Genomic DNA, 57,671 nt, shown 5'->3' with positions numbered 1-57,671 from the left:
AATCCAACCCGCTTAAACCATAATTTTACTTTTTCTTTGTTCATTGCGCTTTTGTAAAGATAAAGGATTTGAACTAAATTAGAAAGATTTTAAATAAGGAATCATGATTCGACCGAAAATATTTCTACGTTCTTGTTTGGCCTTAATACTGATTTGCATAAAACTTTCAGCTCAGGACTTTGATAATATTAAGCGCTATAAGGTCAATTTTGCTATTGCTATCAGCCCATCTCAGAAATTAATTGCCTTGAGGAGCTTTGTGAACAACAATCAGAAATACTTATTACTGGTTAATCCGGAAAATCTTGATACCCGAATTGACTTAGCCAGCAATTACAAACTTAGCAGTTTAGATTATGCCAACGTTCTCGCTATCTTCAAAAATACCGCTTTTGTAAAATCGCTCGAAGATGCTGCAGCCAGGGAGCTTCAATTGCAAAATGCAGGGATTGATCATGCTATACCGAATGAAAAAGGAATTACGCTTACAATAGACCTTTGTCCATCACATAAATCCCTTGACCGAATTATTTTTCAATCGCTTTTTGATGAATTTAAAAAAATTGAGCAGCCTGCCCCACTTGCCATTTCGGTTTCGGGAAAATGGATGTTGAAGCATGGAAATGATTTAGATTGGCTTAAAAGTCTGGTTGAGAAAAAAGAACTGGATATTACCTGGGTAAACCACACGTATAATCATGAAGTAAACAATTTACCGCTGGCTGAAAACTTCCTGCTAGCGACAGGAACAAATCTGGATATCGAAGTGCTGGAGAATGAAAAGTTAATGCTTAAAAACGGCCTGATACCCTCTGTATTTTTTAGATTCCCTGGGTTAGTTTCAGATAAAACAATCGTTGATAAAATCGAAGCTTATGGTTTAATTCCGATAGGAAGCGATGCCTGGTTAGCCAAAGGACAACAGCCTAATGCTGGCAGTATCGTGTTGATTCATGGTAATGGAAACGAAGAAATTGGCGTGAAAGATTTTATCCAATTATTAAAGAATAAACAAACTGATGTAAGAAACAAACAATGGCTACTGTTTGATTTAAGGCAAGGATTGGAAAAGGAATTTGAGTAATTTATCACGTTTTTAACCGCAAAGGATACGAAGAAAACCGCAAAGGGCGCCAAGCAAAAAATTAGACGGCACCACAAAGTCTTTCATTTTCTTTGTGCTTTTGTGTCTTAGTGGGTAAATTATTAAGATTTCTTAACTGGCAACAACTTTATTTCTTTTGCATTGAAACGATTATTAACAATCTCGCCAGTTACTTCGGCTTTGCTTATGGCGTTGCAAAAACCATGTTCACCGTGTGCATCACCAAAATCGTCGATACCTTTACCATCTACAAAATAAGGTTTCCCATCAATTCTTACGGCGAGCTCACAATCCTTACCCTTCATTTTAAACTGACATTCGCCACAGGCTATTTCTACGGTTTGTTTAGTGATAACTTTTTTAGCTGCAGTCTGGGCATTTGCACTTAGCGTAAATACCATAACCACTAAGGAGAAAAATAAACTTTTCATTATGAGTTTTTTTTCAAATGTAGGTTTTAAGGGGCAAAAGAACTTCAAAACTTTGTAAAATAAACCTGATTGACGGGGAAAGATTTTAAAATTGCAGCAACCGAGAATAATAGGTTATGCTGAGGAACGAAGCATCTGCAACCGATGAAATAGATGCTTCGTTCCTCAGCATAACAGAAGTTACTTTAAAAACTTGTACCAAAAAGCAGGGCTGAAATTGCCTAAGTACTACGGAAATAGCGTTTTCAAAATACTTTTTTTGCCACTGAAACACAGAAGGCACGGAAATTTAAGTTGGTTAAGGAATATAACAAAATGTAAGCTTAAATGAACTTATATTTCTTAGCTGGTAAAATTTATTGGCTAACAAAAAAGGGATATGCAATTTGCACATCCCTTTTGACAACTCATAAATGAGATTGCTTCGCTCCTCGCAATGACGAGGAAGCGATTAGTAACGATATTCGTCTGATTTAAACGGACCTTCAACAGCTACGCCGATATAATCTGCCTGGTGTTGATCTAAAACCTCTAATTCTACACCGATTTTCTCTAAGTGCAAACGGGCAACTTTTTCATCTAAATGCTTAGGCAAAGTGTAAACTTTGTTTTCGTATTTATCTGTATTTGTCCAAAGTTCTAGTTGCGCTAAAGTTTGGTTGGTGAATGAATTACTCATTACAAAACTTGGGTGACCTGTTGCACAACCTAAGTTTACCAAACGACCTTCAGCTAAAACGATGATATCTTTACCATCGATAGTATATTTATCTACCTGAGGTTTGATTTCTACTTTAGTATTGCCAAAAGCACCGTTTAACCAAGCCATATCGATTTCGTTATCGAAGTGACCGATGTTACAAACGATGGCTTTATCTTTTAATGCACGGAAATGTTTCTCGCGAACGATGTCACAGTTACCTGTAGTTGTTACCACGATATCTGCCTCTTTAATTGCAGTATCTAAACGCTTAACTTCATAACCTTCCATTGCTGCCTGTAAAGCACAGATTGGATCGATTTCAGTTACGATAACGCGTACACCTTGCGAGCTTAATGATTCTGCAGAACCTTTACCCACATCGCCATAACCACAAACAACAGCTACTTTACCAGCCATCATCACGTCAGTTGCACGACGAATTGCATCAACTAACGATTCACGACATCCGTATTTGTTATCGAATTTAGATTTAGTTACAGAATCGTTTACGTTAATTGCAGGTAAATGCAACGTTCCGTTTTTCATACGCTCGTATAAACGGTGAACGCCTGTAGTGGTTTCTTCTGATAAACCTTTGATTGCTGCAATTAGCTCAGGATATTTATCAAAAACCATGTTGGTTAAATCGCCACCGTCATCAAGGATCATGTTTAATGGTTGTTGTTCAGGACCGAAGTGTAAAGTTTGCTCGATACACCAGTCGAATTCCTGCTCATTCAGGCCTTTCCAGGCATACACTTGAATACCAGCAGCAGCTATAGCAGCAGCAGCGTGATCTTGAGTTGAAAAAATATTACATGATGACCAGGTAACTTCTGCACCTAAAGCCACTAATGTTTCGATTAATACAGCCGTTTGGATGGTCATGTGCAGACAGCCTGCAATGCGTGCTCCTTTTAACGGTTGCGATGGACCGAATTCTTTACGTAAACTCATTAACCCTGGCATTTCTGCTTCGGCTAATTCGATTTCTTTACGGCCCCATTCTGCCAGTGAAATGTCCTTAACTTTGTAAGGAATGTAAGTTGTCTCTACTGATGACATAATTTCTTGTTTTTAAATGTGACGCAAAGTTACTGCATAGCTTTGTCAAAGACAAATAATTGAGTAAACCATCAGTATGTAAAATGTAAAAACCATTCTAATAATCCCCATTAGTTTTCATGGCTAATTACAGGTCTTTGGTCATTTTGTTCACCACTGTCAATAAAGCTTGATACATACCCTTTTAAATCCATCATTCAGTAAAAATACACATAACCAAACGAATGTGGCATTCGTTCAAATTATTCATTATCAATACAATAATCAAATTAAACAATAAGGATTATTAAATTTGAAGTGTAGAATTTAGAGGTCTATTTGGTTTAAGCAATGAGCAGGTATATGTATCTATACCTGCTTTTTTTAAAGCACGATTACTTATTACAGCATTGAAAACCATGTTCTTAAGATTAATTCCTAATAAAATAATTATTTGATTTTCAGATGATTATTATTTAAATTGGGAATAACCAAATTAAACCATTATGAAAAGTGTAAAACACCTGCTTGATTCGAAACAGGCAAGAATTGTATCTGTAAGGGAGCATACATCAGTTTTAGATGCTTTAAAAGTAATGACCGATAAAAATATCAGTGCGGTCCTGGTAATGGAAAACGAGCAGCTATCGGGGATTTTTACAGAACGCGATTATGCCAGGAAGATCATACTTCAGGGTAAATCATCAAAAGATACTTTAATTAATGAAGTAATGACTTCAAACCCCACTGCAGTTAGCATGTCGGACAGTATTGATAAATGCATGGAGCTAATGACTGAAAAACACTTTCGACATCTACCAGTTGTTGATGGCGGCGTAGTTAAAGGTATGGTTTCAATAGGCGATGTGGTAAAGTTTATTATTGCCGATCAAAAGCAAACGATTTCACACCTGGAAAGTTATATTAGCGGTTAGCGCAGCAATTTAGGCCTTCAGCAATACTTTTTCTTCAGTTTTCGCCGTGCTATTCATTTCTAACTTGCCATTATATTGTGCGCCAAGCTCTATCTCTATTGTTTCGGTTTTAATATCGCCGTTTACTTTCCCTGTATTTTTTATTTCCAGGTTCTTAGTTTTTACGTTACCATTAACTGTTCCATAAATAATAGCCGATTCGGTTTTAACGTCACCTTTTATTTCCCCTTTTTCGCCTAGTATTATACCGCCTTCAATATTTACATTTCCAGTTACTGAACCATCGATTCTGATTACTGCCTTGCCTTTTATTTCGCCTGTTATAGCAAAACCAAGGCCTATGATTGTAGATATTTCTTGCTGATTAAGATCCTGAATGTGCTTGCTTTTCTTGAACATACTATTCTAAAGTTAAAAAGGAACGGGGATTAATTACTTTACCATTTTTATGCACTTCATAATGCAAATGCGGTCCAGTTGAGCCTCCGGTTGAGCCAACCTTACCAATACTATTGCCTGCCATAATCTCATCACCAACTTTTACCAGAATTTTTGATAAATGACCGTAATAAGTTTCAAAACCATTACCATGCTTAATAACAATACAGTTTCCGTATCCGCCGCGGCGTGCCGCGAACACCACCTTGCCATTTGCAGTACTTTTAACCATTGCTCCGTAGCCCGCCTTAATATCCAAGCCTTTATGGCTTTCTACATTTTCTCCGGTAAAAGGATTTTCGCGATGGCCGTAACCTGAAGTAATAGCGCCCGGATAAGGATAGCCCATTGGCGTATAAGCCACATTGTAAGTTATTTTGCTTAAATAATCATCGTAAAAAGCAGTAATTTCCTCATCAGATAAAATCTCATCGCTCTCTTCGCCACCTACATTTTTAGCTATTATGGGTTTTAATCCTCTTGCTTTTAGGTACTTATTAATTGTTAACAGTTTTTTGTCTATCGATTCGTAATGCTTCTTTAACGAAGAGGTGTCGATAACTGCTAATTGTTTTTTATTTTCTGCAAGTGTCTTACTTAATTTACTATTTGCCAGAACCATTGCAGTCTGACTGTGCATTAAAAACACGACACCAGCAATCAACAGTAAGAAAGCGCCCGCGATACCTAAAATAATCTTTTTCCAATGGATAACATAAGAGGTTGGGATTTGAATGGGCTTGCTCGAATTTTGATCTTTACTAACAAAATATTACGGTTGTTCTATTCCGTTTTTTGGGCATGATAATTCACTTTGTTTGTTCGGGATTATATAAATATATAATTTTCAGCCACATAGCGAAACGAAAAGTGAGCGCTTTAACATTTTGATAATATGACGATAAACTATAACTGAATAAACAAAACGAGAATAATTGTTTAATCGTATAAAAAAAACGGCTATCTTTTAAATAGCCGTTTTTAAATATAATGCCTGATGAATTTCAGTTTTAACAATTAACAATACATTAATATTATTTCCAACGCCACTCACCAGCAATTGTTAGTGGTTCTTTTAAGTTTTGCGATTCTAAAAAGGCTTTTAATTCTTCCTCACCTTGTACCCCAACCGGAATTTTAGGTGTATTAGCCAGAGCGTAAGTTAACATGGCACTGTAACGAACCGTATTTTTCAAGCCTTGCTCATCAACTAGCTTAAAGCTATCGCCATCAGAATGGTAATATGGGCCTGAATTATTTGGCAATTTACCACCTGCGCCTCCACCTGTTGGGATACCCTCGAGCATGAAAGGCTGGTGATCGCTGTGTAAACCTGCACCAGCGTTAAATAAGTTCTTGAATCCGGTATCTATTTTCACAATATCAGCTCCCCAGGCGGTAAATAATTCCTTCATCTCAGCTCTTGAAGTCGAAAAACCTTTTGGATCGTTGGTCATATCATAATTCAACATGAATTTAACCTGCCCAATGTTACCAGCTTTTTTAGCTTGTTCTACATAAGCTTTTGAACCCAATAAACCTTGCTCTTCACCCATAAATAACACAAATTCGACCGTACGTTTGGTTTTTAAATTCAACTTCTTGAAAGTACGGGCCATATCCATAACGGCAAAAGATCCTATACCATTATCAATGGCTCCGGTGGCTAAATCCCAGCTATCTAAATGCCCGCCCACAACTATTTTATCTTTCGGCAGTTCAGTTCCTTTAAAAGTTGCCACTACATTTCTAGCCTTAATTAAGCCTGAAAAATTAGTCATGGCAATATGGGCAACCTGAGGCTGGGTTTTTAGCTTTTCCTTTAAAGCCAGGCCATCCTCGAAACCAATGCAAACTGCCGGGATAGGGATTAACTTACCGGTTACGGATGCAGTTCCGGTTAATAAAACACCATCTTTTACCGTATTGATGATAATTACACCGGTAGCGCCATATTTTGTGGCAATAGCGGTTTTCTCTGAGCGATGCAAGGATTTTGTTCCCGCTGGTGAACCTGGTAAAACACCGAGGTAAATCAATGCGATTTTGCCTTTAAACTTTGCAGGGTTTGCCTGATAATCACTTTCCATTCCATTACCCGCATCAACAATATCGCCTGTGATATCTGCACTTACAGGAGAGTGAGCTAAAGTAACAGCCTTCATCTTTGCCAGATTATTCTTATCAGCACCAATCTCTACATTTATGGTTTTCCTTGCCCAGCTTTCCACTTCAAAAGGCTGATACTTTACATCACAACCATAAGATTTTAATAAATCAAACGCATATTGCTCGGCCTTTGCCCCATTTGGAGAACCGGTTAAGCGGTGACCAATAGTTTCAGTTTCATATTTAAGTGTTTGATAAGCTTTGGAATTTTCCTGAACATCAGTATTTATTTTATTAAAAACATCACTAAAGTTATCCTGGGCTTTAATAGTAAAAGAAGCGCAAAGCAATGCAGACGCAAAAAGGTATTTCATGAATTTAGGTTTGGTTGGTGATTTTATTTGCTGAAAATACAAAATATAAAGTAACAGTAATAGCTGTAACGCTTATTTTGCTTTGCATTCCGCAAAAAATGCACCTTTACAGATAACTTAGACCAATAAACACGTAAAACGACTTTAACTCCAGTATGTTTTGCGATAAAAACAATCGAAGTCTATTTATGCGTTACTTTCTTTGGAAAAATTAATGAAGCAACAATGCTGATTACGAGAATACTTAAAATAACAATTAAAGAATGTTCGGTAGTAAAACCCCATTTCTCGAGATAAGAATGTGCCAGCATTTTAACACCAATAAACGTTAATAAAAATGCCAGTCCGGTTTTCAGGTAATGGAATTTATGGATAATATTTACCAATAGAAAGAACATGGAACGAAGTCCCATTATGGCAAAAATATTGGAGAAAAATACAATGTAAGGGTCTTTTGTTACGGCAAAAATCGCAGGTATAGAATCAACAGCAAAAAGCAAATCTGTAAATTCTACAATCAGTAATACCAGAAATAATGGTGTTACCATACGCTTAGCATTAATTTTTACAAAGAATTTTTTACCCTCATATTTTGGGTGAATGGCGAAAACTTTCGAAGCCCATTTTACTACAGGGTGATTTTCCGGATCAATTTTATCATCGCCTTCCTTACTGAAAAACATTCTGATACCGGTAAAAACAAGGAATGCACCGAATACGTATAATATCCAGGCGAACTTTGTAATTAAAGCCGCACCAACAAAAATGAAAATGAAGCGCATTAAAATCGCACCCAATATCCCCCAGAAAAGAACCCGGTGGTAATACTTTTCTTCAACAGCAAAGGCAGAGAATATTAATACAATAACAAATATATTATCAACCGAAAGTGCATATTCAATCACATAGCCGGTTAAAAATTCAAGTCCTAAGTTCTGTTTATAGGTAACTAAACTTTGTTCAAAACTACCGGGCGTAAGCGAAATATGGTGTTGATGGCGGGTTACAATTTCCTTTAGATGGGCAAAATCCTTTATTCCATGCAATTCCTGCCCTTCGGTAATCAGTATAAAATAAAAACCTATGGCAAAAGCAACCATGATTAAACTCATAATGCCCGCCTGCTTTAAGCTAACAACGTGTTCCTTTTTACTAAAAAGACCTAAATCAAGCGCCAGAATAAGCGTAATAAATAAAAGGAAGCCAATGCTAAAAAGTAACTCGTTGCTCATTATTTTTTACGTTCGGTGGTATATAATACGAGTTGTTCTAAGCCAGTTCTCGCTTCTCCAGCTTCAAACTGGTGTAAAATATCAAATGCTTCATTCTGGTACTCCTGCATTTTCTGATTAGCATAGTAAACGCCTTGCTTTTCGTTCACAAAATCAATCACCTGCTGAATTTTTACCGGATCGTCCTGGTGGTTTTTTACAAGGTTAATTATTCTTTTGCGCTCCGCCTTTTCGGCTTTATTCAAAGCATAAATTAGCGGTAAAGTAACTTTCTTCTCTTTTATATCAATCCCTAAAGGCTTGCCAACATCATCCGTTCCAAAATCGAAAGTATCATCCTTTATCTGAAAAGCAATACCCACTTTTTCGCCAAAAAGACGCATTTTTTCAATGGTCTCATCATCCGCACCTGCCGATGCCGCACCTGCCGCACAGCACGATGCAATTAAAGAAGCCGTTTTCTGACGGATTACCTCAAAATATAAATCCTCAGAGATATCCATTTTCCGAACCTTTTCAATCTGTAATAACTCACCTTCGCTCATTTGCTTTACCGCTTCTGATACAATCTGTAACAATCGGTGTTCGTTATTGTTTACTGATAAAAGCAGCCCCTTGGCCAAAAGGTAATCGCCAACCAAAACAGCGATCTTGTTTTTCCATAAAGCATTGATCGAAAAAAAGCCACGACGTTCATAGGCATTATCCACCACATCGTCGTGCACCAGGGTGGCAGTGTGTAAAAGCTCTACCAAAGCTGCTCCACGATGTGTCGATTCTGTGATCCCGCCGCAAAGTTTTGCTGCAAAAAACACAAACATCGGCCGCATTTGCTTCCCTTTCTGTTTAACAATATAGTGGGTAATCCTATCCAGCAATGGTGCATCGCTGTGCATAGACTCTTTAAAGGTTTTTTCAAACGCTTTGATATCAGCTGCTATAGGTTTTTTTATCTGTTCGATTCCCGGCATTAAGTCGAAAAATTTTGAATGCAAACTTAAACTAAATTCCCTTAAAAAGATAATCTATAATCAGGATTTGGAAAAGAACGCTTCTGCAAATACATTTCTGCCGCCCCGCTATACGCTTTACTCATCCCGATAAAAAGAATCGGGATTCGTGCCCGCTTCTATCGGGTTTATAAACAAAGATTTACGCAAAAAAGCCTCCCAATTTCATAAAAATTCTTTTTTATCATGATCTAATTCTACATTTAAGTTACCTTAATTAGCAGTATGAAAAAACGCTATAAAATTTTGCTTGGATTTTCTGCCTTGCTGGTAACTGGTTATTTATTGGGACCTAAACCTAAAAAACCGGTCTATGGTGAAGTGCTACCAAAAGTTCCGGATATTACTGAACTCGATAATTACCTTAAAACAATAGAGGGAGCGCACAAATTAAAACCCGGTAATGAAGCCGAAATTATCTGGGCCGATTCTTCAAAGCGGCAGACTGAATACGCCATTGTTTACCTGCATGGATTTTCTGCTTCGAAAATGGAAGGCAATCCGGTCCATATCAATCTCGCTAAAAAACTGAAAGCAAATCTGTTTCTTCCGCGGCTTGCCGAACATGGTATCGATACCATTTCCCCAATGCAATATTTTACTGCCGACAGACTCTGGGAAACCAGTAAACAGGCGTATGCCATTGGTAAAAAACTCGGCAGAAAGGTGATATTAATCGGAACTTCTACCGGAGGCACCGTTGCCATAAAACTTGCGACAGTTTACCCGGAAATTAACAGCCTGGTTTTAATTTCGCCAAATGTTGCTATTAATGATAAAAATGCCTGGCTGCTAAACGATCCGTGGGGATTGCAAATTGCCAGAAAGGTTGTGGGTGGTGATGAAAGAAAAATTCTGGATCAGCGCAGCGATGAATACAAGAAATACTGGTACACTAATTATCGGCTCGAGTCGCTTGTGGAACTTGAGGAACTGGTAGAAAGCACCATGACAAATACAGTGTTTGAAAAAGTTAAGCAGCCCGTTTTAATGTTGTATTATTATAAGAACGAGTTGGAGCAAGATCCGGTTGTGCGTGTTGATGCCATTCTAAAAATGTTTGATAAACTAGGAACCGCAGCTGCGCTAAAAAAGAAAATTGCTATTCCAAATGGAGGTGGCCACGTTTTAGGTTCCTATATTACATCAAAAGATTTACCGGCAGTTGAAACAACAATTGATAATTTTTTTACCAATACACTAAAAATACCTTTGAAATAATAAATGAAACCTTACATCCTTTCGGCTTTTCTTTTAATCATTTTTTATAATAATTTGCTTGCCCAGAAAAAGGAGGTAACAAAGCCTTTTACACTTGGCGAAGTCAGAACCATTCAATCGTCGGCTTTAAAGGAAACAAGAACTATCAATGTGTATTTGCCGGATGGTTACTCGGCCGATTCGGCGAAGACTTACCCTGTAATTTATCTTCTAGATGGTTCGGCCAATGAAGATTTCATTCATGTTGCAGGCTTAATACAGTTTCTTACCATGATTGAAGCAATGCCTAAATCCATTTTGATTGGTATAGCAAATATTGACAGAAGAAGGGATTTTACCTTTCCTACAAACATTGAACAGGATTTAAAAGATTTTCCGACAACCGGCAAATCCGAAAAGTTTATCGCTTTTGTTGAAACTGAGCTTCAGCCTTTCATTACGAAAAACTATAAAACAAATGCTTCTAAAACAATTATAGGGCAGTCATTGGGCGGCTTAGTGGCCACTGAAATTCTCTTGAAAAAACCAGCGCTATTCAGCACTTATATGATTATCAGTCCGAGTTTATGGTGGAATAATGAATCTCTATTGTCTGAGGTACCGAAATATTTATCTAACACCCTTCCAGGCAACACCCAGGTATTTATAACTGTTGGTTCGGAAGGCAAACAAATGGAAGATGATGCAAAGAAACTTTCCGAAATCCTTGAGCTTAACAAACAACTCAAAATTAACTTATTGCCTTTGCCTGATGAAAATCATTCAACCATTTTACACAATGGATTATACAAAGGCTTCGGGATTTTATACCCGAAGAAAAAGTAAAAACTGATCGCTATTTTATTTAAGAATATTACTAACAATCATTTCCGCATGTACCCTCGAATTTTCGATAAAAAGTTTGTGGGTATCTAATCCTCCACACACTACACCGGCAAGGTATAAACCTTTAACATTCGTTTCCATTGTTTCTTCATTATAAACCGGGCAGAGGCTTTCAGGTAAATCGATGCCAAATTTTTTCAGCATTGAAAAATCAGGTTGATAGCCTGTCATTGCGATTACAAAGTCGTTTGGAATAGTCTTTATACCTTCAGGTGTTTTAATATCCACTTCATTTTCCCTGATCTCCAAAAGCTCAGATTGAAAATGAACTGTTACCGATCCTTCTTTTATCCTGTTTTCGATATCAGGACGGACCCAATATTTAACATGCGGACCGAGCTCATTGCTACGCACTACCATTGTAACATTAGCACCCTTACGATAAGTCTCCAACGCCGCATCTACGCCCGAGTTATTTGCACCCACCACAACAACATTTTGAAAAGCATATAAATGTGGGTCTTTGTAATAGTGTGTAACTTTTGGCAAATCTTCGCCCGGAATATTCATCAGTAATGGTACATCGTAGAAGCCTGTAGCAACAATAACATTTTTAGCTATATAATCTGCTTTCGAAGTATTGATTTCAAAAATATCCTGCTTATTCTTGGTAACCTGTTTAACGCTTTCGAAAAGATTTATGTTTAAACTAAACTTTTCCGCTACGCGACGATAATATTCTACGGCTTCATTGCGGTTAGGTTTGGGGCTAATCGTTACGAAAGGAACTCCTCCGATTTCCAGTTTCTGAGATGTAGAGAAAAAAGTCATGAAAACCGGATAGTTGAAAAGACTGTTTACCAAAGCGCCTTTTTCTACAATTACATAGCTTAACCCGGCTTTTTGCGCTTCTATTGCACAGGCCATGCCAATTGGCCCGGCACCAATAATTAGTATATCGTAGTGATTTTGATTTGTCATTTAGTTTTTATCGTAGTAAGATTGCTTCGTGCCCCGCAATGACGATGACCTTAAGCTTTCATTGCTTTACTGGGGCATGCAAAATCAGTTCTTTTTAATCCTGTATTTTTAATTGCACCATAGCCGCCAGCAATATCGATAACGTTTTCTACACCTCTTGATTTAAGGATGGAGGCCGCAATCATCGAACGGTAACCTCCTGCGCAATGTATATAATAGGTAGCCTTAGGGTTAATTTCAGTTGTCCACTCGTTAATAAAATCAAGCGGGCGGCTTAGCGTAAATTCCAAATGTTCAGATTCATATTCGCCAGGCTTGCGTACATCTAAAGCTGTAATTTCATTTTCAGTCGCTAGCTGCTCAAAGGTTTCAGCTGAAATCGAATCAATTGTATCTATTTCTTTCCCGGCAGCTGTCCATCTTTCAAAGCTGCCATCCAGGTAGCCAATTGTATTATCGTAACCAACACGGGTTAAGCGGGTAATGGTTTCCTGCTCCTTTCCTTCGTCGGTAATTAATAAAATAGGTTGCTCCAGGTCACTAATTAATGCGCCAACCCATGGTGCAAACTGACCGTTTAAACCGATATTTATGGCATTAGGAATAAATCCTTTAGCAAAAACCTGAGGATCTCTGGTATCGAGCATAACTGCACCTGTTTGATTGGCCATTTGCTCAAATTCCTGTGGTGTTAAGGCGTTTAAGCCTTTTTCAAAAACATCATCAATACTTTCTACACCACCTTTATTTATGGCTGCATTTTTTGCAAAATATTGTGGAGGAGGCAAAATACCATCGGTAACCTCAGCAATAAACTGTTCTTTGGTTTGCGCCTTTAATGCGTAGTTTACCGCTTTCTGGTGCCCCAAAGTATCGAAAGTTTCCTTACTCATACTTTTGCCGCAAGCAGAACCAGCTCCATGAGCCGGGTAAACGATTACGTCATCCGATAATGGTTTAATCTTATCATTTAGCGAATCATAAAGCATGCCTGCCAGGTCATCCATCGTTAACTGTCCTTTTTGAGCTAAATCCGGGCGACCAACATCACCGATAAAAAGTGTATCACCACTAAAAATACAGTGATCTTTACCTTTTTCATCCTTTAAAAGATAAGTTGTAGATTCTAATGTATGCCCGGGAGTGTGCAGGGCTGTGATGGTTAGATCGCCGATTTTAAACTGCTCCCCATCTTTGGCAATATGTGATTTAAATGCTGTTTTTGCCGTTGGACCATAAATAATTTCAGCTCCAGATTTCTCTGCTAAATCTACATGTCCTGAAACAAAATCTGCATGAAAATGTGTTTCAAAAATATATTTTATTGTTGCCCCCGCCTTTTCAGCACGTTTTAAATAGGTTGAAACTTCTCTAAGCGGATCGATAATTGCCGCCTCGCCACTACTTTCTATATAATATGCCGCTTCTGCTAAACAACCTGTATATATTTGTTCTATTTTCATGTGTTCCCGTTATTTTTTGCCCGAATAGATTTAGGTTTTTACATAAACACTAAAATAAACAGGACATAACCTCTTTGTAAGCAAAAATAAGGCTATTTACCGATAACCGGAATGACTTACATCATAATTGCAGAAGTTTTACTTTAATTCGTGAGCTCGCCACGCAGCGATTGCTCCATTAACTTTTTGCTTTCTTCAATCGGAAGGCCAAGTCCCATCACAAACATCAGCTTGGTAACCGTGGCTTCAAAAGTTAAATCGAAACCGCTTAAAATACCCATTTGCTGTAGTTCACTACTGGTTTCATATTTACCCAACTGCACTGAACCTTTTTTACACTGAGAAATATCAACGATAATTTTCCCTTCATCAATTGCCTTTTGAAGGGCATTTAAAAACCATTGTGCTGTCGTGGTATTTCCAGAGCCAAAGGCTTCTAAGATTATCGCATCAACTTTCGAATCGGTTATGGCCTGAACGGCCTGTGGGGTAATACCCGGATATAGTTTTAAAACACCAATATTTGAGTTGAAATTTGTACGGAGCATTAAACGCTGATCTGGTGTTTTTAATATATAATTTTTATGGAATTCCAGATGAACACCTGCCTCCGCTAAAAGAGGGTAGTTCGGGGAACGAAATGCCTCGAACTTTTCGATATTATATTTTATTGAACGATTGCCTCTGAATAATTGCGCATCAAAATAAATGCAAACCTCGGGCACCAGTGCCTTTCCGTTTTCTTTAGTAGCGGCAATTTCTAACGCTGTAATCAGGTTTTCCTTTGCATCAGTCCTGATCTCTCCTATTGGTAGTTGCGAACCTGTTAAAACAACCGGCTTACCTAAATTCTCGAGCATAAAGCTCAACGCAGAAGCCGTAAATGCCATCGTATCCGATCCATGAAGAATTACAAAACCTTCATATTGATTATAATTTGTGTAAATAAGTTCAGCCAGGGTTTTCCAGATTTCAGGACTCATATTTGAAGAATCTAAAACCGGATTGAAAGAGTGAACATCCAAATGATAATTTAAACGATTTAATTCGGGAACATTCTCTTTGATTTGTTCGAAATTAAAAGGCACTAACATTCCGTTATCCGGATCGTTTATCATACCGATAGTACCTCCGGTATAAATTATTAGGATTTTATTCATTTGGTTTGGTAAAGGTTGCTCAACGCAAAGAAACTAAAAAATTACAAATGATTATCCATTATTTTTATATTGATAATTTTTAAGTCAGAATGACATTAAATTTTAGCAAATTAATAATAAAAATAATTTATGATTAAATTTTGATTATAAACGTTATTATGACTATTATCAGTAGTACCAATTGAATTTGGCCTGTAAAACATTAATTTCTCGTTTCATTAATCCAAACCACCGAACAACCTTCTGTTAAACTCCAAAAATCTTCTTTGAATTTTCAGTTGTAATATTCGCTACTTCTGCTACAGATACTCCATAAATATCAGCCAGTTTTTGAGCTATGTAAACCAGGTAACTACTCTCATTTGGCTTCCCTCTGAAAGGAACAGGAGCGAGATATGGCGAGTCTGTTTCGAGTACAAGCTTAGCTAAAGGAATTTTACTCAGCACGGTATCCAAACCAGCTTTTTTATAAGTAACCACCCCACCAATGCCCAGATAAAAATTAAGGTCTATTGCCTGTCTGGCTTGTTCTTCGTTACCGGTAAAGCAATGAAAAATCCCACGTAGTTTCTCATCACGCTCACTTTCCAGCACTTCAAAAACCTCGTCAAATGCTTCACGGCAATGAATTACAATTGGCAAGCCCAAAGTTTTTGCCCAGGCAATTTGTTTATGAAATGCATCTTTCTGAATAGCCAATGTTGTTTTATCCCAATATAGATCGATACCGATTTCGCCTATGGCATATATTTTTCTACCAGGTATACTTTCGTATATAGCAGCCAGTTGATCTTCATAACCTTCCTTTACATCGCAGGGATGAAGCCCCGCCATTGCAAAACAATTTTCAGGATATTTATTTACCAGATCATTAATCATAGCGATTGATGCCACATCTACATTTGGCAGAAACAAACGGTTAACATCATTCTCAAAGCAACGCTCCATCAGCTGTGCTTGCTTCACGGCATCTTGCTCATAGTATAAATGAGTGTGGGTATCGGTAAAAATCATAGTGCAAAGTTAAAATTAAAAGGCCGGGAACTAAAGTGAAAAAGCTTTGAAACAACAAAGCCCCGGGATTTAGTCCCGGGGCTTTGCAAATATTTGTATTTTATTATTTCGCCGGTGTTACCGGAGCCGCTGGAGCAGCAGCTGTAACAGGGCTTCCTTTTTTAATTGATTTAATTTCGATATCGAAAACCAATGGTGTAAATGGATTGATTGGACCACCACCATTTTCTCCATAACCCAATTTAGAAGGAATGATGATTTTAATTTTACCGCCAACACCGATTAACTGAACACCTTCGATAAAACCTGGAGCCAATTGATTTAAAACCAATGGACGTGCAGCATATTGTGCCATTGGCGAGTGAATACCCGCTTCTTTAGCAATTTTCTCGTTTGAAGTATCAAAAACATTGATTTTACCATCACCTTTTTTGTTAGTGAACTGGCCAGTGTAATCAACCATAACTGTATCAGTTAAAGCTGCTCTTTCTGCATTACCTGGTGTTTCGATAACATATTGTAAACCTGAAGCAGTTGATTTAACCTCTAATTTATTATCATCAATATATTTTTTGATTTTTCCAGCTTCGTTAGCTTTGTTTTTAGCGATTAAAGCTTTGTATTCTGTTTCAAAAAAAGCTCTTTTTTTAGTTTCAAAAGTAGAATCCGCTTCGTTTGCAGCTTTGTGCAATACTTTTTCGATTTTTACAGTAAAAGTTGCATAGTTGCTTTTTAAACCAGCTGGTTTTGGCTGACCTGAATATTTAGCCATCGAATCTAAATTCAATTTGAAAGATGCACTATCACCTTCACCTAACATTTTCAAAGCCGCAACTAAGTCGCCTTTAAACATCGATTTGCTGATTGGAAAAAATGCAGGGCGTTCGTTATCGTAAGTATTTACTAAAGTCGAATCTGCATTAGTTGCACCTTCAACAGTTTGAATACCGTTTAATTTAACGAAATCACCTTCTTTGATTTTTTCGTTACCTTCATCTTTTAAGATTTTGTATTGCAAATCTCCTTCACCTTTTTTGTAATTGTTACAAGCAGCCAAGCCTAATGATGCTGCAAACAGAATAATTATTCCTTTTTTCATTATTTGTTATTGATTTTTTTCTTTATTGATTGATTTTTCAGATTATACTTTACGCTTTTTATTTATGCAATTAACTGATTTTTATATTCAGGTAATATCGATTTAAACTCTTCAATAACTTCCGTTAATGATTTATCAGAAGCACCTCCGGCAGCGTTTCTATGACCACCACCATTGAAATATTTTTTACAGATCTCATTCGCCGGGAAGTCGCCGGTTGAACGCAAAGATAATTTCACTTTATCTGTTCGTTCGATGATTAAAGCAGCTAAACGAATACCATTTATGGATAATGCATAGTTAACTACCCCCTCCGTATCGCCTGTTGCGCTGTGGAATTTGGCCAGTTCTTCTTTTGTAACCGTAATAATTGCGGTGTTAAACTCATGAAATACTTCCAGCTTATTTGAAAGGCAATAGCCCAGAAAACGTAAACGGTCTTCGCTGGCATTATCGTAAACAAGCTGATGTATTTTCCAATGTTCGGCACCCAAATCGATTAGGTTTGCTGCAATGCGATAAACATTTGAAGTAGCCAAAGGAAAACGAAAAGAAGCAGAATCGGTCATAATACCGGTGTATAAGCACGAAGCCACATCTTTATTTATTCCTTTTTCATCTTCCAACTGATTAACAATAAAATCATAAACCAGTTGAGCCGCAGCGCAAGCATTAATATCCCAGTGGCGATAATCATCAAAATCCTCAGGATCTAGATGATGGTCTATCATTATCTTCTTTGCTGATGCTGCCCTTACCAATTCGCCTAATTCGTTAATCCTGCTCAGTGTATTGAAATCGAGGCAGAAAATTAATGCAGCCTCTTCAACTAGCAAAGCAGCTTTCTCTTGCTCTTCGGTAAAAATTATAACATCAGCATTATTAGGCATCCAATGTAAAAACACAGGATAATCAGTTGGTGTAATCACTTTTACGTGATGGCCTTTTTGAATTAAATAACCATATAAACCCAATGATGAACCCATTGCATCGCCATCAGGTTTATGATGCGTGGTGATTACAATTTTTTGTGGCGTAGCCAGTAAAGATTTTAATTCTGTTAATGTAAGCATATTTTTGCGTTGCAAAGCTAAGTAAATTTACTATTAGTTGCGTTCTTATTTAACGCATTAATAAATAAGCAAGGAAAAAGCATTTTTGTTTAAGTTATACTAAAAACTGTCTTTGTTATTAAAGTCAATTTCAATTTTTATCACTTTCATTCGTTAAATACATGATCCAGATTTCAGTTGCGATGGTGGTGTCTGCCATTTAAGATTCAATAAACATTTCGCTTTCGCCAATTAAAATGTATTTTTGCAAAAAATTTGACATTAAAGCACAATGAGCACTAACAGAACTTTCACCATGATTAAGCCAGATGCAGTTGCAAACGGCCATATCGGATCAATTTTAAATGATATTACTAATGCGGGTTTCAAAATCATCGCATTAAAATATACTAAGCTTACTGAAGAAACTGCTGGTCAGTTTTATGCCGTTCATGCTGAGCGTCCTTTCTATAAAGATTTAGTTAGCTTCATGTCTTCAGGACCAATTGTTGCAGCTATTTTAGAGAAAGACAATGCAATTGAAGATTTCAGAAAATTAATCGGTGCTACGAACCCGGCTGAAGCTGCTGAAGGTACTATCCGTCAGAAATATGCAAAATCTATCGATGCAAATGCTGTTCATGGTTCTGATTCAGACGAGAATGCTGAAATCGAAGGAAACTTCTTCTTCAAAGCAGACGAACGCTTCTAAGCATTTCTTCGAAACCTTATTTTAAAACCCCGAAATATTCGGGGTTTTATTGTTTTAAAAGAGTTTGTATCTTTCAACCCGTAAATAATAAATTAAAAGTTGTTACCGTTTAACAACAACCAAAATCACTCAAATGAAAAAAATTTTCTTAACGATATTTGTTTCAGGTATCGCTATTACATCATTTGCCCAGACCAAAAAACCTGTGGCAAAAAAGCCAGCTGCTACAGCTAAAACCACAGCTGCTCCGGCAGGGTTAAAATCATCATTAGATTCTATTAGTTACGCATTTGGTTCTTCTATTGGTTCGAGCCTAAAAGCAACAGGGCTTTCAACAATGAATTATGATGTTTTATTGAAGGGTTTAAAAGATGCCTTTACAGGCGGAAAACTCATTTTAGACCAACAACAGGCACAGCAATGCATCAACGAGGCTTTAACCAATGCTAATAAGAGCAAATTTACAGGCAACATTAATGAAGGCAAGGCATTTTTAGAACAGAATAAAAAACGTGAAGGCGTAAAAACAACTGCAAGTGGCTTACAATATGAAGTTTTAACTGCAGGTACAGGTGCGAAGCCTGCATCGGTGAGTGATTCGGTGCTTGTACACTATAAAGGTACATTACTGAACGGAAAACAGTTTGATAGTTCTTACGATCGTGGCGAGCCGATTACTTTCACGTTAAACCAGGTTATTAAAGGCTGGACCGAAGGCTTACAGTTAATGAACGCAGGTTCGAAGTATAAACTTTATATCCCTTATAATTTAGCCTACGGTGAAAGAGGTTATGGGCCAGATATCCCACCCTACAGCACTTTAATTTTCGATATTGAATTATTAAAGGTTAACGGGAAATAATAAAAACACTAAAACATTATAACTTCTTTGATGTTAGCTATTACAAAATTAACATCATGAAAAGAACATTTCCTTTAGTACTTATTGCATTTTTATGCACCACCTTAAGCAGTTGCGAACTTGTTGAAGGTATATTTAAAGCCGGCGTTTGGTCGGGTATTATAATTGTTGTTGTAGTAGTAGCACTGATAATCTGGATATTATCTAAAGTATTTGGAGGTAAGGGATAAGCTGGGAAATACCAAAACATTAATTCACATGAAGGCTGTTAAATATAACTTTAACAGCCTTTTTTATTTATATTGTGATGATGAAAATCTTCAATTTAAAGCCCATAACAGTTAAAGAATATATTTTTAATGAGGAATATTTAAAAGAAAGCCAGCGCAGTAGCCACCTCGAAAGTGGGTTCTATTTTGAGTGCAAAGTGATAAATGCATTAAAAACGATGATTGTTGGTTTTGATATCCTTTATACAGTGGGCGGTGAAGAATCATACGAAGAAGTCATAGCATCAGCAAATCCGTATGAACAGACAATTACGGTGACCAATGTGTACGAAGAAGGTGCAGGTGAAATATTACTATCTTATAAGAGTGCTTGTTCGTTTAACCTTGAGAATGAAGGGTTCGATACCGATATATTATCACTGACTACTTTTTTGAGCGACTACAATTTGCATACACAAACTTTCCTGAACAGCTATAAGCCAGATTTGTTAAGGCTTGAAGAAGAATTATTCAGTAGTGCTACTTTGAAAAGCAATGCATTATGTGCAATTGAAAACCTAAAAGGTAATAATATGTATGAATTTTAGTTTAGAGCTTCCGGTTTTCCTTACAAAAAAACAATTTCAGTAATCACAATACTTCCGGCATGATCATTTAATTTCTGAATAATCCCTTGTCTAACCATTACCAATTCATTTTTAATTACCGATGATTCTATCCTGATGAATAGTTTTTTATCGTGGATATAAATTTGCTTGGTTCTGTTTGCAATGGCTGTTCCCATAATTTCGGGCCAAACTGCAAGAATAGAAGTTTCATCGAATTTACGGCGCAGGCGGTACACATCAAGCATTTTGCCGATAGCATCCTTTAAGGTAACATCATTTGGTTTACGCATTTTGTATCTGTCCGTTTTCTACTTCAAACAAAGTTACATCAACTTCTATCTTTTTAAAAATTGATTTTACCCTTTCTATTCCCGTATCAGTAATAAATATCTGTCCGAAATCATGATGAGAAACCATTTGCATTAATTTCTGAACGCGGCTATCATCAAGTTTATCGAAGATATCATCAAGCAAAAGCAAAGGCTTAAAACCTTTATTCTTTGCGAGGTAGGCATACTGTGCCAGTTTCAGGGCAATCAGAAATGATTTTTGCTGCCCCTGTGAACCAAATTTTTTCAATGCCATTCCGCTTATTATAAAAGCCAGTTCATCTTTATGTATCCCTGTTGTTGTCCGCTCCAGAACCCTGTCTTTTTCAACCGATTTCTGCAATAAGGATTCGAAAGTACTTTCGCTAAGTTGAGACTGGTAATTCAGTTCTACAGTTTCTTTATTATCAGTTAAATAGCTGTAATACTGGTTAAATAAGGGAATAAACTCATCCATGAAGGCTTTGCGTGTGGCAAATATCTTATTCCCTGCGGCTACCAATTGTTCATCCATTATCTGGAGCAAGGTTGCATCGTATCTTTTTGTCAGCGCAATTTGTTTCAACATGGCGTTCCTGTTTGCCAGCACCCGGTTATATGCAATTAGCTGATCGAGGTAGTGTGAATCTGTTTGCGAGATGACATTGTCGATAAACTTTCTGCGCTCCTCACTCCCTTCCATAATCAGGTTTACATCATAGGGCGAAACCATTACAACTGGGAACAAACCGATATGATCGGCAAGTTTATCGTATTCTTTTTTATTCCGTTTGAATTGTTTTTTCTGATTCTTTTTAACCCCACAGCTTATCTTCTCATTTTTCAGCTTACGATCGAAATCTCCCTGAATCATAAACACATCCTCACCACTTTTTATTTGCTGTCCATCGATCGGATTAAAATAACTCTTGCATAAACACAGGTAATGAATTGCATCAAGCATATTCGTTTTACCCGAACCATTGTTTCCGGTAAAAACGTTTACAGTTTCAGAGAAGCTGATAACCGCATCGGTATAGTTTTTAAAATTAAGAAGGGTGATGTTTTTTAACCACATAAATATTCCGCAATTTACCTAATTTTTACCCTTCAATAGCTGTATGTTAAAAAAATAAAGCTTACTTTCATCGCAAGGAAAATTATATGGTTGCACAAAAATTGTTAGAAGGAAACGTTCTTTGGTCTTACGACCACGAACTTAACAACGAGAAAAAATTTGGCTGGGTAAAGAAAATTGCCGGAATGTTCTCATTTTTAAAGCCCATGCACAATCATGAAGGCAATATTTTACTTGCATCGAACGGCTTATTTATTAATGGCGATGAACATTTAGAACTTCCCTTATCGGATATTGAAGAAGTTTACATGGGCTTTGATGAATTATTCCCGGCATCGGCAGTAAAGAACTTTGGTTTATTCTGGCAACCTATCAGGATTAAATCGTTCATCAATCATTCAGAAAGCCAAACCGTTTACCTGATTATAAACCACACTGGTATTTTCAGTGATAATAAAACATGGTTTCATACCCTGATTAGCTTATTACGCTAAGCCAATGGTATTACCTTCAAATCGAATACTTAAATAACTACTGTTTAATTAAATACTTGAAAATAAAGGTTGATACTTTGATTGAAAAACGTATTTTTGCAATCTTAATTTTTTAAACAAACATGTCTACAACAGATAACCAGACAACTCAACCTATTAGAAAAGGTTCTTTTTTACAGGAAAACAACAAGAGCTTGCTTTTTATAGCGGGAGCTGTAATCGTTTTAATTGGTGTTTATTTTTGGTACCAAAACGTATATTTAAAAGACCGTGCGCAGGAAGCAGCAAGCAAAATGTTTAAGGCAGAGCAATTAATTGGTATTGATTCTTTATCGAACAAAGCAATTAAAGGCGAAGGTGGCTACCCTGGCTTAGAGCAAATAGCAAAAGATTACGATAATACAAAATCTGCAAACCTTGCTAACCTTTATTTAGGTGGTATTTACTTACGTAAAGGAGAGTACAAACAAGCTATTGATGCATTAAGCAAATACAGTGCAACTGGTAGCCCTGTTGCTGATCCATTGGCTTTAGGTTTATTAGGCGATGCTTACAGCGAATTAAAAGATTATAAGCAAGCTTCTACGTATTACAAAAAAGCAGCTGATAAAGCCAGCAAATTTACTTCGCCAATGTTTTTAAAGAAATTAGGTTTAGTAAGTGAAAACCTTAACGATTATAAAGGTGCTGTTGATGCTTACACAAAAATCAAAACACAATATCCTGAGAGCCAGGAAGCACAATTAGTTGATGCTTATATTGCAAGGGCTCAGGAAAAAGTTAAATAATCATTAACTAACTATAATATTAAAAGACCATCTTTCGATGGTCTTTTTTTGTATCCGCTATTACCAAAACAGTAAGCAATCTTAAAAAAAAAGCAAAACCACCAAGGGACTTGCATTCCTTATCAGGTCATGAATCACTATCTATTTATTAAAAGCCGTCATGGTATGGGCTGGGCCAACTGTTACAAAGCTCTTAATCAGTTCAACACTTTTATCAATTAGTGCGGGTAATTCAAGCTGTTCATTTTTATCGAATAAACCCAGAACGAAATCAACCTGTCTTCCTTTAGGATAATCGTTACCAATACCAAAACGTAAGCGGGCATAGTTTTGACCACCGCAAACTTCTTCAATGCTTTTTAAGCCATTATGCCCGGCGCTGCTACCCTGTAATTTTAAGCGAAGCTTGCCCAGGGGTAATGCCAGGTCATCAACAATTACCAAAACGTTTTCAGGCGCTATTTTAAGCTCTTTCATCCAATAGTTAACGGCTTTACCACTCAGGTTCATAAAGGTTGTAGGCTTAATTACATGAAGCTTTTTACCCTTGAAACTTACCTCCGAATAATAAGCAAGGCGGATATTTTCAAAATTACCCCCTAGACTTTTTACAAGCTCATCAGCGATATCAAAACCTATGTTGTGACGTGTATGTGCGTAATCCGGGCCAATATTCCCTAAGCCTACGATAAGATATTTCATGGGTGCAAAGGTAAAAGCTTAAAGCGGAAAGACAAAAGCTAATCCTGCACAAAAAATCAGGATAAAAAAAAGCGGTGCAATAAATTGCACCGCTTTATTCTTTCAATTAAGAAATACTGAGTATCTTAATTATTTTTTACCTTTAGCTGCTTCAGTTTCTGCTTGTTTTAATGCTCTAGACATTGCTACTGAAACGATAGTATCTTCAGGAGTGTTAGTGATTGAGTATTTATCACCTTTTAAATCACGAACACGGAATAAGCTACCAACTTCTAATTTCTCTAAGCTTACTTCAACGTTTTGAGGCATATCAGCAGGTAAAGCTTTAACGCGAAGTTTACGTAACTTCTGGATTAATTTACCCCCCATTTTAACACCTGGAGAAGTTCCTGTTAATTTTACAGGGATTTCCATAACGATTGGTTTTTCTTCGAATAACTGAAGAAAATCGATGTGCATTAACACGTCGGTAAGTGGGTGAAATTGAGTGTCTTTTACGATAGCTTTAGTTTTAGTACCGTTAACGTTAAGCTCAACAAAGTTCACTTCCGGGGTATAAATAACATCTCTTAAGTCAGCAATAACAACAGCTAAATGTTGTTGCTCATTACCACCATACAATACCGCCGGAACTTTACCTTCATAACGAAGTTCCTTGGCATCGCGTTTCCCTACGTTCTCTCTTGGAGAACCGCTAATTGCGATTGTTTTCATTTTTTATTTTTATTTATTTATTAGTAATAAGTACAGGCATCGAGTATACAGGTCTAAACCTTAGGCTCTTTACCTTTAACCTAATTTTTTACACTTTAAACAAATCACTGATTGAGCCGTGTTCGTTTACATTGGCAATTGCCCTTGCAAATAAACTTGCTGTACTCAATACCCTGATTTTTGAACTCTCCTGTTTTAAAGGAATAGTATCGGTAACAATTAATTCTGATAATACAGAATTTTCAACTGTTTCTATTGCTTTACCTGATAAAACGGCATGTGTACAAACTGCTCTTACACTTGCAGCACCGTTTTCCATAATTAAAGCCGCAGCTTTTGATAATGTTCCTGCTGTATCGCAGATATCATCAATCAAAACTACGTCTTGTCCGGTTACATCACCAATAATCGACATAGATTCGATTTCATTGGCACGTTTACGGCGTTTATCACAAATTACCACTTCAGCATTAAAAAATTTCGCAAAGGTACGAGCCCTGTACGAGCCGCCCATATCAGGCGATGCTATCGTTAAATTTGGCAGGTTTAAGCTTTTAATATAAGGAACAAATATTACCGATCCATCTAAGTGATCTACCGGAATATCGAAAAATCCTTGTATTTGTGCAGCATGCAAATCCATCGTCATAATACGGTGAATACCTGCCGACTTTAATAAATTAGCCACCAGTTTAGCTCCGATTGCAACACGTGGTTTATCCTTTCTATCCTGACGGGCTAAACCGTAATAAGGAACAACTGCTGTAATGTAATGCGCCGATGCTCTTTTAGCGGCATCAACCATTAACAAAAGCTCCATTAGGTTATCGCTTGGCTGATAAGTAGATTGGATTAAAAAAACATCACAGCCTCGGATTGATTCATCAAATGATGGCTGAAATTCGCCATCGCTGAATTTGTGGATGGTAACATCACCAAGTGGTTTGCCGTAACTTTCAGCAATTTTTAGTGATAATCCTCTTGAACCTGTTCCGGAAAATAATTTTACCGGGTTAAACTGCAATGGCATGATCCGTGAGTAGTTTACGGTTTAAAAAAAATCGGATCATGCATTTTTTCAATACACGATCCGAGGTTAAATTTTGTTGTCCGACCTGGATTCGAACCAAGACAAACAGTACCAAAAACTGTCGTACTACCCTTATACTATCGGACAAACTACTTATCGAGGATATATCCCCGAAAGGGAATGCAAATGTAGGCAGCATATTTTAAATATGCAAGAGTGTTTTCAAAAAAAATTAAAAATTATTTCAATTAAAAAAAGATTGAAAATTTATTGACCTGCCATGCAACGTTCCTGAATAAAATCCGACTTTATAGGTTAAAACCTATAAACCTTTTACTATCAATCACTAAACTGACTATGACTTATTCCAGAATCAACAACTTAGCCGGTTGGCTGTGTTTTTTTATTGCCGCAGTAACGTACATTTTAACTTTAGATCAATCTGCAAGTTTTTGGGATTGTGGAGAATTTATTGCCTCAGCCTTTCGTTTAGAGGTCGTTCATCAACCAGGAGCGCCCTTGGTTTCGATGATCCAGCGATTATTTTCCGCGCTGGCTTTGGGAGATGTAACAAAGGTTGCCTATTTCATGAACATAGCCTCTGCCCTGGCCAGTGCAGCAACTATCCTCTTTTTATTCTGGACCATTACAGCACTCGCAAAAAGAGTTTTAGTTAAAAAAGGGGATGAAATTACTTCCGCTAAAACTATAAGCATTATTGGCTCGGGAGTCGTTGGCGCCCTGGCTTATACTTTTTCAGACAGTTTCTGGTTCTCGGCGGTAGAAGCAGAAGTTTACGCCATGTCTTCACTTTGTACCGCAGTAGCATTTTGGGGGATATTAAAATGGGAGGCGCAGGCTGATGAACCCCGGGCAGACCGCTGGCTGGCATTCGTAGCATATGTTATTGGCCTTTCGATAGGCGTTCACCTTTTAAATTTATTGGTTATTCCAGCTGTTATATTTGTTTACTACTTCAGAAAAACACCTCAGCCAACCAATAAAGGAATTATAAAGACATTTTTAGCTTCAATTTTAATCCTGGCCTTTGTTCAGTTTGGCATTATCCAGTATTCGGTTGCTACTGCCGCCTATTTCGATTTGTTTTTCGTAAATACTTTAGGATTAGGCTTTGGAACAGGTGTACTGTTTTTTGCTATCTTATTAATTTCGGCTTTGGTTATCGCCATCAGGTATTCCATCCAAAAGAAAAAACAAGTGTTGAATCTGGCTTTAGTATCAACCGTATTACTAATTTTCGGATATAGTTCCTTTTCCATGCTTATTATCAGGGCACATGCCAAACCAAACCTGAACAACACCAATCCTGAAAACGCTTTTACTTTTTTGAATTACGTTAACCGGGCACAATATGGAGAGCGTCCACTTCTATTTGGCGAAAATTATAACTCTGAAAAAACAGACATTAAAAACACGGGAAAACTTTATAGAAAAGGTGAAAAAAAATATGAATCTGCGGGAAACAGATCGAAGTATGTGTTTGCAGAAAATACCTTGTTACCAAGAATGTATAGCGATAAGCCTGAACATGTTCAGTTTTACAAAAGCTGGATGGGTTTTGACGACAGCCATAAACCTAGTTTAATTGATAACCTTAGTTATATGTTTTCATTCCAGGCCGGCCAGATGTACATGCGTTATTTCATGTGGAATTTTGTTGGTCGCCAGAACAACCAGGACGGACAGCTTGGAGAAAATGGCGGCGGCTGGTTAAGTGGCGTGAAACCAATTGATGCGCTTCGTTTGGGCAATCAGAAAAACCTGCCACCATCAATTATTGATAACAAAGCTTATAACCGGTTTTTCTTTTTACCGTTAATCCTTGGTTTAATCGGAGCAGTTTGGCATTTCAAAAGAAACCAGAAACACGCAGGTGTAATTGGCTTATTATTTTTCTTTACCGGCGTGGCGATTGTTTTATACCTAAATTCGGTACCAATTGAGCCTCGCGAACGAGATTACGCTTATGTAGGTTCCTTTTATGCGTTCTCCATATGGATAGGCCTAAGTGTTATCGGATTGAAAGAATGGATTTTCAAGAAAATAACACCGGCGAAGTCCGCCATTCTGGCTTCGCTGATTGCTTTAGTTGCAGCACCAATGATTATGGCAAGCCAGGGCTGGGACGACCATAATCGTTCAGATAGTCATTTAGCTAGAGATATTTCTGTTAATTACCTAAAATCTTGTGCACCAAATGCCATTTTATTCACTTATGGTGATAACGATACTTTCCCTGTATGGTATGCACAGGAAGTAGAGCACGTACGACCGGATGTGAGGGTGGTTAACCTGAGTTTATTTACTGCCGACTGGTACATCGATGGCATGAAACGGAAACAAAATGATTCTGCACCACTTCCAATTTCTATGAACCCCAACCAATATGCGGAAGGTACAAGGGATGTAATTTATTATCAGGATTTTAAAATTGCTCAAAATGTTGAATTAAAGCAATTGATGGATGTTTTACTATCAGATAATGATGATGATAAAATAGCATTGCAAGATGGCTCAAAATCAAACATTCTACCAACCAAAAATTTCAAATTGAGTATAAATCCCAAAGAAGTGTTAGATACCGGAACCGTTCCTATTGAAGATACAGGCAAAATTGCTGGAAGCATGGAGTGGACTTACAACTCGGATTACCTGACAAAAGGAACGTTGGCTATGCTCGATATTTTAACACATAATGGCTGGAAAAGGCCAATATATTTTAGCGGGGCAATGCCCGATGAGCAGTACATCGGCCTGAATAAATACCTCTATTCCGAAGGTTTAAATTATCGTTTACTTCCTTTGAAGCCAGATTCTACCAAGCAGGAAATGTATGAACAGGTAAATCTGAAGCCATTTTTCGGGAATATGCTTAGCACTTACAAATACGGAAACATTAAAAATGCCAACCATCTCGACAGGCAATCGGCTGATGATGTAACCATGTTCTCAAATATGTTCAACAGTTTGATTGGAGGCCTGATGGAAGAAGGAAAAATAGCCGAAAGCAAAGCTGCAGTAAATAAATATTATGAAGTAATGCCCTTGAAATTCTATAGCATGAGGCACGTAATGAGTTCATTTTACTTCACAGAAAACCTTTACCGCTTAAACGACTTAAATCGTGCAAACACCTTTATCAGCAAATCTGCCGATTACATGAATAAAGAGTTAACTCATCTTGCAGATGTTTCTGAAAGCAAAAACAGTTTATCGTCTGAAAGAGACGTTAAGGTTTATATGACCTATTTGGGCCAGATGGTAAAACTTACCCAGGCCTACAAACAAAACGATTTGAGTAATAAACTCGAAAAAGATTATAACCAGTTTATGAATCGGTTTGCACCTTTTTTCGGCGGTTAATTAACACAAAATAAATATTCAAAGAACCCGCAAAGGCTGATTAGCGAATCACTTTGCGGGTTTTAATATTTTCCGGAGGTTTCCATTCATAGCTTATTGTGAATTAGAAAAATAAAAACCGTTAAAAAGTGTAAAAACAATAGGACTTATTCCTCATTTATCGACTATATTAATTAATTTCGGCAGCATTTTTATGTGCAATAACAATTTAATTATCATTATCAAAAACCAATGAATTATTCAAAAGTTAACAATATAACGGGCTGGATATGCTTTTTAATTGCTACGATAACTTACGTTTTAACCCTTGAACCATCAGTTAGTTTCTGGGATTGTGGCGAGTTCATCGCATCTGCATTAAGAATGCAGGTAGTTCACCAACCTGGTGCGCCTTTATTTTTAATGATACAAAGATTTTTCTCTGTATTTGCTTTAGGCGATGTAACTAAAGTAGCCTACTGGATGAACATTGGTTCGGCAATATCGAGTGCAGCAACCATTTTATTTCTATTCTGGACGATAACGGCATTAGCCAAAAAAACACTTGTAAAAGCCGGTGAGACACTAACATCAGGTCAGTTAATCAGTATAATGGGCGCAGGTGTTGTTGGCGCTTTAGCTTATGCTTTTTCAGATAGTTTCTGGTTCTCAGCAGTAGAATCAGAGGTTTATGCGCAGTCATCGTTATTCACCGCGATTGTATTCTGGGGTATTTTAAAATGGGAATCACATGCAGATGAGCCAAAAGCCGACAGATGGTTATTGTTTATTGCTTATATCATGGGTTTATCCATCGGTATTCACCTTTTAAACCTGTTAACAATACCTGCAATTGCATTTATCTACTATTTTAAAAGAACAGATAAAGCTACTACATCAGGTATTTTTAAAACCTTACTCGTTGGTATTTTAATTCTGGGCTTTATTCAATATGGAATTATCCAGTACCTGGTTTCATTTGGTGCTTACTTCGATTTATTTTTCGTAAATACATTAGGTTTAGGTTTTGGAACGGGTGTTTTATTCTTTGCAATTTTACTTATCGGTGCGTTCGTTTGGGGTATCCGCTACTCCATTAAACACCAGAAGAAATTATTGAATTTAGGTTTAATATCAACAGTGCTGATCATCTTCGGTTATGCATCTTTCGCCATGATTATTATCAGGGCTAAAGCAGATCCGAATCTGAATAACAGCGCACCTAAAGATGCATTTTCTTTCTTAAGCTATCTAAATAGAGAGCAATACGGAGATCGTCCATTACTTTTCGGCCCGAATTATAATTCAGAAAGAACTGGTGTTACCGAAGGAAAAACGATCTGGAGAAAAGGTGCTGAAAAATACGAAGTAGCAGGTAAAAAGAATGATTATGAGTATGCAGATAATACTTTCCTGCCTCGTATGTACAGTGATGACCAGAAACATGCAGAATTTTACAAAGAATGGATGCACCTGGACGATAGCAAAAAACCAAATACAGTTGATAATATTGGCTTTTTATTCAGCTACCAGATTGGCTACATGTACATGCGTTATTTTGGATGGAACTTTGTTGGTCGCCAAAATGACGAACAAGGACAAGGCAGCGGTTTCGAAGGTACTGCTTTAAGCGGTATTAAGCCAATCGATGCTATCTGGCACGGAGATCAAAGCCATTTACCACCATCAACAGTTGACAATAAAGCATATAACAGATTCTTCTTCTTACCATTAATTATTGGTTTAATGGGCGCTATCTGGCATTTTGGCCGTAATCAAAAAGATGCAGGCGTTGTTGGTTTACTATTCTTCTTTACCGGTATTGCAATTGTGCTTTACCTAAATCAAAAACCGCTTGAACCGCGTGAGCGTGATTACGCTTATGTAGGCTCTTTTTATGCCTTTGCGATATGGATTGGACTTGGTGTATTGGCCATAAAAGAATGGCTACTAAAAAAACTTACACCTACAACAGGTGCGGTAGTCGCATCTGTTATTGGTTTGTTTGCAGCTCCTGTGATTATGGCACAACAAGGTTGGGATGATCACGATCGTTCGACAAAATTAGTAGCTCATGATATTGCGCTTGATTACCTGCAATCATGTGCACCGAATGCCATTTTATTTACTTACGGAGATAACGATACTTATCCACTTTGGTACATTCAGGAAGTCGAAAGGGTTCGTCCGGATGTACGTATCGTAAACCTGAGTTTATTCGATACCGACTGGTACATTAATGGTATGAAGCAAAAACAAAACGATTCTGAACCTTTACCGATTTCGATGAAAGAATCGCAGTTTGTTCAAGGCGAACGTGATGTGATGCCATATGATGATTATAAAATTGCTGGCAATGTTGAGCTTAAAAATGTTGTCGATTTATTACTATCTGATAGTCCTGATGATAAAGTTGCCATGCAGGATGGAACGAAATCGAACTTCTTACCTACTAAGAACTTCAAACTAACCATCAATCCACAAGATGTTATCAGTACTGGTACAGTTCCTGCTGCCGATGCCGATAAAATTACGCCAGCCATGGAATGGAAGTTTAACAAAGGTTATGTGACCAAAGGAACTCTAGCTATGCTCGACATCCTTGCTCATAACAATTGGAAACGTCCGATTTATTTTGCGTCTACAGTTCCGTCTGAGCAATATAACGGATTAGATAAATATTTATACAGCGAAGGATTAGCCTTACGTCTGTTACCATTGAAAACTGATACGACAGCATCTGAAGATAGAGAAGAGTTACTAAACACACCTGTTCTTTACAAAAATGTAATGGAGAAATTTAAATGGGGCAACATGAAAACTGCCAAATATTTAGATCCACAGTCTTCTGATGATACATTCATCTTCACAAATCTTTTGAGTAGCTTAACAGGAAGCCTTATTAAGGAAGGTAAAATCGATGAGGCTAAAAAAGTGGTTGATAAATACTATAGCGTGATGCCTGATAAATTTTTCGGAATCAGAACCGTAGTTGTTAAATACTACATGGCTGAGAATTTATATAAACTTGGCGAAACAGCAAGAGCGAATGACATCTTACTTAAATCAGGTGATTATGTTAATAAAGAGCTGACTTACCTTGCCGATATTTCTGCGTCAAAAGGAAGTATCACAGGTACGCAAAACATCCAGACAGGCTTATATTACCTGGATCGGATGATAAAAACTTCGAAAGCCATGGGTCAGACGAAAGTAAGTGCCCAGCTTGAAAAGCAATTTGCAGGATTGGAAGCCAGGTTATCTGGTTATTTCGGTCAACAGCCGGGGCAATAAAAATTGTTAAATATATTTCAAAGCAGCTACAATAATTTGTAGCTGCTTTTTTGTTAGTAAGGAATCTTCGTTAACCATTAGCACTCGTTTGTAACGCTAATTTGCAAGGCATTTAAATGTAGATCTTTTGAATGTCTATTAATAGCGTAAAATACGATTAGTGATTTGACCGTTTGTTACAAACGAGCGTGAGCGGTAACATATGAATTTTTGAACATAAAAAATCCCGCTTAAATTAAGCAGGATTTTAAATAATATTGTGTTAAAATTATTCGTTTACAACACCCATCGAACAGAATTTCTCGACACGCTGTTCAATAAGTTTATCGGTTTTCAGCTTACCTAAAGCAGCTAAATCTTTTACAAGATACTCTTTTAGTGTTTGTCCCATCAATTCAGGATCCTGATGTGCACCACCTAAAGGTTCTGGAATAATTCCGTCGATAAGCTTATTACCAAACATATCATCAGAAGTTAATTTAAGGCATTCTGCTGCTTTTTCTTTAAAATCCCAGCTTCTCCATAAAATTGAAGAACAAGATTCAGGAGAGATAACTGAATACCAGGTATGCTCTAACATATAAACCTTATCGCCAATACCAATGCCTAAAGCACCGCCAGAAGCACCTTCACCAACAACGATACAAATAATTGGTACGCGTAAAACCGACATTTCGAGTAAATTTCTTGCAATTGCCTCTCCTTGTCCGCGTTCTTCAGCCTCCAAACCTGGGTAAGCACCCATGGTATCGATGAAAGAAATTACAGGCTTGTTAAATTTTTCAGCCAAACGCATTAAACGTAATGCTTTACGATAACCTTCCGGGTTAGCCATACCAAAATTACGATACTGACGCTCTTTGGTATTTTTACCTTTCTGGTGACCGATAACCATTACCGTTTGACCATTAATGGTGGCGAAACCGCCTACAATGGCCTTATCATCTTTAACCGTCCTGTCGCCATGTAACTCAATAAAATCATCGCAAACCATATTGATATAATCAAGTGTTTGCGGCCTGTCGGGATGACGGCTCATTTGAACCTTATTCCAACCTGTTAAATTTTTATATAAGTTATTAGTGGTGTCATTTAATTTACCATCAAGTTCATCTAAAGTGGCAGACATATCTACCTTAGTCTTTTCGGCAACTTGCTTAACCTTTTCTATTTGCTGAACTAAATCGGCAATAGGTTTCTCAAAATCGAATGATGTTTTTATTTGCTGCATAATTGGACAGCAAAAATAAGTATTTATTTTCAGTTTGCTATAGTTAGTGTTTTATTAACACTTAAAAATTATTTTCCAGCAGCACGAAGCTAAAATTTCTTCCCTTTGGATGAACCAACAGGTACGACAGGAAATTTAAGGGTTTAAGAAAAAAGCATTTACTTCAGTTAGCTTTAGCATAATGATTTTTTGCTGCTTTGAAGGTTAACAGCAGAAGTTTTTTTTAAATAGCCCTGATTGAAGCGGCATTTTTTTGTTCACCAAAGCTTTATTTAAGTTAAAGCAAAAAAATATAGCGCAAAGCAGGACGGATGTTAATCATCGCACTGTCTTTGCGCTACAAATTATATTATCAATTATTTAGGGATGAGGTGATTTAATTTTAAGATTGGGTCCTTAAATTCAATAACCTTAACAAAACTAGGTTAAAACTTAGCGGCTTCACCAGCTTTAGGTAATGCCTTTTTAATAAATTCGCGGATATGGTTGTTAGCGGTTTTCAAATCATCTTTACGTAAGTACATCATGTGTCCGCTTCTGTAACCTTCCCAACTCATTCTATCTTGAAGCTTGCCAGCCGCATCTAGCTGCCACATACTATACTTAGCATTGAAATAATCGCAGGCGCCATCGTAATAACCCGACTGAACCAATAAATGGAGGTAGGGGTTCTGAGCCATTGCCTGGCGTAGGTTATCGCCTGTTTTATTGCCAGAATTATCCCATGGATAAACCGAGCCAAACATGTTATATTTCAAGTCGGTTTTGTAATTCAGTTCGTTACGGATATACATATTGATTGCAGGCGTAAACGAATGCAACCATGAAGTTAGCTCAGCATTGTAATCTGGCGATTCGCCCGCAGCCATTCGATCAATTCCTTTATAACGGGAGTCTAAACGACCAACAGTAAAACCTTTATCCCTTAACAATTCCTTCCAGAAGAAATCTGTTGGTACATTCAAGTTATAATCTAAAAACACTTTTTCCGAAATTCCTGAATAACGTGCCATTTTTGCGGCGATGGCTTTTTTCTTATCTGCACTTAACATGCCTCCCTGCGAAATTGCCGGAATTACTTCATTTATGGTAAAACTTTCTACCTCAGGCAGCATAGCAGTTAAATCTTTCGATTGTAAATCAGCAGCCAGCGCCTTGTGGTACCATGCTGTAGCCGCAAAATAAGGTAAGCGCAAAGCGGCATCAACCGGGCCACTTCGTTCGATACCAAGCTCAGTAGGCGAAACCAGTACAACACCGTTTAAATACATCCACTGGCTATTCTGCAACTCTAAAGCAAGGCCTGAAACGCGGGTTGTTCCGTAGCTTTCTCCGATAAGGAATTTAGGAGATGCCCAACGGTTATTGCGTGTTACAAAGGTATTAATCCATTCTGCAAGGTATTTGATATCGGCCCTTACACCGAAAAATTTATTTGTTGGGATATCTTTGTTAACAGCTCTTGAATAACCTGTATTAACGGGGTCGATGTAAACGATATCTGCAACATCCAAAATTGAATAAGGATTTTCCTTGTAGCCATATGGCTGAACAGGATAACCTTCATCATCGATATTTAAAACCACCGGGCCAGTATAGGCAATGTGCATCCATACCGAGGCAGAACCCGGACCACCGTTGAAAGAAATTACTAAAGGTCTTTTATCTCGGTTTTGAACATCGCTTCTTTCATAGTATGTATAAAATAAACCTGCAATTGGCTTGCCATCTTCATCCCAAACCGGAAGCGTTCCTGTTGTCGCTTTATAAGGTACAGTTTTACCATCGATATTTACAGTATGATTGGTTATTACCGAGCTTTCTACTTTTATCGCTCGCTCGTTCCCTGTAGGTTTAGCTTCTTCTTTAATGGTTACCTGCGAGGTTGTTGTTGTTTCTTTCGCAGGTGTTTTTCTGGGTGTTTGTTGCGCATTGGCAAAAAAGCTTCCGAGTAAGAAAGCTGGTAGTATTAGTTTAAGTTTCATTGATTTTGGTTTGGTGTCTAAATATCCCACTTATCGAATGGTTATCAAAAAAACATTGAAAATGTTACCATAAAAAAAGGCATTGCAAATTAGCAATGCCTTTAAAAAGATTATGTACTTAAAATTATTTATCCCACCAAACTCTTCCAACAAGCTTATCGCCACCCGAAACCGCAGCTGAAGCAGTCTTGTAATTTGCGGCGTTAGATACACCTTCTCCTAACGGATAAGGGAAACGGCGAGGAATTGAGCCGCCGGTATTTGTGTTTGGATATACAATCGGAACCAATGCCGGCAAACCTGTTCTTCTCCAGTTCGACCAGGTTTCATAAAAGTCTAACATGGTGATAGTGTGTGCCCAATATTGTGTGGCAATCATATCTAAACCATTGGCTGCTACGTACGGATGCGCTGTCAGATAAGCTGCAGCATCGCTCGCATTTACTGCCATTGCTGCGTCGTATTGCGACAAGAAGGTCATGGCTGATGTAACACCTGCATTGTAGTGTGTTGCCGCTGAACCACCAATATTAAAACGTTGTGCAGCCTCAGCCCATAACAATTCGGTTTCTGCATAAGTTAAAATGAAGGTGTTGCCATCTCTTTTTAACATACCTGGATGAGGTGATGAATAATCGGTAAAATCGGTATAAGAAGCATCCTGACGAACATCCCTGCCCGCAATACCACTCAAATCTTTACCGTTTGGCATTCCTTTTTGTACAGAGGCAGTGCTGATGTATGCCGGATTCTGTGCTTTAGTAACATCTGTTAAATACAGTTTGGTTACGGCAACTTTACTTAAACGTGGGTCGTTATTATTTTTAAGGTAGTTGATAAATGTGTTACTCCATCTGGTGTAAAAATTTTCCTGGCCACCATCGCCTAGCAATACCTGTGCGTTTCTGTTTTGCGTTACACGACCACCATTTGCATCATGTTTAAAGAATGCATTATCGCCATCGCTTGTCATGGTTTTACCAACAGCTTTGGTAATGTATGTCTGTGCTAAAGTTGCATCGGCTTTTGTTAAGCGCATCGCCATACGCAACATTAAACTATTTCCGAAACGTTTCCATTTAGCAACATCACCTGCAAAAACAAGATCACCTGTAACGGCATCTCCACTTGCATTTAACGCAGTTGAAGCCTCATCAACCTCTTTTAACAAATCAGCATAAATCGCTTGTTGCGTATCATATTTTGGATAAAGGATTGCAGAGTAATAGCCTTTACCAGCATCGAAATAAGGAACATCGCCATATAAATCGGTTAGTCTTTCAAAGATTAAAGCTTTCCAGATTCTTCCCATTTGGTGAGCATTATTATATTGTGCTTTTCCTCTTGTAAATTCAACAAGATCTACAGCGTATTTAACCTGATCAGGATAAGCTTTTTCCCAATAAGCCGCAGTATAGCCTTCATTTAGCATATACTTATCACCGGCCCAATAGCCAATTACTGAAGATAAACCCTGCATCATTGTAGACGCATAAATTAAGTTACCTCTCCAGGTTTCGTAGGCAAAATCTGTACTGCCCGTGTAGGTTAATTGTGCGGTGGTTAATAAATAATTAGGGTTATACTGATCCTGACCAACTGATACAGGATCGGTATTTATTTTTTCGAAGTTTTTTGTACACCCAGATACCAGGATTAAGCCAGATAATAAAAGTGGTACGTATAATTTTATGATCGTTTTCATTTTCAATTCGTTTAAAGGATTATAACTTAACACTTAAATTTAAACCATAGGTGCGCACAGGAGGCACGCCACCCAACTCCATTCCGGGAATAGTTGCATTGTAACTCGATTCTGGGTCGATGTTATCTGTTTTCTTCATCAGAATAAATAAGTTACGACCTACAAAACTCACATTTAAGCCTTTAATCTTATTGTTGAACATTTTAGCCGGGAAGTTATAGCCTAAAACAACCTGTCTGAATTTGATAAAGCTTGCATCCTGAACGAATTGTTTCGATACGTTATTTGCATAAGTACTGTAGTAATTGGCAGCATTTACACCCAAAGCATCACGATTTTCGAGTGTTGCCTGGTGTAGACCAAAAATATAACCGTAGTAATCTGTTGCAGAGAAGATTTTTCCACCCCATTTACCATCAATCAAGAAGGATAGGTTAACACCTTTATAACTGAATTCGTTATTCCATCCTGCTGCCCATTTATTATAAGCAGAACCATAAGCCTTTAATTCGCCTCTTTGCGGGGCACCGTTTGCATCTTTTACGATATTACCACTTCCATCATATAGGAAATCGTAAGCCATCACCTGACCCACAGCCATCCCTGCAAGGTTTTGCAAGAAACCTACATTACTTCTTGAAGTTGCCAATAACTGAGATGCAGTTCCTGGTGCAAGCGTAATTACTTTGTTATCATTATATGATCCGTTAACACTTGATGTCCAGCTGAAATTTTTGCCTTTAACAATATTTGCCGAAATCAAAGCTTCAACACCTTTATTTTGAAGTTCACCAATATTTAATACTGCACCACTATAACCGGTGGTTGTTGAGGTAGGTACCGCTAAAATCTCGTCTTTCGATTTTTTGTTATACCAGGTAACATCGGCGCTTAACCTGTCGCCAAAGAACCTTAGTTCTGTACCAATTTCTAACTCCGTTGCTACGGAAGCCTTTAATGAAGCATTTGGAATAGAAGGGTTAACAATATTTCCAATAGGGCTTCCATTTATGGTTTCGCTACGCAAATTATAATACAATTGTGTTTGGAAAGGTGAAGTAGCCTGACCAACCTTTGCAAAACCTGCCCTTAATTTACCGAAGCTCAGGAAAGATGGTTTCCATAATTCAGAGAAAACAAATGAACCACTAACAGATGGATAAACAACGTTTAACTTATTGTCTTTACCTGGTGTTGCTAAAGTAGAAAACCAGTCAGACCTTGCGCTACCTGTTAAATAAAATAAATCTCTATAGGCTAACTCTAAAGTACCATAAACCGATTGTGTTTCCTGATCGCTTTGTGTTACACTAACTGATTTACCACCTGTATTTGATAAAGTATAAACACCAAATACCTGGAAAGATGAGCCACCGTTAGTTGTTTGTCCGATTTTAGTACGACGGTAACTCGCTCCAAAATTTGGTGTGATGGAGAAATCACCTGCTTTAAATGCTTTACCAAGTAAAACATCTGTATTAATATCTGAGAATTTTGTAATCTGTTCCGTGTATCCACCATCAGCATCATAAGCTGTACCTGAAGGTGTTACTGCGATGTAACTATCGTTGTAAGAATCCCTACCTGCTCTTCCCTGTAAAAACAAACCATTGTCAAAGGTATATTTTGCATTGAATGAACTTAGTAAACGCTCTCTTTTTGTGTTATGAATAAAATCATATGCTGCAAACCAAGGGTTTGTGGCATAAGGGTTACCAGTATTATATGAAAGTTCGTTACCATTTGCTGTTTTCCCTGGCTGTAAAGTTGCAATATTTACACTCGTTGGTAAAAATGCAGCATTATAATTGGCATTACCGGCACCATCTGATAACATTGGGCGATTATTGGCTTGCTCTAAAATATAGTTAAAGCGGGCATCAACAACTAGGTTTTTAATTGGGTCGAATGTACCCGCTAAAGTGAAGTTTTGCCTGTTTAAACCAGAATTTGGCACTACAGATTTGTTAGTTAAATCACTAGCGGATAAACGGATCACACCACCTGTAAAAGTTTTATTTAAGGCTAAGGTATTTGTCCAGCTGCCTCCTGTTCTGTAGAAATCATCAATATTATTTTGCTGAGCGCTGTAAGGTCTGCTTACACCATCAAACTGAATAACACTGCTACCATCTAATCTGGCACCCCAGCTTGAGCTTCCGGTAGAAGCTGCTGCCAGTTGCGTAGTAGGTTTTTGCCCATTTACCCCCTGACCATAAACATATTGCCAGTTGGTTCTGTCCATAACCTGTTCAGCAACGTAATTGGTATTGAACTCTATACTGTTTCCTTTTCCACTTTTTGTTGTGATTAAAATTACACCTGCTTTTGCACGATAACCATAAAGCGCCGAGGCAGCTGCACCTTTTAATACTGAAATACTTTCGATATCATCAGGATTTAAGTTACTCACAGCATCTCCTAAATCGGGGGCGTTATCGTACTGGCCACCTGAGTTCCCGGAAGGGTTAACGTTATTTAAGCCAACAGGTGAGCTTTCCATTGGAATACCATTTACCACATAAAGCGGCTGGCTCCCCTGCCCTAAGCTGGATACACCACGAATAATTACACTAGATGCAGCCCCTGCACCACCTGAAGTGGAGCTTACATCTAAACCAGCAACTTTACCAACAAGTGAATTTGTAATATTATTTTCACGTGCCTGGGTTAAAGTTTCGCCGGCAACCTGTGTTACTGAATATCCTAATGCCCTTCTTTCTTTTTTGATACCTAAAGCGGTAACAACAACTTCGGTTAGCTGTTTGCTGTCTTCAACCAGAACAACATCAATAGCTGTTTGACTACCTATGGAAACTTCTTTAGTTTGAAATCCGGCATATGAAATTACAAGGACTGCATTTTCAGGTGCATTTAATGAGAACTTACCATTAACATCGGTTGATGTACCGATCGCTGTACCTTTTACACGTACTGATGCACCTGGTAAAGCACCACCGCTGGCATCTTTAACTGTTCCGCCAATAGGAACTTCTTTATTTCTGCTGATTACAATAAGTCCCCCGTCAGAAACAGAATACTTTAAGTTTGTTCTGTTAAGGATGGCAGATAGCACATCTGTTACCGGAGTATTATTTACAGTAATGCTCACATCCTTATTTACAGGAACGTAAGAAGAGCTATAAACAAAATGATAACTGCTTTGCTGCTCTATAATCTGTAAAACCCTGGCTAACTTTGTTTTCTTTACATCGAGAGAAATTTTTTCCTGAGAAAAAACTGATGCAGAAACATTAAGACAGGTAATGAAAACCATAATACAGGTTAGTTTCATTAGCATAATGAATTTTAAAAGCGCTCTGTATTTCGGACGCCCTTGCAGTAAGTAATAATAAATCATATTTTTGTTTTTTTGGTTGCATAGTTATTTGGCAGCAATCTGTTTGCGCATTAACTGCCATTTAATAATCAAAGAAGAATTTATAAGGGCGGTGCGCCAACACCGTCCTTTTTTTCTACTTCGAGATGATTACCTGATTTCCTTTTATTTCATATTTAAAATTTTCTACTTTTTGTAATGCCGATAGTACCTGCTCTATACTTTCGTGGCTAAAGGTTGCTGTAAAACGATATTTTTCTATTTCAGGGTTTGCGAATTTAATTTCCACATTAAACCATTTTTCCAGAACCCCCTGAATTTCATCAAAATCCTGGTCATAAATTTCAATTCTGTTCTGCGTCCAGGCTGTTTCTACAATTGTGCTGTCTTTTATTAGTGTATAATGATTTATTATAATTTCCGGATGAGTAGCTGCTGGTTTCAAGGTTTTTTTGGTTTCCTTAACTTCAACTGTTTTGTAAAATGTAACTTTCTGACTTGGTTTTAAGGTAATGGTACCACCATTTCCATTAATTGCTTCCATTGTAATTAAACCCCTTATCAATGTCGCTTCAGAAGAAAGCTCATCAGGATATGCTTTTACATTAAAGGATGTCCCTAAAACGTTGATATTAAAATCTTCTGTGTGCACTTTAAATGGTTTATTCTTATCGTGTACTACATCAAAATATCCTTCACCTTGTAAAATAACTTCCCTGCAGGTTTCGTTAAATTCCTTTCCTATTGATAAAGTACTTTTTGCATTGAGTAGCACAACAGAACCATCAGGAAGTGTAATTTTCTTTCTTTCCCCACTTTTTGTTTTGAAAACTTTGGCAACCACCACCATTCCCGGCTTTTTCTCCTGATTGTAGGTTCTATATAGAAATCCGATCGTTACAATTATAAGCACTGCTGCAGCAACTTTCAGCCAGTTATAATTCAGGTTTAATTTCAGGTGTTTTTTACCACCATCAAAATCCTGTTTGAACGATTCGACCTGGATGTTTAAACGGCGTTTATTGCCACTCAGAATAAAATGTAATTTTCTTGCTTCGGCAATGGTACCTGCCTGTTCCGGATGAGCCGAAATATATTTCTCCCAATATCCAACGCAAAGCTTATCACTTCCGGCACAGTACTGCTGGAATGTGCTATCGATTAGGAAATCTTCGGCGTTGAACTGACTTCTATCAATCATTATTATTTGGCTTTTATATATCAGTGCCGAAAAGCTTTACTTTTTCCTAAGAAAATTTTAACTTTTTTTTAACATTTCAAAATATATGGACTGATGAGTTTAAAAACGAAGAAATTTAATTTGTATTTATCCCGATATATAGAATTAAAAACCTGTCATTTAGATTGAAGTTGAGAAAACCTAATTAAAAAATTGATTTATTATGCTGCGTACAGTCGGGATGACGAAAGAATAAAACTAATCTGCCTTAAGTTCTTTACGCAGAATTTTCAATGCATCGTAAATGGTGTTATATGCCGTTTTTACAGTCTGGCTGGTTTGGGCAGCAATCTGCTCATAATTTAAACCATCGAAAAACTTAAGGTGTATAAGTTGTTTTTGTCTGAAGGTGAGCTTTTCCAGCGCGTTTTTCAACTGATACTGAACCATCTCATCGCTTTGCACTTTAACAATAAATTCTTCATAACTCATTTCCATCCAATCACCTTCTGCACCAGCGTTAAAAAGAGCGTCGTTTACTTTTTTATTTCGCTCTAAAATCCTGAGTAATTTACGTTTTAGAAAAGTACGGAGATAGGCCTCAACATTATCCACACGGTTTAACGTATCGTGCTTTTCCCAAATTGTGCGGAAAACCAGGTCGGTTGCTTCACTAGAAATATCGGCGTCTGCACAAACCCTGATGCCAAAATTAACCAGCGGATAATAAAGTGCAGCATAAAGATCAAAAAAAGCATCCTTGTCGCCAGAACGTAATCGTTCCCAAAGCAAGTGATGCGTTAATTTGTTCTCCATATATTTGAGTTAGTTGTTAGGGCAATATTAACTAAAATACACAAGAATATTAATAAGAAACCACTGATGAACAGATTATTTTTCAAATGCTCCATTCATCAGCTTCTGGCTCATATTAAATCATTATTTTAAAGCATTTTTACTAAAAATATGGTATTCTCCTGTTGCCAGTGTATTAGTGTAAGTATTTGAAGAAAGGTTTATACTACTTCCTACCGAATCAATCCAGGCTCCTGCTGTTCCAAAATCGATATTGGCTGTTTGATTAACCACATCAAAATTCCCGACAACGATAACTGTATTTGTAGCATCAGTAAGTTTAATGTACTTGATCCCGCCAGCTAAATTATAAGTTGCGTTTGTGGAATTAAAAACGGTATTATTCTTTTTAAGCTTGATGAATTTTGAATATGCATCATAAAGGGCTTTTCGGTTTGCGTCGGTAAAGTAATCCCATTTAATAGGCTTTTCACCAGTGCGTCCATTATAGTCAATGCTGATATCATATCCAAGTTCGCCAAATTGCCATACCATTTTTGGCCCGGGGATACTGAATAAAAATGCAGCAGCCATTTCTTCGCGTTTTAAGGATGTGGGCAAATTACCTTTGATCAGATAAGTACCCGACATGTTTCCAAAAGAAATGTTTTTATAGTTCAGCCGCTCTTCATCATGACTTTCGCCATAAGTAATTAATCCGTCTGATTTACTGAAACCATGTTTTGCATAAAAACCCCAAGAGAAATCAGAACTACCAAGCCACCCCATTGTCGCTTCATTCATATTATCATTGAGGTTGTTCCACATCATCATTCCTTCATCTGCCAAAACTTTCTCTTCTGATTCCTCAGCAAAGTGCTCGAGAATGACATAAAAATTATTAGCGTCAACACTTTTAATAAAATTGTTGTATTCTTTCCAGATGGCAATTCGACCTGCATCATACAACCTAAAACCAGCATCATCTGTTGATGATTTTTGCGTAAATCCTTTAGATAAATCAAATCGGAAACCATCAATTTTATATTGCTGCATCCAGAATTTCATTACATCTTTCGAGAATTTTTTAGTTGCAGCACTTTCATGGTTAAAATCGTAACCGACATTGAAAGGGTGTTTTGGATCCACATTAAACCATGGACTGTTAGCTGTTGGTTTTGAGCCATCGAAATAGAGCTGAACCATGGGCGACTGACCAAAAGAATGATTTAACACCATATCCATAATTACGGCAATCCCTTTTCCATGGCACTCATCGATAAAATTCTGTAAAGCTGTTTTGGTACCGTAATATTTATCAGGTGCAAAGTAAAATGATGGATTATAACCCCAGCTCAAATTGCCTTCAAATTCATTAATTGGCATTAACTCGATGGCATTGATCCCTAATCCGGTCAAATAATCGAGTTTAGCCAATGTTGATGCATAGCTATGTTCGGTCGTGAAATCGCGTACAAGCAACTCATAAATGACCAGGTTATTCTTTTCAGGTCGCGTAAAGCTGGAGTTTTTCCAGGTGTAGGTAGATTGATTGGCTTGCATAGTGCTTACAATTCCAGTTGTTTTGCCTGTTGGGTAAGCTTTTAAATTTGGATAAACTGCAGCAGAAATATATTGATCATTATCGGGGTCGAGTATTTTTTCACAATAAGGATCGGCAACCTTTAGGTTTCCATCGACTAAAAACTGGTAAGCATATTCTGTGTTTGGGTCGAGATTATCTATTTGAACCCACCAGGTATTTCCATCGGTGGTTTTCTTCATCACCGCAGCAGTAGCAGACCAGTTATTAAACTCGCCAATTAATGAAACAGACGTTTTACCCGGGGCGTATAAGGTTATTATAGCCGATTTTCCGCCATTGATGAAAGCAACACCATCCTTTGCGCCCGAAGGTAAATCTGCTGTGTTAGTTACCGGTGCTTCCGGTTCACCTGTCGAACTCTTTTTGCAGGCAGATTGCGTCGCTGCTACCAGCAGCAATAAGTAAATAAGTTTTTTCATTTGATTAGAATTTCCGTCATTGCGAAGTATAAGACAATCCGCTGGCAGATTGCCTCATACTTCGCTAATAACGATTTGTTTTATACCGACCTATTTTCTTCAATTGCCAGCTCTGCCGACAATGCTTCATTGGTCTTCTTAGGTTCACGAATAAAAAGGTAACAGATCAGTGCCGCTAAAATCATCAATCCGCCACCGAGTTGTACCGCTAAAAGACGGTCATTATTAAGCACATTTCGCATCAACCAACCAAAACCTAAGGAAGCGATGATCTCTGGTAATACAATGAAGAAATTAAAAATGCCCATATAAATACCAATTTTATCTTTTGGTAACGAACCACTCAACATGGCATACGGCATAGAAAGAATACTTGCCCAGGCAATACCAACGCCTGTCATGCATAAATAAAGTATATTTTTATCATGTACCCAGGCTACACTGATTAACCCGACTGCCCCACAAATCAAACATAAAGCGTGAGTAGTCTTCCTTCCTAAAGCATCAGCAATTTTTGGCAAAATCAATGCAAAAAGGAAAGTAATAACGCTGTAGTAAGCTAAAGTTAAGCTCCCAAAATCGGCACCCTGTGCATACACGGGATCTGCAGCATCCTTTCCTCCAAATACGTTTACCGCTACAGCAGTAGTGTAATAAAACCACATCAAAAATAATCCAGGCCACGTAAAAAATTGCACCAGAGAAACCACCTGCATACGCTTTGGCATATTTCTCAGTGCACTGAATATTTCGGCCACACCGCCACCAAAACCTTTGTTACTTTCGCGAACTTTTTCCTTGAAATCCACATCTTGCGGGGGATATTCTTTGGTGGCAAAAACAGTCCACAATACTGCCGCGAAAAAGAAAAATGCGCCAATATAAAAAGAGAATTTTACGTTCTCTGGAATGTTGCCTTTTTCAGCAGTATTCTGAAGGTGGAAAATATTGTTCATGATCCACGGAAGCGCAGAAGCAATACTTCCCCCCAGTCCAATCATCATGCTTTGCATAATGAAACCACGGTTCACCTGGCTATCTGGTAACTTATCGGTAACGAAAGCGCGAAAAGGCTCCATCGCAATATTTCCGAAAACATCTAAAATCCATAGTAATCCTGCTGCCATCCATAAAGCACTACTATGAGGCATGAAAATCAAAGCAATACTACTAACTATAGCGCCGATCATAAAGTAAGGTCTTCTCCTTCCCCATTTCGGATGCCAAGTCCTGTCGCTTAAATAACCAATGATTGGCTGAACCAGCAATCCTGTTAAAGGTGCAGCTAAAAACAATAGGGGAACCTGATCAGGATTGGCCCCCAAATTTTCGTAAATACGCCCCATGTTTGCACGTTGTAGATCCCAACCGAATTGAATACCAAAAAAACCAACGCTCATATTAATGATTTGGGCGAGGGTCAGTTTAGGATTCTCAAATATTGTTTTTAAGCTCATTGTATTTGGTTTTTTGTTAACCGCAAAGGTCGCCAAGCTTAATAACGCGAAGAATGCAAAGTAATGTGTTTGTACTCTGAGTTCTCTGCGAAAACCTTTACGTTTTTTGCGGTTTAATCTGTTTAAAATTCTATAACCTGTGCCGAAACCGGACCAAGTTTTACAGGAATACTAGTTCCTGCCGGAATATTTAATTTTCTATCTGTTAGCAAATCGGTAACTGGTGATGAATGCTTCACTTTCAAAATATGATCGGGAATTTCAATATTAGCCTCCAGTGTCTGATTTCTATCGAAATTGGCTACAACCAATAATCGCTGCTTTCCAGAGTACCGGATAAAAGCATACATACGGTTATTCATATTTCCAGTTTGGTGAACATCATAAATTTCGCCATTGATAACTGCGTCACTCGTTGATGTAACTTTTAACAACTGTTTGTAATATGCCCTTAAATTTTGTTCTTCAGCACTTAATTTCTGGCCATCAAACAGGCCTCCGTTCATCCATCTCTGATGATTTGGAACACCCCAGTAATCGAAGATGGTGGTACGGTTATCATCACCGCCAAACCCTTCTGCTCCTTTTCCTGGCTCGCCAACTTCCTGACCAAAATAAAGCATTACTGGCCCTGACCCGAGCGTAGCCGAAACCACCATTGCAGGTAAAGCCAATTCAGCTTTTCCTGCAAAGCCTGCTGATGCAATACGCTCTTCATCGTGGTTTTCTAAAAAGCGTAACATGTGTTTGCCAAAACCAGCGCTTTCTACCTGCCACACATGACGAATCGCGGCAACATCTGCAGATGGTTCGTTTCTGATCAGTCTTTTTAATCCATCATATAAACCCACTTTATCGTATAGATAATCAAATTTACCTTCTTCCAGATATTGTTTATAAACCTGCGGATTATATGCTTCACCTAGGAATATTAAATCAGGATTAACCTGTTTAACTTGCGGAATTACCCAGTTCCAGAAGGCAATGGGCACCATTTCTGCCATATCGCAACGGAAACCATCCACCCCTTTTTTTGCCCAGTAAACTAATATATCACGCATCTTAGTCCAAACCGGAGGAATCGGATCAAAATGATTTTGTCTTCCGTTTTGATAATCTACACCGTAATTTAATTTAATGGTCTCGTACCAGTCATCATATTTTGGCGAAGCTGTAAAAGCATCATTACCAGTTGCCTTTGCCGGATTTTCGTTAAACTGACCATCCTGTAGAACAGAAAGCGGTGTTTTTTGTCCGTTGGTTGGAACCACAAATGGTTGACCAGGTACATAATAGAAGTCGTTCTGTGCACTGAAACTTTTATTTACATCATCCTTTACTCCAAAATCGATCACTCCAGCTGGTTTAGCATACGAATGATAACTACGTGCTACGTGATTGGGAACAAAATCAATAATTACTTTCAGGTGTTTAGCATGGGTTCTTTTAACCAATGCTTCGAATTCAGCCATCCGGTTTTTAACATCAACGGCCAAATCAGGATCAACATCGTAGTAATCTCGAATGGCATAAGGAGACCCAGCCCGTCCTTTCACCACATCGGCATCATCCACTTTAATTCCGTAAGCAGAATAATCCGTTAAACTGGCATGAGCAATCGCACCGGTATACCATACATAGTTGGTATGGAGCGCAGCAATTCCATCCAGCGCTTTATCTGTAATGTCGTTAAACTTACCCGAACCATTTTGCTCAATAGTACCGTAAGGAACATTGGCCGTATTTTTATTACCAAACAAACGGGGTAACAGTTGATAAATAACGATTTGTCTATCGTTCATTTTGGGACGTTTTTTTTGTGCAAAAGATGATATTGAAAGTAGTAAAAATGAGAATGCGATCAATGTAATCATTGGAGTAAGATTGCTTCTTCGTTCCTCATCGCAATGACGACTTATTGACTTCCTGCCATCTCTCATTTCACTTTCTACCTCTACAATCATACCAACTCCGCGTTATTTATTTCGATTTCGGCATTACCTGCTAACTGATATATCTGGTTCCTGATCGCAATTTCTAAAGCAACATCGTTATGGTTTTTGATACTGATTCCGCTTTCAGTGATATTGATTTTTAATGTCGCTCCCCTGAAACCAATGGTAAAGGCGAATGACTTCCATTGTGTTGGTAAGAACGGATTAAACTGCAATTTACCATCACGCACCCGCATACCGGCAAAACCTTCTACCACACTCATCCACGTTCCGGCCATCGATGTGATGTGCAAGCCATCTTCGGTATCATTATTATAATCGTCCAAATCTAAACGGGCAGTACGTAAATAGAATTCGTAAGCGCGGGCCTCATCGCTCAGCTTAGCAGCTAAAATGCTATGTACACAAGGCGACAACGAACTTTCGTGAACTGTACGCGGCTCATAAAAATCGAAGTTTCTTCTGATGGTATCTAAATCATAATCTTCTTCGAAAAAGTAAATTCCCTGGAGAACATCGGCCTGCTTAATAAATGGCGAACGTAAAATCCTGTCCCAACTCCATTTCTGGTTAATTGGTCTTTCACTAGCCGGTAAATCTTTAACCAATGTTTGCTCTTTATCCAGATAACCATCTTGCTGTAAGAAAACCCCCAGGTTTTTATCTTCTGGTAAATACATCTTAGCAATGATATCTGCCCAGTCTACAAACTCCTTTTCATTGAAACTGATAGCTGCTGACAAGGCACTATATTTCTCAGGCTGTTGCGCTTTAACAATTTCGGCTGCTTCAGTGGCATATTTCATACACCAAACCGCTAGCATATTAGTGTACCAGTTATTGTTTACGTTGTTCTCGTATTCATTTGGTCCGGTAACTCCAAGCATTACATATTGCTGTTTATCACTGCTCCAGTTTACACGTTGTTTCCAGAAACGGGCGATTGCAATCAGCACTTCCAGTCCGTAGTCGGCTAAATAACCTTCATCACCAGTATAACGGATATAGTTATAAATGGCAAAGGCTATGGCTCCGTTTCGGTGGATTTCTTCAAAAGTAATTTCCCATTCGTTATGGCATTCTTCACCATTCATGGTCACCATAGGATACAAAGCAGCGCCATCTTTAAAACCTAATTTTGCAGCATTTTCAATGGCTTTACCTAATTGTTTATGGCGATAAACCAGGAGATTTTTACTCACTTCCTGAGGAGCAGTAGCCAAGTAAAACGGAACGCAATAAGCTTCGGTATCCCAATAGGTAGAACCTCCGTATTTTTCGCCCGTAAATCCTTTCGGACCAATATTTAGGCGATCATCCTTACCGGTATAAGTTTGAAATAACTGGAAAATATTAAAACGGATAGCTTGCTGGGCAGCAACATCACCTTCAATAACAATATCACTTTCTTCCCATTTGGTTGCCCAGGCGGCAGCTTGTTCGTGCAATAAAGTATCGAAACCTTTGGCTGTAGCTTTTGCTATAACTGCCTTGGTTTCTTTTAAAAGTGATTCTTTAGGATAGTTCTCGGAAGATAAATTCGCAGCAATTTTGACTAACGTGATCTCTTCGTTTGCAGTCACTTCAACTGAAAAAGTCTGTCCTACAAATTTCTCTTTGCGAACCGCTTCAGGATTGATTGTTATCTTTTCACCGTTTTTATATAATTCGATATGGCTTCCGGTACAAACTTCAAACTCAGTTTTTTTGGTTCTCAGTTTAATATAAGCCTCCGTTCCAGTGATTTCATCAGAAACCATTGTCCAGAATTTCTCATCATAGTTACTATCCTGATTTTTGATATCACCATCAATAAAAGGCATGAACGTGATTTTTCCGTCAAAGTTTACAGGTGTAATGCTATATCGGATGGCTCCTACTTCATCATCAGCAATACTGCAAAAACGGGTAGCTTTTACGTTTACCGTTTTCCCGCTTTTTAGTTTCGCGGTGAAAGTACGCTGCAAAACACCAGTATGCATGTTCAGTACGCGTTTGAACCCACTTACTTCAGCAGTGGCCAGGTCAAGAATCTCCTCATTGAGTTTGATTTCGATACCTACCCAGTTCGCCGCATTTAATACTTTGGCGAAGTACTCCGGGTAACCGTTTTTCCACCACCCTACACGCGTTTTATCAGGATAATAAACCCCTGCTACATAATTTCCCAATAAGGTTTCGCCCGAATATGTTTCTTCGAAGTTGGCACGTTGCCCCATACGGCCGTTACCCAAACTGAAAATACTTTCCGATATTTTATTTAAATGTGGATCAAAGCCTTCTTCGATAATGTTCCACTCATCCGCTTTAATATAATTCTTCATAATATAGTATTGAGAAGTGAGATTTGAGATATGAGATATCGTCCCTAAACCTTAAACTCTACACCTTACCTTTTTTTACAATTCCTCTAAATCCTTAACCGTTAATTTATCTAATCCACTTACCACTACATCTGCTTCGGTAAGTACACTCTTTTCACCAATACCGATGGCTTTCATACCACCTCTTTTTGCTGCTTCTATACCTGCAACAGCATCTTCAAAAACCACACATTCATTAGGTTGAAATCCTAAAAGCTCAGCCCCTTTAAGGAAAACCTCAGGATCGGGCTTCGATTTAGTCACCATATTTCCATCAACAATTTCATCAAAGAAATGCGCCAGGTTAGTTCTTTCCAGAATGATTCCTGAGTTTTTACTGGCAGAACCTAATGCCAGTTTATAGCCAGCCTTGTGAATAGCAGTTAAAAAATCAACCGTTCCTGGTAAAACTTCAGCAGGGGTCATTTTGGTAATCATATCTACATACCAGCTATTTTTTAATGTAGCCAACTCTTCTTTTTCAGCGTCTGTTTTTTCTACACCACCCCAGGCGAGGATTTTATTTAAGCTTTCTACCCGGCTAACCCCTTTCAACTGCTCATTTTGTTCTTCTGTAAAGTCGAAGTCCATAGTGTTGGCCAGTCGCTTCCATGCCTGATAGTGGTAAACTGCGGTATCTACCAGTACACCATCCAGATCAAAGAGACAGGCCTTTATTTGAGATATTAGTCTTTCTTGCATTGTATTTTAGTTAGTATCGAGTGATCAGTATCAAGTAATAAGTATCGAGTATCAAGACGTATTGCCTTATACACGTTGTGCTTTCTGCTTTTAGCCTTATGCTCTTTCTAATTCAACTCCAAAACCAGTACTGTTTTCGCTGGTATTTTAATTTCTTTAATTGGTGTACTTTCTCCTGAAATAATGTTTTTAGCTGAAGTTACTCCTGTTAATCTTTCCGCGAAGCGATCAGTTTTCAAACTTTTTTCTTTATCCGTATTATTGGCAACAACCATAACAGTTCCCTTAGCAGAATTGTTGTACCTAAAGTATACATAAATATCATCCTCAGGAACAAACTGCATCAACTTACCACTTTGTAATGCTGCACTGTTTTTACGGAAGTTTGCCAGAGTTTTCACAAATGTAAAAGCATCATTTTCCTTGTTTGTTCTGCCATCGGCGATGAATTTATCTTTTTTATCGCCGTCCCATCCGCCTGGAAAATCTGAGCGAACAAGCCCGTCGGGATTAGAAAAATTCTTCATCAAAATTTCCGTCCCATAGTACATTTGTGGAATACCACGCATCGTAAGCAAAAGGGCCATGCCCATTTTATACTTATCGAAATCTTCATTTACAACAGAATAAAAACGACTCATGTCGTGATTATCCAAAGCAATACAGTTTCTTGTTGGGTCCTGATATAAGAAATCGTGAGCAATCACATCATACAAGCGGTTAATTCCGTCCGTCCATCCATTCTTCCCATTAACGGCTTCATATATTGCATCTTTAACGGCCATGTCTGTAATCCCAGGCAAATGTGTGTCGAAGCCACGGTTAACAGTATTGCCTTGAGTGAAATAAGCCTGATTGGCTACACCATTAACAAATGTTTCCCCGAAAATCGAAAGTTTAGGAAACTCGGCTTTCAGCTTAATAGCCCAATCGGCCATGTAAGCCGGATCATTGTAAGGATAAGTATCTAAACGTAATCCATCAATGCCCGCATATTCAATCCACCAGATGTGGTTCTGGGTTAAATATTTCTGAACATATGGATTCGATTCATTTAAATCGGGCATACTTGGTACAAACCATCCATCTAACATCTTCTTACGATCGGCAGCTGAGGCGTGTGTATCCATTACGGTCTGATCACGGTAACTGGTTTGAGTATATGTTGTCCATTGGTGAACCCAGCTTTTCATCGGTAAATCTTTGAAAAACCAATGTCCGGTACCAATGTGATTGTGTACAATATCTTTGATTACCTTCATGCCTTTAGCATGAGCAGTTTCTACGTATTTTTTATATAATTCGTTAGTTCCGTAACGCGGATCAATTTTATAGTGGTCGGTAACCGCATAACCATGGTAAGAAGCCTGTGGCATATCGTTTTCGATTTCAGGTGTCATCCAAACCGTGGTGATACCTAAATCTTTCAGGTAATCCAGGTGATTGATTACACCCTGAATATCTCCACCGTGGCGATAATACATGCTATCGCGATTAAGTGTCGTTTCGGTTAACCCCTGAACAACATCATTACTTTTATCGCCATTCGAAAAACGATCTGGCATCAATAAGTAAATAAAATCTTTTTGCGTTACACCCTGAATTCTACCCGTATTTTTATTCCGGCTTTTTAATTCGTAGGTATAACTAAATATTTTTTTGCCTTTTGCAGTAAAGTTAATTGGAAATTTTCCTGGTTTTACTGCTGAAGAGAGCTCTAAATCCACAAACAAATAGTTGGGATTTTCGACTTTATTAACCTTAACCAGCTTAACACCCGGATAAGTTAATGAGATTGTACTGTTGGCAATGTTATCGCCATGTACAAGCAATTGTAATTTTGGATTATTCATCCCGGTGTACCAAAACATAGGCTCGATACGCTCTAATTTTTGGGCAAAAAGGACAATTCCTGGAAGTAGAAATAATAGGATTAAGGATATTTTTTTCATTTTCTAAGTATCAGATTGAAACACTAATAAACCGAGATTACATTAAGGTAAACTAACCACTAAGAAATTTGATATCCAGAGGTATTACTTAAAATTAATTGATTACGATGAGGAAGCGGAATAAAAATATAATTGACAACTAAAATAACGAATCGGATCATGCTTGAATTTAAGGGAAAACCCTGCAGAAATGATGAATTTCTGCAGGGTGAAATAATTATTGTTTAACGGCAGTATAGCTACCGGTTTTACCATCTGCATTAAGCGTTAAGGTTAATTTATAGGTTCCTGCTGTAGCAATTACCACATTTCCAGAGCCTTCGCCTATACTTGTGCCCCAATCGTGGTTTAACCTGAACTTAAGCTCACCCGCAGTTAAAGCGGTGGTTATTGTCCAGCTGTTTTTACCATCATTGATAAATTTCATGTCGGTATCAACGGACCAGTTACTACCTGGAACTGCATTACCAATAATTGACCAAACAAGTGGTGTAATGGTTAAAGTATTTGCATTTAAATCTGCAACCAACTGTTTTGCTCCTTTCGAAATAGAGCTGATATCTCCACCACTGGTACTAATTTTACCACCGCCAGCATCGCCATAAGCAACATTCCAGTTTTTGGCAGGAGTGATCTTGAATTTATCGCCATCAAAAGCAATAATACCAGTATAAACACCATTACCAGTTGCAGAAATTAAACTATCGGCAGTTGCTGGGTTCCAACCTTGATAATTACCAGGAACATAAACCCAGGCAGTTAAAGGGAATGGTCTTGCGCTGATTGTAACCACATTACTGTAAACAGGTGCTGTTGAAGTTGAGATGGATGCTTTGATCCTCACCTCAACATCGGTATTTGCTGTTGTTGAAATGCCTAAAGCTAATAACAGGTTATTAAAATCTAAACCATTGTAAGCTTTGGTTGTTGCTTTTGCATCTAAAATTGCTTCTTTAGGTGCGGCAAAATTTGTTCCTTTTACAGCGAGCTGCAAAGTATTTGAAACTGCTGCCTGGTAACCGAAGTTAGCATCAGTTAGTGTAAAAGTTACTACTGTTGAAGTAAGTTTTGATTTATCTAAAACTACACTCGTTGCCGAAGTTTGTAACGAACCGCCAGCACCAGATGTGGCTACAGCTTTAGTTTCATCTTTTTTACACGACCATAACGACAAAGCAATTAAGCTTAATGCCATGGATTTTAAAAATATTGATTTCATATCTTATAAAATATTAAGATTAATAGCCTGTGTTTTGTTTCAGGTTCGGGTTCGCAATTAAATCTGCTGTTGGCAGCGGATATAAGTTACGGTAAGTTGGTAATCCGGTACCGGCTTTAACACCACCTTTATAAGGCCATAAATAGCCTGCATCGGTATACTTTCCGTAACGTACTAAATCGGTACGACGGTGACCTTCCCAATATAATTCACGACCACGCTCGTCAAGGAAGAAATCGGTAGTTATAGTTGATACATTTCCTGATGTGTTACCATAAGCACGGACACGTAATGCATTTACATATGTTACTGCCTGTGCTACTGTACCACCTGTTCCACCACGCATTACAGCTTCTCCGTAAATTAAATATTGCTCAGCTAAACGGAAAATTGGGAAATCTAAAGAGCTGAATGTTCCATTTAATGACGCAGGTGTAATTCCTGCCGAGGTAACGTTCCTGAATTTAGTTACGCGTAATCCATCGGTAAACACACCAATATCATCAATACCGGTTTTTGTACCGAAGAAAACGCCACGTTTATCTAATGTCCCGTTTGCATCTGGGAACAATGCAGGTAGGTTTGCACGGGTTCTGTTACCGCCCCATCCACCATTTGGCACACCATAAGAAGCAGGATTCATGTCGCCATTAATAGCTGCATTGATGATGAAAGTAGTTCCACCATAGTTTGTTCCGTTTACACCATCATAATTGATACTTAAAATAGTTTCAGGATTGTTCAGGTTATTATCTGCTTTAAACAAATCCATATAGTTTGTCTTTAAAGCATAACCAGCATTGATTACTTTAGTTGAATAAGTAATCGCCTCAGTATATTTTGCCGTACCCGTATAGATATTGGCATTTAAATAAATTCTTGCAAGTAATGCCCAATCAGCACCTTTATCAGCACGGCCATATTCGTTTGTACGAGGCTCGGCTAAATCACCCTCTATTGCTTTTAGTTCTGATTCTACATAACTGAATAAGGCTGCTCTTTGAATTTGTTGAGGAGCAACTTTACCTATTGCATCATTTTCAGTAACAAAAGGCGGGTTACCAAAAGCATCCATTAATACCCAGTATTGGTAAGCACGTAAGAAACGGGCTTCAGCACGGTATCTTGTAATCGCTGCTGCATCAGTACCTGTAATGTTGCGGCTAGCTAATTTTTCAGGTGTACTTTCTCGAAGGAACTCGTTCACAAAAGTAATCTGCAGGATACTTCTTGAGTATAAACCCCTCAAAAATTGATTATCAACACTTGGAGTAGAATAATCAAGTTCAGGAATACCTGTATCTCCCCATGCGCAGATTGCTTCATCAGTTGTTAGCTCTTGTGAAGTCCAGAACAACCTTAAGAAATCGGCGAAACCTGCATTTAAACCACCTACATCACTGTTATCAGAACCTGATGGGCTTGTTAGGGCATAAGTTGCGTAAAGCTTAACCAAACTATTTTTGTACCCTGCCGGAGTTGCATACACTGTTGAGGCAGTAACATCATTAGTTGGTGTTAAATTCAAATCGTTTTTTTTACATGAATTCAAAGACACCAGTAAAACTGCTGATGCCAATATCGTTTTAAATGAATTTCTCATCTCTATTTCTTAATTAAAAACCAACATTTAAACCCAAAGTGAATGTTCTCGGTCTAGGATATAAATTGTAATCTATACCAGAAATCAGCTCAGGATCAACACCTTTGTACTTCGATACGACGAATACATTCTGGCAGTTTGCCGAAATACGCATGGTTGTATTTCCGTTTGGAGAAAGCTTACCTACATTATATGATAAACCCACGTTATCCATTTTTAAGAATGATGCGTTTTTAATGTAGTAATCGCTTAAATATTGACTTGTCTGGAAGCCTGTGTTGTAAATGTCGATACCAGAGTTATTGATAATACCTTGTGTACTTAAAACGTTGTTTTTGATACCAAAATTAGAAGAAACGTTATCATAAATGTAGTTACCAATATTAGCTCTTAAAACAGTGCTTGCAGTCCATTTTTTGTAAGTGAATGAAGTATTAAAACCGAAAGTAAAGTTAGGATCAGGAGATTTGAAGAAATACTGATCACTAGTATTAATTACTCCGTCGCCATTTAAATCTGCATAAACACCTTCTATTGGCGCACCGCTTGCATTATAAACTTGTTTGTAAACAAAGAATGCTCCAGGAATCTGATTAACAGCATTGTATTTTAAGGTTACCCCTGTACCACCTGTTATATCACCGGCAGCAACTTTAGATCCCGGATCAGGGTTTAATGTTAAATTAGTGATTTTTCTTTTGTTATAAGCCATATTGAAACCCAAATCCCAGGTTACGTTTTCTTTCTGAATAGCAACAAAGTTCAAGCTTGCTTCAATACCCTTAACTTCCATATTACCAACGTTAGTAGTTAAAAGGTTACTGAAATTCGTTCCAACAGGGATATTAATTGTGCTTAATAAATCTTTGGTTTTTTTGAAATAAGCATCAACACTACCATATAATCTACCTTTGAAGAAACCATAATCTAAACCTGCATTATAAGTTGTTGTCGATTCCCATTTCAAATCAGGGTCGTAACCAGCAGGACTATAATAATTATAAAAAGTATTTCCTACTTGATATTGTCCTGTGTTACTGCTAGCATAGTATTTAGATAAGTAATCATAGTTACCAATACCATCTTTATTACCTGTTACACCATAACTTAATCTCAATTTCAGATCAGAAACCACTTTACTTTCTTTCAAGAAGTCTTCGCCAGCAACTCTCCATGTAAAGGCTGCTGAAGGGAAATAACCCCAGCGATTATTTTCTGCAAACTTCGAAGAAGCATCAGCACGCATAGTACCCTGTAAAATATATTTGTCATCAAAAGTATAGGTAAACCTTCCGTAATAAGAGAGTAATTTATTTTGCTCAACAGAAAAAGGGAATACCGGTGTTGTTAATAATTCACCTGTACCTTTGTAAGAATTAAAATTGTAATTTTTTACAGCATCATCATAGTAACCATAACCAACTGTTGCATCAAACTTACTTTTAATGCTTTCTACAGTTTTAGCATAGTTTAAATAAAATTCTGAGAACTTATTAACCTCAGTATTTTTTCTGCTCGAATATGAACCACTTGTCGAAGCACTTTGTGCCGCAATCACTGGAACTCTGGTATAACCGTAACCTTTAGATACGTCATAACCTAAGTTTAAGTTAGCATGTAACTCTGGTAAGAAATGGAAAGAGTAATCAAATCTTGCGTTACCAAAGCTTCTTGCAGCATTACCATGATTATCCTGTTGCTCAATTAAAGCAACTGGGTTACGTGGTGCATTTGGATTTGGAACCGTTCCATTAATCCATTCATAATAACCACCGAATTG

45 protein-coding genes (1 of these 45 cut by a window edge) are annotated in these 57,671 nt (G+C 37.8%); 12 read left to right on the top strand and 33 right to left on the bottom strand.

Translation table 11 applies throughout. The annotated features are described in order from the left end of the window. Positions 1 to 103 precede the first annotated feature (103 nt). Positions 104 to 1,084: a polysaccharide deacetylase gene (locus R2R71_RS09020; RefSeq protein WP_316830937.1), complete on the top strand. Its 981-nt coding sequence runs from the start codon at positions 104 to 106 to the stop codon at positions 1,082 to 1,084. 122 nt (positions 1,085 to 1,206) lie between these two features. On the opposite strand, the gene R2R71_RS09015 is transcribed toward R2R71_RS09020, so the two are convergent. Together R2R71_RS09015 and ahcY are read right to left on the bottom strand one after the other, a co-directional pair. Then, on the bottom strand, positions 1,207 to 1,536 hold the full coding sequence (locus R2R71_RS09015; protein WP_316830936.1) for a DUF6370 family protein: 330 nt from the start codon (positions 1,534 to 1,536) through the stop codon (positions 1,207 to 1,209). Positions 1,537 to 1,987: 451 nt separating this feature from the next. Further along, positions 1,988 to 3,304: an adenosylhomocysteinase gene (gene ahcY, locus R2R71_RS09010; RefSeq protein WP_316830935.1), complete on the bottom strand. Its 1,317-nt coding sequence runs from the start codon at positions 3,302 to 3,304 to the stop codon at positions 1,988 to 1,990. Between the two features lie 485 nt (positions 3,305 to 3,789). On the opposite strand from ahcY, the gene R2R71_RS09005 reads away from it, so the two are divergent. Then, on the top strand, positions 3,790 to 4,218 hold the full coding sequence (locus tag R2R71_RS09005; RefSeq protein WP_316830934.1) for a CBS domain-containing protein: 429 nt from the start codon (positions 3,790 to 3,792) through the stop codon (positions 4,216 to 4,218). A 9-nt stretch (positions 4,219 to 4,227) separates the two neighbouring features. Here R2R71_RS09005 and R2R71_RS09000 read toward each other — a convergent pair whose 3' ends face one another. The 5 genes from R2R71_RS09000 to R2R71_RS08980 form a co-directional block, all read right to left on the bottom strand. Beyond that, positions 4,228 to 4,617 carry a polymer-forming cytoskeletal protein gene (locus R2R71_RS09000; protein ID WP_316830933.1) on the bottom strand — a complete coding sequence of 130 codons (390 nt, stop codon included), beginning with the start codon at positions 4,615 to 4,617 and terminating at the stop codon, positions 4,228 to 4,230. Position 4,618: 1 nt separating this feature from the next. Continuing rightward, entirely contained in the window at positions 4,619 to 5,296 is a 678-nt protein-coding gene (locus R2R71_RS08995) for a M23 family metallopeptidase (protein WP_316830932.1), read from the bottom strand. 394 nt (positions 5,297 to 5,690) lie between these two features. Further along, positions 5,691 to 7,139, bottom strand: coding sequence for a M20/M25/M40 family metallo-hydrolase (locus R2R71_RS08990; protein WP_316830931.1), 1,449 nt, complete (start codon positions 7,137 to 7,139; stop codon positions 5,691 to 5,693). A 182-nt stretch (positions 7,140 to 7,321) separates the two neighbouring features. After that, positions 7,322 to 8,371 (bottom strand): TerC family protein, encoded by a 1,050-nt coding sequence (locus tag R2R71_RS08985; protein ID WP_316830930.1) that lies wholly within the window; start codon positions 8,369 to 8,371, stop codon positions 7,322 to 7,324. Further along, positions 8,371 to 9,342 (bottom strand): polyprenyl synthetase family protein, encoded by a 972-nt coding sequence (locus R2R71_RS08980; protein WP_316830929.1) that lies wholly within the window; start codon positions 9,340 to 9,342, stop codon positions 8,371 to 8,373. The genes R2R71_RS08985 and R2R71_RS08980 overlap by 1 nt, the downstream gene beginning before the upstream one ends. 264 nt (positions 9,343 to 9,606) lie before the next feature. Between R2R71_RS08980 and R2R71_RS08975 the strand changes: the two genes are divergently transcribed. Further along, complete coding sequence (locus R2R71_RS08975; protein ID WP_316830928.1) at positions 9,607 to 10,602, top strand: alpha/beta hydrolase; 996 nt, start codon at positions 9,607 to 9,609, stop codon at positions 10,600 to 10,602. Positions 10,603 to 10,605: 3 nt separating this feature from the next. Continuing rightward, the gene (locus R2R71_RS08970) at positions 10,606 to 11,427 is read left to right on the top strand and encodes an alpha/beta hydrolase (RefSeq protein ID WP_316830927.1); all 822 of its coding nucleotides are present in this window, start codon (positions 10,606 to 10,608) and stop codon (positions 11,425 to 11,427) included. Positions 11,428 to 11,442: 15 nt separating this feature from the next. On the opposite strand, the gene R2R71_RS08965 is transcribed toward R2R71_RS08970, so the two are convergent. From R2R71_RS08965 to R2R71_RS08940, 6 genes are all read right to left on the bottom strand, one after another. Beyond that, positions 11,443 to 12,408, bottom strand: a complete 966-nt coding sequence (locus R2R71_RS08965; RefSeq protein ID WP_316830926.1) for a YpdA family putative bacillithiol disulfide reductase — start codon at positions 12,406 to 12,408, stop codon at positions 11,443 to 11,445. A gap of 50 nt (positions 12,409 to 12,458) precedes the next feature. After that, a complete protein-coding gene (locus R2R71_RS08960) occupies positions 12,459 to 13,871 on the bottom strand; it encodes an MBL fold metallo-hydrolase (RefSeq protein ID WP_316830925.1) in 1,413 nt (470 codons plus the stop codon). 143 nt (positions 13,872 to 14,014) lie between these two features. Further along, positions 14,015 to 15,031 (bottom strand): asparaginase, encoded by a 1,017-nt coding sequence (locus R2R71_RS08955; RefSeq protein ID WP_316830924.1) that lies wholly within the window; start codon positions 15,029 to 15,031, stop codon positions 14,015 to 14,017. Positions 15,032 to 15,277: 246 nt separating this feature from the next. Then, positions 15,278 to 16,045 (bottom strand): TatD family hydrolase, encoded by a 768-nt coding sequence (locus R2R71_RS08950; protein ID WP_316830923.1) that lies wholly within the window; start codon positions 16,043 to 16,045, stop codon positions 15,278 to 15,280. Between the two features lie 103 nt (positions 16,046 to 16,148). Then, positions 16,149 to 17,144 carry an FKBP-type peptidyl-prolyl cis-trans isomerase gene (locus R2R71_RS08945; RefSeq protein ID WP_316830922.1) on the bottom strand — a complete coding sequence of 332 codons (996 nt, stop codon included), beginning with the start codon at positions 17,142 to 17,144 and terminating at the stop codon, positions 16,149 to 16,151. A gap of 62 nt (positions 17,145 to 17,206) precedes the next feature. Continuing rightward, entirely contained in the window at positions 17,207 to 18,217 is a 1,011-nt protein-coding gene (locus R2R71_RS08940) for a DHH family phosphoesterase (protein ID WP_316830921.1), read from the bottom strand. A 271-nt stretch (positions 18,218 to 18,488) separates the two neighbouring features. Here R2R71_RS08940 and R2R71_RS08935 point away from each other — a divergent pair, with 271 nt between their 5' ends. From R2R71_RS08935 to R2R71_RS08920, 4 genes are all read left to right on the top strand, one after another. Then, positions 18,489 to 18,908: a nucleoside-diphosphate kinase gene (locus tag R2R71_RS08935; protein ID WP_316830920.1), complete on the top strand. Its 420-nt coding sequence runs from the start codon at positions 18,489 to 18,491 to the stop codon at positions 18,906 to 18,908. A 133-nt stretch (positions 18,909 to 19,041) separates the two neighbouring features. Further along, positions 19,042 to 19,770 carry an FKBP-type peptidyl-prolyl cis-trans isomerase gene (locus tag R2R71_RS08930; protein WP_316830919.1) on the top strand — a complete coding sequence of 243 codons (729 nt, stop codon included), beginning with the start codon at positions 19,042 to 19,044 and terminating at the stop codon, positions 19,768 to 19,770. A gap of 56 nt (positions 19,771 to 19,826) precedes the next feature. Next, positions 19,827 to 20,000 carry a hypothetical protein gene (locus R2R71_RS08925; RefSeq protein WP_316830918.1) on the top strand — a complete coding sequence of 58 codons (174 nt, stop codon included), beginning with the start codon at positions 19,827 to 19,829 and terminating at the stop codon, positions 19,998 to 20,000. A gap of 77 nt (positions 20,001 to 20,077) precedes the next feature. Next, the gene (locus R2R71_RS08920) at positions 20,078 to 20,587 is read left to right on the top strand and encodes a hypothetical protein (RefSeq protein ID WP_316830917.1); all 510 of its coding nucleotides are present in this window, start codon (positions 20,078 to 20,080) and stop codon (positions 20,585 to 20,587) included. A gap of 20 nt (positions 20,588 to 20,607) precedes the next feature. Here R2R71_RS08920 and R2R71_RS08915 read toward each other — a convergent pair whose 3' ends face one another. Further along, complete coding sequence (locus tag R2R71_RS08915; protein ID WP_316830916.1) at positions 20,608 to 20,898, bottom strand: DUF721 domain-containing protein; 291 nt, start codon at positions 20,896 to 20,898, stop codon at positions 20,608 to 20,610. Further along, positions 20,891 to 21,994 (bottom strand): DNA replication/repair protein RecF, encoded by a 1,104-nt coding sequence (gene recF / locus R2R71_RS08910; protein ID WP_316830915.1) that lies wholly within the window; start codon positions 21,992 to 21,994, stop codon positions 20,891 to 20,893. The genes R2R71_RS08915 and recF overlap by 8 nt, the downstream gene beginning before the upstream one ends. Positions 21,995 to 22,080: 86 nt before the next feature. On the opposite strand from recF, the gene R2R71_RS08905 reads away from it, so the two are divergent. Beyond that, on the top strand, positions 22,081 to 22,488 hold the full coding sequence (locus R2R71_RS08905; protein ID WP_316830914.1) for a hypothetical protein: 408 nt from the start codon (positions 22,081 to 22,083) through the stop codon (positions 22,486 to 22,488). A gap of 122 nt (positions 22,489 to 22,610) precedes the next feature. Continuing rightward, the gene (locus R2R71_RS08900; protein ID WP_316830913.1) at positions 22,611 to 23,276 is read left to right on the top strand and encodes a tetratricopeptide repeat protein; all 666 of its coding nucleotides are present in this window, start codon (positions 22,611 to 22,613) and stop codon (positions 23,274 to 23,276) included. Between the two features lie 141 nt (positions 23,277 to 23,417). Here R2R71_RS08900 and pth read toward each other — a convergent pair whose 3' ends face one another. From pth to R2R71_RS08885, 3 genes are all read right to left on the bottom strand, one after another. Next, positions 23,418 to 23,978, bottom strand: a complete 561-nt coding sequence (gene pth, locus R2R71_RS08895) for an aminoacyl-tRNA hydrolase (RefSeq protein WP_316830912.1) — start codon at positions 23,976 to 23,978, stop codon at positions 23,418 to 23,420. Between the two features lie 129 nt (positions 23,979 to 24,107). Then, a complete protein-coding gene (locus R2R71_RS08890) occupies positions 24,108 to 24,692 on the bottom strand; it encodes a 50S ribosomal protein L25/general stress protein Ctc (RefSeq protein WP_316830911.1) in 585 nt (194 codons plus the stop codon). 88 nt (positions 24,693 to 24,780) lie between these two features. Continuing rightward, entirely contained in the window at positions 24,781 to 25,722 is a 942-nt protein-coding gene (locus tag R2R71_RS08885; RefSeq protein WP_316830910.1) for a ribose-phosphate pyrophosphokinase, read from the bottom strand. 357 nt (positions 25,723 to 26,079) lie between these two features. Here R2R71_RS08885 and R2R71_RS08880 point away from each other — a divergent pair, with 357 nt between their 5' ends. Both R2R71_RS08880 and R2R71_RS08875 read left to right on the top strand, forming a co-directional pair. Beyond that, entirely contained in the window at positions 26,080 to 29,106 is a 3,027-nt protein-coding gene (locus tag R2R71_RS08880; protein ID WP_316830909.1) for a DUF2723 domain-containing protein, read from the top strand. A gap of 231 nt (positions 29,107 to 29,337) precedes the next feature. Then, positions 29,338 to 32,379 carry a DUF2723 domain-containing protein gene (locus R2R71_RS08875; protein ID WP_316830908.1) on the top strand — a complete coding sequence of 1,014 codons (3,042 nt, stop codon included), beginning with the start codon at positions 29,338 to 29,340 and terminating at the stop codon, positions 32,377 to 32,379. A gap of 268 nt (positions 32,380 to 32,647) precedes the next feature. Here R2R71_RS08875 and R2R71_RS08870 read toward each other — a convergent pair whose 3' ends face one another. The 15 genes from R2R71_RS08870 to R2R71_RS08800 all read right to left on the bottom strand — a co-directional run. After that, entirely contained in the window at positions 32,648 to 33,610 is a 963-nt protein-coding gene (locus tag R2R71_RS08870) for an acetyl-CoA carboxylase carboxyltransferase subunit alpha (protein ID WP_316830907.1), read from the bottom strand. A 425-nt stretch (positions 33,611 to 34,035) separates the two neighbouring features. Next, the gene (locus tag R2R71_RS08865; protein WP_316830906.1) at positions 34,036 to 35,595 is read right to left on the bottom strand and encodes a S10 family serine carboxypeptidase-like protein; all 1,560 of its coding nucleotides are present in this window, start codon (positions 35,593 to 35,595) and stop codon (positions 34,036 to 34,038) included. A 124-nt stretch (positions 35,596 to 35,719) separates the two neighbouring features. After that, entirely contained in the window at positions 35,720 to 37,300 is a 1,581-nt protein-coding gene (locus R2R71_RS08860; protein ID WP_316830905.1) for a SusD/RagB family nutrient-binding outer membrane lipoprotein, read from the bottom strand. 19 nt (positions 37,301 to 37,319) lie between these two features. After that, the gene (locus R2R71_RS08855) at positions 37,320 to 40,595 is read right to left on the bottom strand and encodes a SusC/RagA family TonB-linked outer membrane protein (protein ID WP_316830904.1); all 3,276 of its coding nucleotides are present in this window, start codon (positions 40,593 to 40,595) and stop codon (positions 37,320 to 37,322) included. Between the two features lie 181 nt (positions 40,596 to 40,776). After that, on the bottom strand, positions 40,777 to 41,841 hold the full coding sequence (locus R2R71_RS08850) for a FecR family protein (RefSeq protein WP_316830903.1): 1,065 nt from the start codon (positions 41,839 to 41,841) through the stop codon (positions 40,777 to 40,779). Between the two features lie 237 nt (positions 41,842 to 42,078). Then, complete coding sequence (locus R2R71_RS08845; RefSeq protein WP_316830902.1) at positions 42,079 to 42,636, bottom strand: RNA polymerase sigma factor; 558 nt, start codon at positions 42,634 to 42,636, stop codon at positions 42,079 to 42,081. Positions 42,637 to 42,759: 123 nt separating this feature from the next. Beyond that, on the bottom strand, positions 42,760 to 44,640 hold the full coding sequence (locus tag R2R71_RS08840; RefSeq protein ID WP_316830901.1) for an alpha-amylase family glycosyl hydrolase: 1,881 nt from the start codon (positions 44,638 to 44,640) through the stop codon (positions 42,760 to 42,762). A gap of 80 nt (positions 44,641 to 44,720) precedes the next feature. Next, complete coding sequence (locus tag R2R71_RS08835; protein ID WP_316830900.1) at positions 44,721 to 46,097, bottom strand: MFS transporter; 1,377 nt, start codon at positions 46,095 to 46,097, stop codon at positions 44,721 to 44,723. Positions 46,098 to 46,219: 122 nt separating this feature from the next. After that, positions 46,220 to 47,899, bottom strand: coding sequence for an alpha-amylase family protein (locus R2R71_RS08830; protein WP_316830899.1), 1,680 nt, complete (start codon positions 47,897 to 47,899; stop codon positions 46,220 to 46,222). A gap of 158 nt (positions 47,900 to 48,057) precedes the next feature. After that, positions 48,058 to 50,376 (bottom strand): glycoside hydrolase family 65 protein, encoded by a 2,319-nt coding sequence (locus R2R71_RS08825; RefSeq protein WP_316830898.1) that lies wholly within the window; start codon positions 50,374 to 50,376, stop codon positions 48,058 to 48,060. Positions 50,377 to 50,451: 75 nt separating this feature from the next. Continuing rightward, positions 50,452 to 51,117, bottom strand: a complete 666-nt coding sequence (pgmB, locus tag R2R71_RS08820; protein ID WP_316830897.1) for a beta-phosphoglucomutase — start codon at positions 51,115 to 51,117, stop codon at positions 50,452 to 50,454. A 107-nt stretch (positions 51,118 to 51,224) separates the two neighbouring features. Further along, positions 51,225 to 53,069, bottom strand: a complete 1,845-nt coding sequence (locus R2R71_RS08815) for a glycoside hydrolase family 13 protein (protein ID WP_316830896.1) — start codon at positions 53,067 to 53,069, stop codon at positions 51,225 to 51,227. 217 nt (positions 53,070 to 53,286) lie between these two features. Then, positions 53,287 to 54,288 carry a SusE domain-containing protein gene (locus tag R2R71_RS08810; RefSeq protein ID WP_316830895.1) on the bottom strand — a complete coding sequence of 334 codons (1,002 nt, stop codon included), beginning with the start codon at positions 54,286 to 54,288 and terminating at the stop codon, positions 53,287 to 53,289. Between the two features lie 19 nt (positions 54,289 to 54,307). Further along, positions 54,308 to 55,891 carry a RagB/SusD family nutrient uptake outer membrane protein gene (locus tag R2R71_RS08805; protein WP_316830894.1) on the bottom strand — a complete coding sequence of 528 codons (1,584 nt, stop codon included), beginning with the start codon at positions 55,889 to 55,891 and terminating at the stop codon, positions 54,308 to 54,310. A 13-nt stretch (positions 55,892 to 55,904) separates the two neighbouring features. Next, a protein-coding gene (locus tag R2R71_RS08800; RefSeq protein ID WP_316830893.1) for a TonB-dependent receptor crosses the window boundary here: on the bottom strand, positions 55,905 to 57,671 show its 3' portion. It continues 1,188 nt past the right edge of the window; only the last 1,767 of its 2,955 coding nucleotides appear in the window; the start codon falls outside the window, past its right edge; the stop codon is at positions 55,905 to 55,907.

It is taken from the genome of Pedobacter aquatilis (genome assembly GCF_032678405.1).
Classification (GTDB): domain Bacteria; phylum Bacteroidota; class Bacteroidia; order Sphingobacteriales; family Sphingobacteriaceae; genus Pedobacter; species Pedobacter aquatilis_A.
Note: the sequence above shows the minus strand (reverse complement) of the source record. Positions and strands in the feature narration are given on the sequence as shown.

What these genes read in the sequence shown, in the direction of transcription:
- R2R71_RS08830 (WP_316830899.1), bottom strand. Translation starts at nt 47,899, where the DNA reads ATGAACGATAGACAAATCGTTATTTATCAACTGTTACCCCGTTTGTTT.
- R2R71_RS08900 (WP_316830913.1), top strand. Translation starts at nt 22,611, where the DNA reads ATGTCTACAACAGATAACCAGACAACTCAACCTATTAGAAAAGGTTCT.
- R2R71_RS08975 (WP_316830928.1), top strand. Translation starts at nt 9,607, where the DNA reads ATGAAAAAACGCTATAAAATTTTGCTTGGATTTTCTGCCTTGCTGGTA.
- R2R71_RS08945 (WP_316830922.1), bottom strand. Translation starts at nt 17,144, where the DNA reads ATGAAAAAAGGAATAATTATTCTGTTTGCAGCATCATTAGGCTTGGCT.
- R2R71_RS08920 (WP_316830917.1), top strand. Translation starts at nt 20,078, where the DNA reads ATGATGAAAATCTTCAATTTAAAGCCCATAACAGTTAAAGAATATATT.
- R2R71_RS08980 (WP_316830929.1), bottom strand. Translation starts at nt 9,342, where the DNA reads ATGCCGGGAATCGAACAGATAAAAAAACCTATAGCAGCTGATATCAAA.
- R2R71_RS08840 (WP_316830901.1), bottom strand. Translation starts at nt 44,640, where the DNA reads ATGAAAAAACTTATTTACTTATTGCTGCTGGTAGCAGCGACGCAATCT.
- R2R71_RS08960 (WP_316830925.1), bottom strand. Translation starts at nt 13,871, where the DNA reads ATGAAAATAGAACAAATATATACAGGTTGTTTAGCAGAAGCGGCATAT.
- R2R71_RS08930 (WP_316830919.1), top strand. Translation starts at nt 19,042, where the DNA reads ATGAAAAAAATTTTCTTAACGATATTTGTTTCAGGTATCGCTATTACA.
- R2R71_RS08950 (WP_316830923.1), bottom strand. Translation starts at nt 16,045, where the DNA reads ATGATTTTTACCGATACCCACACTCATTTATACTATGAGCAAGATGCC.
- R2R71_RS09005 (WP_316830934.1), top strand. Translation starts at nt 3,790, where the DNA reads ATGAAAAGTGTAAAACACCTGCTTGATTCGAAACAGGCAAGAATTGTA.
- R2R71_RS08985 (WP_316830930.1), bottom strand. Translation starts at nt 8,371, where the DNA reads ATGAGCAACGAGTTACTTTTTAGCATTGGCTTCCTTTTATTTATTACG.
- recF (WP_316830915.1), bottom strand. Translation starts at nt 21,994, where the DNA reads ATGTGGTTAAAAAACATCACCCTTCTTAATTTTAAAAACTATACCGAT.
- R2R71_RS08940 (WP_316830921.1), bottom strand. Translation starts at nt 18,217, where the DNA reads ATGCTTACATTAACAGAATTAAAATCTTTACTGGCTACGCCACAAAAA.
- R2R71_RS08855 (WP_316830904.1), bottom strand. Translation starts at nt 40,595, where the DNA reads ATGAAACTAACCTGTATTATGGTTTTCATTACCTGTCTTAATGTTTCT.
- R2R71_RS08815 (WP_316830896.1), bottom strand. Translation starts at nt 53,069, where the DNA reads ATGAAAAAAATATCCTTAATCCTATTATTTCTACTTCCAGGAATTGTC.
- R2R71_RS08885 (WP_316830910.1), bottom strand. Translation starts at nt 25,722, where the DNA reads ATGCCATTGCAGTTTAACCCGGTAAAATTATTTTCCGGAACAGGTTCA.
- ahcY (WP_316830935.1), bottom strand. Translation starts at nt 3,304, where the DNA reads ATGTCATCAGTAGAGACAACTTACATTCCTTACAAAGTTAAGGACATT.
- R2R71_RS08890 (WP_316830911.1), bottom strand. Translation starts at nt 24,692, where the DNA reads ATGAAAACAATCGCAATTAGCGGTTCTCCAAGAGAGAACGTAGGGAAA.
- R2R71_RS08810 (WP_316830895.1), bottom strand. Translation starts at nt 54,288, where the DNA reads ATGAAATCAATATTTTTAAAATCCATGGCATTAAGCTTAATTGCTTTG.
- pth (WP_316830912.1), bottom strand. Translation starts at nt 23,978, where the DNA reads ATGAAATATCTTATCGTAGGCTTAGGGAATATTGGCCCGGATTACGCA.
- R2R71_RS08850 (WP_316830903.1), bottom strand. Translation starts at nt 41,841, where the DNA reads ATGATTGATAGAAGTCAGTTCAACGCCGAAGATTTCCTAATCGATAGC.
- R2R71_RS08965 (WP_316830926.1), bottom strand. Translation starts at nt 12,408, where the DNA reads ATGACAAATCAAAATCACTACGATATACTAATTATTGGTGCCGGGCCA.
- R2R71_RS08990 (WP_316830931.1), bottom strand. Translation starts at nt 7,139, where the DNA reads ATGAAATACCTTTTTGCGTCTGCATTGCTTTGCGCTTCTTTTACTATT.
- R2R71_RS08860 (WP_316830905.1), bottom strand. Translation starts at nt 37,300, where the DNA reads ATGAAAACGATCATAAAATTATACGTACCACTTTTATTATCTGGCTTA.
- R2R71_RS08925 (WP_316830918.1), top strand. Translation starts at nt 19,827, where the DNA reads ATGAAAAGAACATTTCCTTTAGTACTTATTGCATTTTTATGCACCACC.
- R2R71_RS09020 (WP_316830937.1), top strand. Translation starts at nt 104, where the DNA reads ATGATTCGACCGAAAATATTTCTACGTTCTTGTTTGGCCTTAATACTG.
- R2R71_RS08935 (WP_316830920.1), top strand. Translation starts at nt 18,489, where the DNA reads ATGAGCACTAACAGAACTTTCACCATGATTAAGCCAGATGCAGTTGCA.
- R2R71_RS09015 (WP_316830936.1), bottom strand. Translation starts at nt 1,536, where the DNA reads ATGAAAAGTTTATTTTTCTCCTTAGTGGTTATGGTATTTACGCTAAGT.
- R2R71_RS08880 (WP_316830909.1), top strand. Translation starts at nt 26,080, where the DNA reads ATGACTTATTCCAGAATCAACAACTTAGCCGGTTGGCTGTGTTTTTTT.
- R2R71_RS08995 (WP_316830932.1), bottom strand. Translation starts at nt 5,296, where the DNA reads ATGCACAGTCAGACTGCAATGGTTCTGGCAAATAGTAAATTAAGTAAG.
- R2R71_RS09000 (WP_316830933.1), bottom strand. Translation starts at nt 4,617, where the DNA reads ATGTTCAAGAAAAGCAAGCACATTCAGGATCTTAATCAGCAAGAAATA.
- R2R71_RS08825 (WP_316830898.1), bottom strand. Translation starts at nt 50,376, where the DNA reads ATGAAGAATTATATTAAAGCGGATGAGTGGAACATTATCGAAGAAGGC.
- R2R71_RS08905 (WP_316830914.1), top strand. Translation starts at nt 22,081, where the DNA reads ATGGTTGCACAAAAATTGTTAGAAGGAAACGTTCTTTGGTCTTACGAC.
- R2R71_RS08970 (WP_316830927.1), top strand. Translation starts at nt 10,606, where the DNA reads ATGAAACCTTACATCCTTTCGGCTTTTCTTTTAATCATTTTTTATAAT.
- R2R71_RS08835 (WP_316830900.1), bottom strand. Translation starts at nt 46,097, where the DNA reads ATGAGCTTAAAAACAATATTTGAGAATCCTAAACTGACCCTCGCCCAA.
- R2R71_RS08915 (WP_316830916.1), bottom strand. Translation starts at nt 20,898, where the DNA reads ATGCGTAAACCAAATGATGTTACCTTAAAGGATGCTATCGGCAAAATG.
- R2R71_RS08865 (WP_316830906.1), bottom strand. Translation starts at nt 35,595, where the DNA reads ATGAAACTTAAACTAATACTACCAGCTTTCTTACTCGGAAGCTTTTTT.
- pgmB (WP_316830897.1), bottom strand. Translation starts at nt 51,117, where the DNA reads ATGCAAGAAAGACTAATATCTCAAATAAAGGCCTGTCTCTTTGATCTG.
- R2R71_RS08845 (WP_316830902.1), bottom strand. Translation starts at nt 42,636, where the DNA reads ATGGAGAACAAATTAACGCATCACTTGCTTTGGGAACGATTACGTTCT.
- R2R71_RS08870 (WP_316830907.1), bottom strand. Translation starts at nt 33,610, where the DNA reads ATGCAGCAAATAAAAACATCATTCGATTTTGAGAAACCTATTGCCGAT.
- R2R71_RS08805 (WP_316830894.1), bottom strand. Translation starts at nt 55,891, where the DNA reads ATGAGAAATTCATTTAAAACGATATTGGCATCAGCAGTTTTACTGGTG.
- R2R71_RS08955 (WP_316830924.1), bottom strand. Translation starts at nt 15,031, where the DNA reads ATGAATAAAATCCTAATAATTTATACCGGAGGTACTATCGGTATGATA.
- R2R71_RS08875 (WP_316830908.1), top strand. Translation starts at nt 29,338, where the DNA reads ATGAATTATTCAAAAGTTAACAATATAACGGGCTGGATATGCTTTTTA.